Raw genomic sequence first — 57,424 nt, forward strand, 5'->3', positions numbered from 1 at the left:
AGCTTGGCGGGCGGTGGTGGGCCGAACGGGGTGGGCGGGGCGCGGATGGGGCGGGCGGAGCGGGCCGGTCGCGGCCGTCGGAGCGGGTGGGGCGTGGACAGGGGGTGGACGAACAGATGACAGCTGACAGATTTCGAAATCTGTCAGCTGTCATCTGTCATCCGTTTTCGGTTATCCGTTGTCGGTTATCCGTCGGCTGTCACCTGTCAGCCGCGCACGGCCCGCGCCACCGGGATCCACAGCTCCGCCTCGGCGTCGGCCGTCCCCGGGACGGAGCGGGTCCGGAGGATCTCCGGGCCCGGCCGCGCCTCGTACGGGTTGGACGGGAACCACTGGGCGGCCACGTCCCCCCACATCTCCTGCAAGGCCTGCGGGAACGGCCCGGTGTTGGTGAACACCGCCCAGGTGCCCGCCGGTACGTCCAGCACGTCCAGGTCCGCCGGGACGGCGACCCCCTCGCGCGCCACCACCGCGTGCCAGTAGTCGAGTTCGGACCCCTCCTCGCGGTTCGGCGAGAAGCCGTCGCTCACCGAGACGATCCCGGCCGGGTCGTCCCCGGACAGGGCGGCGATCCGTTCGACCGTCTCCTTGCCGAGCCCCTTGACGAACTCGGCGATCCCCGGGTTGATCCCCATGTAGATCAGGGTGACCCGGGCCTTCCGGCCGACGATCCGGAAGTCCGGCCTCTCGACGATCCGGTATTCCATGCTGCTGCTTCCTTCCACGACGAGTCGGAAGGACATCCGGGGCTGGGAGACGAGCACCGCACCGCCGCGCCGGGCCTCGCCCGGCCCGACTCCGTGCATGGCCCGGAACGCCCGGGCGAACGCCTCCCCCGAGGAGTACCCGTACCGGACCGCGACATCGAGCAACGTCCGTTCGCCGTCCAGCACTTCGGCCCCGGCGACGGTGAGCCGTCGACGCCTGACGTACTCCGACAGCGGCATTCCGGCGAGCATCGAGAACAGCCGCCGGAAGTGGTACTCCGACGTCATCGCGATCCGCGCCAGCTCGGCCACGTCGACCTCGCGGTCCAGGTCCCGTTCGATCCGGTCCATCGCCTGGTTCAGGTGCTCCAGCACGCCGACCCCCGTCCTTCCCTTACTGCGTCCACCGTAGGAAGGACCCACCCTGCCGCACCCGACAATCGGTGCCCGCTCGGGTCGGGTACCGATCGCCGGGCGACGGCCGTCGGCGGCTCGGGGCCGGCGGCCGTGACACGACGGGTCAGATCAGGCCCTGGGCCAGCATCGCGTCCGCGACCAGCTCGAAGCCGGCGATGTTCGCGCCGACCACGTAGTTGCCCGGATGGCCGTAGCGCTCGGCGGTGGTGAAGCAGGAGTCGTGGATGTGCTTCATGATCCCGGCCAGCCGCTCCTCGGTGTGCTCGAAGGTCCAGGAGTCCCGCGAGGCGTTCTGCTGCATCTCCAGCGCGCTGGTCGCGACGCCGCCCGCGTTCGCCGCCTTGCCCGGGCCGAAGGCCACCCCGGCCTCCTGGAACACCCGCACCGCTGCCGGGGTGGTGGGCATGTTCGCGCCCTCGGCGACAGCGAGCACCCCGTTGCGCACCAGGGCCAGCGCGTCGGTCTCGGACAACTCGTTCTGGGTGGCGCAGGGCAGCGCGACGTCGCAGGGCACGCTCCACACGCTCGGACCGTCGACGAACCGGACGTGGCCGCCGCGCAGTCGGGCGTAGTCGGACACCCGGCCCCGCCGGACCTCCTTGACCTCCTTGAGCAGGTCGAGGTCGATGCCCTTCTCGTCCACCACGTAGCCGGCGGAGTCGGAGCAGGTGAGCACGGTCGCGCCGAGCTGCTGCGCCTTCTCGATCGCGTAGACCGCGACGTTGCCGGATCCGGAGACGACCACCCGGCGCCCGTCCAGGCTCTCGCCGCGGCTGTGCAGCATCTCGGAGGTGAACATGACGCAGCCGTAGCCGGTGGCCTCGGTGCGGACCTGCGCGCCGCCCCAGCCGAGGCCCTTCCCGGTGAGCACGCCGCTCTCGTACCGGTTGGTGATCCGCTTGTACTGACCGAAGAGGTAGCCGATCTCCCTGCCGCCGACGCCGATGTCCCCGGCCGGCACGTCGGTGTACTCGCCGAGGTGCCGGTACAGCTCGGTCATGAAGGACTGGCAGAACCGCATGATCTCGGCGTTCGAGCGGCCCTTGGGGTCGAAGTCGGATCCGCCCTTGCCGCCGCCGATGGGCAGGCCGGTGAGCGCGTTCTTGAAGATCTGCTCGAAGCCGAGGAACTTGACGATGCCGAGGTTCACCGAGGGGTGGAAGCGCAGTCCGCCCTTGTACGGGCCGAGGGCGCTGCTGAACTCGACCCGGAAGCCGCGGTTGACGTGGATGTCGCCGGAGTCGTCCGTCCACGGCACCCGGAACATGAGCTGCCGCTCGGGCTCGCAGATCCGCTCGATGATCCGGGCGTCGAGGAGTTCGGGGCGGTGGGCGAGCACCGGCGCCAGGGTCTCCAGCACCTCGTGGACGGCCTGGTGGAACTCGTCCTCGCCCCGGTTGCGGCGGACCACGTCCGCGTAGAGCGCCTCGATCGCGCGCTGCTCCGCGTCGAAGGAGGAGGGGGAGGAGTTGGGGGTGGCGGGGGTCGTCGGCATCTGGTCAGGACCCTTCCGTGTCGTCGATGGGCATGGCGCGGTTGTCCCGGCGGGCCTGAGGGACGTGCCCAGGAAACGCGGCCAGTCTCGCAGTGTCCACACCGCGGGTCCCGCACCATCCACATGCTGGAAGCCGTGGTGGGGCGGCACCTGTCGGCGAGCAACGTCCGCTACCTGCGGGCGAAGGCGGAGCGGACGGGCCATTCGATCGAGCTCTCCCGACTGGTCAGCTGAGGAGCCGCGCGCGGGGACGGAACGACGGCCGACGGATGACAGCTGACAGATTTCAAAAACTGTCAGCTGTCATCCGTCACCTGTCGGCGGTCAGTTGTTCGCCGTTCGCCGCGGACCCGAGCCGGCCCCGACCGGGGCCCGAGCGTCAGGCCTGCCTCAGCGCTCCTCGACCGGGCGCCCCAACGGCTCCTCCACGATCCGCCGGGCGATCTCGTCCGGCCGCACCGGGCGGCCGAAGTGCCAGCCCTGCGCCCAGTCGCAGCCCAGGGTCCGCAGCCGCTCGGCGTCCCGGTGGGTCTCCACGCCCTCGGCGGTGACGTTCAGCCCGAGCGCGTGCGCCATCGAGACCAGTCCGCTGACGATCCGCCACCCGGTGGACTCGTCCTTCCCCGGTTCGTGCAGGTCGCCGACGAAGGAGCCGGCGATCTTCAGCCCGGAGACCGGCAGGTCGCGCAGGTAGGCGAGGTTGGACCAGCCGGTGCCGAAGTCGTCCACGGCCAGCGACACCCCGAGGTCGACCAGCCCGTGCAGGGTGCGCAGCGCCTCGTCCTCGGGGCCGACCACGGTCGACTCGGTGATCTCCAGCTGCAGCCGGGCCGGGTCCAGTCCGGTGCTGTCGAGGATCCGGCCGAGATCGGTGACCAGGGCGGCGCTGCGGGCCTGCCGGACCGCCAGGTTGACGTTGAGCTGCGGGGCGGCGTCGCCGTACCGCTTGATCCAGTCCGCGGCCTGGCCGCAGGCCTGCTCCAGCACCCAGCGGCCGAGCGGCATGATCAGCCCGGTCTCCTCGGCGGTGGTGACGAACTCGTCCGGGCCGAGCACGCCGAGCTGTGGGTGGCGCCAGCGCACCAGTGCCTCCACGGCGGCCAGCCGGCCGTCCGCGAGGCGGTAGAGCGGCTGGTAGTCGATGAAGAACTCGCCGCGGTCGAGGGCCGCGGGCATCCGCACCGAGACCGCGTAGCGGCTGACCGCCCGGGCGTTCTCCTTGGGGTCGAACAGCGTCCAGCGGCCGCGGCCGGCCTCCTTGGCGCGGTAGAGCGTGAGGTCGGCGGCCCGGACGGCGGCGCCGGGGGTGGTGGTGGACACCCGCCGCTCCAGCACGCCGACACTGGCGCCGACGGCGAGCTTGTGGTCGCCGATCAGCACCGGCCCGGCCAGCGCCCTGAGCACGGTCTTCGCGGCGGCCACCGCCTCCTGCTCGCCCCGGCACCTCTCCAGCAGGACGACGAACTCGTCGCCGCCGAGCCGGGCCACCAGGTGGCCGAGCGGGCTGAGGGCGGCCTTCAGCCGGGCGGCGACGGCGGCCAGCAGTTGGTCGCCCATGTCGTGGCCGAGGCTGTCGTTGACCACCTTGAAGCCGTCGAGATCGACGTAGCAGAGGCCGAAGCGGGCGCCGGGCTCGGGCTCCTCGAACAGCTTCTCCAGTCGCTCGAAGAAGGCCGCGCGGTTAGGCAGGCCGGTCAGCGGGTCGTGGGTGGCCTGGTGGCGCAGCCGTTCCTGTAGCCGGTAGCGGTCGGTGACGTCCTCCAGCATCGCGACCTGGTACTGCGGCGTGCCGTCGTCGTCGCGGATCAGCGAGACGGTCAGGTGGGTCCAGATGATCTCGCCGTCCTGGCGGTAGTACGGCTTGTCGAACTGGAAGTAGTCCCGCTTGCCGCTGATCAGCTCCTCGTACGCCTCCCACACCCCCGGGGTGTCCTCGGGGTGGACGAGGTCGCCGACCCGGCGGCCGATCATGTCCTCCGGGCCGGCGCCGAACAGCTCCTGGAGGGCCTTGTTGACCGCCAGGATGTTACCGTCCGTGTCGCCGATGCCGATGCCGATCGCGGCGCTCTCGAACAGCGCCCGGAACCGGGCCTCGGAGGCGCGCAGCGCCCGCTCGGCCTCCTTGCGGGCGGAGTCGGCGGCGGTGCGGATCGCCTCCTGCTCGGTCAGCGTGCGCTCGCGCAGGGCCCCCGCCCAGCCGGCCGCGAAGGCGCCGGTCAGGGCCGGGCCGCGGTCGTCGGGGACGGGCTGGGCCTGGAGCAGTTCGACCGCCCTGGCCAGCAGCACCGGGTCGGTGAAGTGCGCGTCGACCAATTCAGCGCCGGCCAGCGCGGCCAGTCGCGGCTCGAACGGGTCGTCCTCCTGGGCGCGGTGCAGCAGCGCGGCGGTGCGCGCGACCAGCCGGCCCAGCAGGCCGGGGTGGACGGCGATGCCGTGGTCGGCGGAGAGCAGTCGGGCCCAGTCCTCGTGGAACCGCTCCGCGTTGCCGCGCACCGGGGTGGTACTCATCTGCTGAACCTGGTTCCTCTGTGGTGCACGCCGGTCCGGGCGGTGCGTGTCCCGCTGCCGCCCGTACCCGGCGCAGCGCTCCCGGCGGCCGCCGCGCAGGGCGTGCGGCCGCCGGTGCGCCGTCCGTCGCGTCCGCTCAAGGGCGGAATCCCACGCCCGCCACCCCGGCTATCCGCTCGGGGTGCTCGCCGACCGTGCCGGGCTGGTCCGGGCGCCACAGCGGCAGGTGGACCACGCCCGGCTCGACCAGCTCGAAGCCGGAGAACATCGCGGTGATCTGCTCGTGGGTGCGCATGGTCAGCGGGGTCGGCGTCCGCTGGTACAGCTTCTGGTGGTCCTCGGCCTGGTCGGGGCGGCCTTCGAGGGAGGCGTGCGAGAGCACCAGCGCGCTGCCGGGCGGGAGGGCGTCGCGGATCACGCCGATCAGCTTCCACGGGTCCTCTTCGTCGGTGACGAAGTGGGCGACGGCGACCAGCAGCACGGCCACCGGCTCGCCGGCCGCGAGCAGTCCGGTGACCTCGGGGCGGGCCAGCAGGTCGGCGACGTCGCGCAGGTCGGCCTGGACGGCGTCGCTGCCGTGGTCGTCCTCGAGCAGCAGGCGGCTGTGTGCGACGGCGACCGGGTCGCGGTCGACGTAGACGACCTCGGCCTCGGGGCGGATCGCCCGGGCGATGTCGTGCACCGCGCCGAAGGTCGGGATGCCGGAGCCGATGTCCAGGAAGCGGCTGATGCCCTGCTCGGCGAGGAAGGTCACGGCGCGGCGCAGGAAGGCGCGGTTGGAGCGCATGATCTGCGGCAGCTCCGGCCACAGGGCGATCGCCTTGCGGGCCATCTCCCGGTCGACCTCGAAGTTGTGCGAGCCCCCCAGGTAGTAGTCGTAGACCCGCGCGGCGTTCGGTTTGTCCAGGTCTATGCCCTCCGGGACCCAGCTCGGTCGCCGCATGCCTGTGACTCCTTCACTCCGGTTCTGGGGATGCAGCGCCCTGGGGATGCTGCCGTGACTGATGAGACTACAAGCACGGAAGATCCTCCCCCGCACCTCGAACGGGTGCAAGCGGAGTGCACCCTTCCCTACGGGCGGGCGCTTGTGGAGCGTTCACCTCCGGTCCGACCCGTACCGCGGACCGGTTCGGCAACGCTCCGACCGCATTCGCCCTCCGGGCCGGCCGGGCCGGATCTAGGGTGGGGCCGTGGACCCCAACCACTACCGATTCCGGGGCGTCTGGCGGCTCGCGGCCCCGGCACCCCTTGTGTACGCGGCACTGGAGGACGTGCGCGGCTACCCGCTGTGGTGGCCGGAGATCCGCGAGGTCCGGCCGACCGGGGAGGACTCCGGGGAGGTGGTGGTGCGGGCGCTGCTGCCGTACCGGCTGGTGATCGGCCTGGCGGCGAGCCGGCGCGACCCGGTCCCCGGGGTACTGGAGGTGGCCATGAGCGGCGACCTGACCGGGTGGTCCCGGTTCACGGTGACGGCCGACGGCTCGGGCAGCCGGGTGCTGTTCGAGGAGGACACCCGGCCCGACAAGGCCCTGCTGCGACGGCTCGCCCTGCCGCTGCACCCGCTGTTCCGGGCCAACCACGCGGTGATGATGAGCCGGGGGCGCCGGGGGCTGGCGGCGCACCTGGCGGGGCGGGTGGCCGATGACGGGCGTCGGACGGCGGTCGCTGCGGGACGCGGTTGCCGGAGGACGGAGGCGGAGGGCGGGTGACGGCGAACAGATGACAGACGACGGCTTTCAGCGGACAGATGACAGATTTCGAAATCTGTCATCTGTCCGCTGCGCCTCCGACCCCGGCCCCGACTTCGACCCCGACTTCGGATTCGACACCCCCTTCGACCGCGCCGGGACCGGCAGCAGCAAGTGGGCCCGCGCCGACGCCCCCGGGGTGATCCCGATGGGCCTCGCGGACATGGACCTGCCCGGCCCACCCCCCGTCGCCGCGGCGCTGGAGCGGCGCGCCCGCCACCGCGCGTACGGCTACACGGTGTGCGACCCGGCCGGCCGCACGCTGGTGGCCGACTGGTACCGCGCCCGGCACGGCACCGAGGTCGACCCGGACTGGGTGCTGCTGCTGCCCTGCGGCCCGCGCACCGCCCTGCGCGTCCTGCTGGAGACCGTACGGCCGCAGGCCCCGGTGCTCTTCCCCACCCCCGAGTGGGGCGGCTTCGCCCAGCTCTGCCGCGCCGCCGGCCTCCCGTACCGCGAGTTGCCGCTCCTCCGGGGCCCGGGCGGCTACCGGCTGCCACCCGGCCCGCTCCCCCGCCCCGCCGCAGCGGTACTGCTGAGCAACCCGCACAACCCCTCCGGCACGGTCTGGTCGGTCGAGGCGGTGCGCGGTCTCGCCGCCTCGGCAGCCGAAGGCGGCGCGCTGCTGGTCTCGGACGAGGTGCACGGCGACCTCACCCACCCCGACGCCGCCCAACCCGGCGCAACCCGCCCCGACGCCACCCGTCCTGGCCCCGCCCACCCCGTCGCCGTCACCGTCGCCGACCCGGCGCACCGGCACCTCGTCGTCACCCTCAACTCCGTGGGCAAGACCTTCAACTGCTCCGGGATCCCCAGCAGTTTCGCCCTCGTTCCCGACGCCGCCCTGCGCGCCCGGTTCGCCGAGGCACTGGCAGGCTACGGCCTCTGGGAGGGCGGCCTGCTGGAGCAGACCGTGCAGCAGGCGGCACTGCGCGAGGGCGGTCCCTGGTTGGACGCGCTGCTCGCCCACCTGGCCGCCGCCCGCACCCTGCTGACCGACCGCCTCGGGCCCGCCGTCCGCTCCACCCCGCGGGCCTCCTACCTGCTCTGGCTGGACTCGGCCGCGCTCGGTCTGCCGCCCGCGAACGCCCGCCGGGCGCTGTTGGAGCGCTGCGGCCTGGAGGCCTCCGACGGCGCCGAGTTCGGCCCCGGCGGCCGGGGTTCGCTGCGTCTGAACTACGCCCTGCCAGGCCCGGTGCTGGCGACCGTCCTGGAGCGGTTGGAGCGCCTGTGACCCCGGCACATGCCTCGCTCGCCCGCCCTCGGAACGCGCCCCCCCGACCCGCCGGAAAACCCCGGCATCACCCGTTCGCCACACTTCTGACCTGCGGAAACGTATGTTCATGCGAATTTTGCGGGGCGCCCCCGCATGCTCCGTAGCAGACTGGGCAGGGTAGACCGGGCCGCAATCGTGATCCCGAGGATGGTGAGTCCGGTGATACCGGTATCCCGCACCACTCCGCCCGACCGGCAGAGCACGCCACCGCCCCCGCCCGGGGTGACCCCGTTGACCGAATCGGGGGCGCGCAGCCACGTGTCGGGCGTCTGCTTCAAGATCGGACCGCCCCGGCTGGTGGGGGTGGAGGTCGAGTGGTTCGTCCATGACGAACGATGTCCCTCCCGGCCCGTACGGCCCGAACTGCTCCACGCCGCGCTGGAGTCGCTGCCCCTCGGCGGCTCGGACGGCACCTCGCTCCCCTCCGGTTCGCGCGTCACGCTCGAACCCGGCGGACAGGTCGAGCTCAGCTCCCCGCCCGCCACCGGCCTCCTGGCCTGCGTCGAGGACACCCGACGCGATCTGACCGCCCTGCGGGCCGCCTTCGCGGCGCAGGGCCTGCGACTCACAGGCACCGGGACGGACCCCCTGGCCCGCTCCCGACGGATGGTGCTGGACCACCCCCGCTACCTCGCGATGGAGCGTTTCTTCGACTCCGCCGGGCCATGGGGCCGGATCATGATGACGGGTACCGCGTCGGTGCAGGTGTGCCTGGACGCCGGCGAGGCGGACGGCCCGCAGGCGGTCGAGCGCCGCTGGAGCCTGGCCCACCGGCTGGGCCCGGTACTGGTCGCCGCCTTCGCCAACTCCCCTGTCCTGGACGGTAGTCCGACGGGCCACCGGTCCACCCGACAGACCGTCTGGTCGCGGATGGACCCGACCCGCACGCTCGCCCCTGAGCCGGACCACGGGGACCCTCGCGAGGCCTGGGCGCAGTACGTGCTGGATGCCCGGGTGCTGTGCGTGCGAAGGCCCGAGGGTCTGCCGTGGACGGCCCCCGCCGGACTGACCTTCCGCGACTGGATCCGCGGTGCGGGCGAACGCCCGCCCACGCTCGACGACTTGGAATACCACCGCACCACCCTCTTCCCGCCGGTACGCCCGCGCGGCCACCTCGAGCTGCGGATGGTCGACGCCCAGCCCGGGGACGGCTGGGTGGTGGTCACCGCGCTGGTCACCGCGCTGCTGGACGACCCGGTGGCCGCCGACGCCGCGCTGGCCGCGGTGGAGCCGCTGGAGCCGGCGACGGGGGCGGACGGTCCGCGCGCACCGCGCAACGAGGTCTGGCGCCGCGCCGCCACCCTGGCCATGGCCGACCCCGAACTCCGCCGGGCCGCCCTCGCCTGCTTCGCCGCCGCCGACGCCGCGCTGGGCCGCCTGCCCGGTGCCGGACGGCTGCGCACCGCCGTCGCCGAGTTCGCCGAGCGCTACCCCGCGCGCGGCCGCTGCCCGGCTGACGACCAGCTGGACGCCCTGCGCTCCGGCGCCCTACGCACTCCCCCGGAGGAGGCCGCACCATGACCGACGTCCGACCCCACGGGGGCACCGGGGCAGGCCGCACGGACCGCACCGACGCCACCGCCCCTGCCGGCGCCCCCGCCACCGACGCCACCACCCCTGCCGGCGCCACCGGCAGCATCGGCGCCATCGACAGCATCGGCACCGAGGCGCTGCGCGAGAGCATCGCCACCGAGCTGCTGGCCGCCCGCGCCCGCACCGCCGCGCTGACCGACTGCGTCGAGGACGGCGATCTCACCGCCCAGCACTCCCCGCTGATGTCGCCGCTGGTCTGGGACCTCGCGCACATCGGCAACCAGGAGGAGCTCTGGCTGCTGCGCAACGTCGGCGGCCGCGACCCGATGCACCCCGAGATCGATCCGCTGTACGACGCCTTCCAGCACCCCCGCGCCGAGCGCCCCGGCCTGCCGCTGCTGCCGCCCGCCGAGGCCCGCGCCTACGCCCACGACGTACGCGGCCGGGTGCTGGACCTGCTGGCCGCCAGCCCGCTGGAGGGCGCGCCGCTGCTGGAAGCCGGGTTCGCGTTCGGGATGATCGCCCAGCACGAGCAGCAGCACGACGAGACGATGCTGATCACCCACCAGCTCCGCCGGGGCGAGCCGGCCCTGGCCGCTCCCCCGCCGCCGCCCGCACCCGCCGACGCGGCCACCCTGCCCGCCGAAGTCCTCATCCCCGCGGGGCCGTTCACCATGGGCACGGACACCGAACCGTGGGCACTGGACAACGAGCGCCCGGCGCACACCGTCGACCTGCCGGCCTTCCTGCTGGACACCACCCCGGTCACCAACGCCGCCTACCAGCGCTTCATCGCGGACGGCGGCTACGACGACCCGCGCTGGTGGACGCCGGAGGGCTGGGAGCACCGTCGGCGCGCCGACCTGACCGCCCCGCTCTTCTGGCGCCACCAGGACGGCCAGTGGCTCTGCCGGCGCTTCGGCACGGTGGCGCCGGTCGAACCGAACGAGCCGGTGCTGCACGTCAGTTGGTACGAGGCCGACGCGTACGCCCGGTGGGCAGGACGGCGGCTGCCGACCGAGGCGGAGTGGGAGAAGGCGGCCCGCCACGACCCGGCCACCGGCCGCTCCCGCCGCTACCCCTGGGGCGACGGCCCGCCCGGCCCCGAGCACGCCAACCTCGGCCAGCGCCACCTGCGCCCGGCCGGGGCGGGCAGCTACCCGCAGGGCCGGTCCCCGTACGGCGTCCGGCAGTTGATCGGTGACGTGTGGGAGTGGACGGCCAGCGACTTCCGCCCCTACCCCGGCTTCCGGGCCTGGCCGTACAGGGAGTACTCGGAGGTCTTCTTCGGCCCCGAGTACAAGGTGCTGCGCGGCGGCTGCTTCGCGGTGGCGCCGGTCGCCTGCCGGGGCACGTTCCGCAACTGGGACTACCCGATCCGTCGGCAGATCTTCGCCGGGTTCCGCACCGCGCGCGACCTGGAGGCTGCCTGATGTGTCGTCACATCGCGTACGTGGGCGAGCCGGTGGCGCCCCGGGAGCTGTTGGTGCACCCGCCGTTCGGGCTGTACCGCCAGTCCTGGGCGCCCCGGGTCCAGCAGTACGGCACGGTCAACGCGGACGGCTTCGGCCTCGGCTGGTACGCGGACGGGGACGAGGTGCCCGCGCGCTACCGCCGGACCGGGCCGATCTGGGCGGACGAGACCTTCGCCGACCTCGCCCGGGTGGTCCGCACTCGGGCACTGCTGGCCGCCGTCCGCTCCGCCACCGAGGGCTGCGCGCCGGGCGAGGGCGCGGCCGCGCCGTTCGCCGCCGAGCGCTGGCTGTTCAGCCACAACGGCGCGGTGGCCGGCTGGCCCGGCAAGCTGGACGCGCTGGCCGCCCTGCTGCCCCCGGCCGAGCTGCTGGACCTCGAGGCGCGCACCGACTCGGCGCTGCTGTGGGCACTGACCCTGCACCGGCTGCGGGCCGGCGCCGGGCCTGGCGAGGCGCTGGCGGGCACCGTCGCCGACGTCGCCGCGCACACCACCGGGCGACTCAACCTGCTGCTCACCGACGGCACCGTGATCGCCGCGACCACCTGGGGCGACTCCCTGTACCACCGCGCGCTGCCGGGCCTCGGCACGGTGGTGGCCTCCGAACCGTACGACGACGCGCCGGGCTGGACGCCCGTCCCGGACGGCTCGCTGCTGCTGGCCGACCCGCGCGGCGTCACCGTGAGCCGCCTCCCCGGCCGCAACTGACTCCCACTCCACACTCTCCCTTCACTTTCTGAACAGAGGAACCACCCTGTCATGGACACCTTCGATCTCACCCGACTGCTGCCCGCCGACCACTTCAGCACCGCGCTGCGCCACGACGTGCAGCACGGGCTGACCTCCCAGCCCAAGTGGCTGCCGCCGAAGTGGTTCTACGACGCCCGGGGCAGCGAGCTGTTCGAGGAGATCACCCGACTGCCCGAGTACTACCCGACCCGCGCGGAGCGGGCCATCCTGGCCGCCCGGGCCGGCGAGATCGCCGCCGCCACCGGGGCCCGCACCCTGGTCGAACTGGGCTCCGGCTCCTCCGAGAAGACCCGGCTGCTGCTGGACGCCCTGCGCACGCTCGACACCCTGGAGACGTACGTCCCGGTGGACGTCAGCGAGAGCGCGCTGACCTCGGCCGGCGCCGCGCTCGCCGCCGAGTACCCCGGGCTCGCGGTGCACGGCGTGCTCGCCGACTTCACCGCCCGGCTCGGCCTGCCCCCGGAGGGCGGCCCGCGCCTGGTCGCCTTCCTCGGCGGCACCCTCGGCAACCTGCTGCCCCTGGAGCGCGCGGCCTTCCTGCACGGCCTGCGCGCGGCCCTGGAGCCGGGCGACTTCCTGCTGCTCGGCACCGACCTGGTCAAGGACCCGGCGGTGCTGGTCGCCGCCTACGACGACTCCGCCGGGGTGACGGCCGAGTTCAACCGGAACGTGCTCAACGTGCTCAACCGCGAGCTGGGCGCCGACTTCGACCCGGACGCCTTCGAGCACGTCGCGCTCTGGGACGCGGAGCAGGAGTGGATCGAGATGCGGCTGCGCTCGCTGCGCGCGCAGACCGTGAAGATCCCGACCCTGGACCTGCCGGTGCACTTCGCCCGGGGCGAGGAGCTGCGCACGGAGGTGTCGGCCAAGTTCCGCCGGGAGCGGGTGGCCGGGGAGCTGGCGGCGGCGGAGCTGCGGCTGACCCACTGGTGGACCGACCCGCAGGGCCGGTTCGGGCTCTCGCTCTCCTCGCCGGTCTGACCGGCGCGCCCCGGGCTCCCGTGGCGCCCCAATTTGCTTGTTCACCTTACGAATTCTCAGAGCAAAACTTGAGGGTCCTGGTGTACAAGACTTAAACGAATAGGGGTTACGATCTCGGCTACCGAGCTCAGCGTTGAGTACCAGGAGTCAGATCGTGAGCGTCACCCAGAAGCCCTCCGGGGCGGTCGAGGCCCCCGTGCCCGGCCGCCTCGGCTTCGTCGTCTTCATCACCGCGGCAGCGGCCCTCGGCGGCTTCCTGTTCGGCTACGACAGCTCCGTGATCAACGGCGCCGTCTCCGGCATCCAGGAGAAGTTCGGCGTCGGCAGCGGCGTGACCGGACTGATCGTCTCCTCGGCACTGCTGGGCTCGGCGATCGGCGCGGCGCTCGCCGGACGGTTTGCCGACCGGTACGGCCGCATCAAGGTCATGAAGGCGGGCGCGCTGCTGTTCGCGGTCAGCGCGGTCGGTTCGATGCTGCCGTTCTCCGCGTGGGACCTCGCCCTGTGGCGCGTCCTCGGCGGCGCGGCCATCGGCATCGCCTCGGTGATCGCCCCGACGTACATCGCCGAGGTCGCTCCGACCAGGTACCGCGGCCGGCTGGCCTCCTTCCAGCAGGCCGCGATCGTGCTCGGAATCGCGATATCCCAGCTGGTCAACTGGGTGCTCGCGCAGGCCGCCGGCGGCGACACGCGCGGCCACCTGCTCGGCCTGGAGGCCTGGCAGTGGATGCTCGGCATCTGCGTCGTCCCGGCCGCGGTCTACTTCGTGCTCGCCTCGGTCATCCCCGAGTCCCCGCGCTACCTGATCCAGGCCGAGCGCCTGGACGAGGCCCGCAAGGTGCTCGCCGACGTCGAGGGCGAGGGCGTCGACCCCGACGCCCGGATCACCGAGATCCGGACGCTGATCGCCTCCGACCACCGCCCGCGCTTCCGCGACCTGCTCGGCGGCCGGTTCGGCCTGCTCCCGATCGTCTGGGTCGGCATCGGCCTGTCGGTCTTCCAGCAGCTGGTCGGCATCAACGTGATCTTCTACTACTCGTCGATCCTGTGGCAGTCGGTCGGCATCGACCAGAGCAACTCGCTGCTGATCAGCTTCGTCGGCTCGGTGATCAACATCCTCGGCACCGTGATCGCGATCGTGCTGGTCGACCGGATCGGCCGCAAGCCGCTCGCCCTGATCGGCTCGGCCGGCATGGCGGTCGCGCTCGGCACGGCCGGCTGGGCCTTCTCCTCGGCCACCGGCAGCGGGGACAACCTCACCCTGCCGGACCTCCAGGGCACCGTGGCGCTGGTCGCCGCCAACGCCTTCGTGCTGTTCTTCGCGATGTCCTGGGGCGTGGTCGTCTGGGTGATGCTCGGCGAGATGTTCCCGAACCGGATCCGCGCCGCCGCGCTCTCCGTCGCCGCCTCCGCGCAGTGGATCGCGAACTGGGCGATCACCGTCTCGTTCCCGTCCATGTCGCGCTGGAACCTGTCGTCGACCTACCTGATCTACGCCGCCTTCGCGGCGCTGTCCATCCTCTTCGTGGCGAAGTTCATGAAGGAGACCAAGGGCGTCCGACTGGAGGACATGGGCTGATCCGCCCGTCGGACTCTCGGCCCCCGCACCCCGGCGCGATCAGCGCGAGGGTGCGGGGGCCGAATCGTTTCCGCCGGTCCGGGATCGCCCTACGGAGGGTCGCGAGGCGGGGGCAGGGCCCCGGGGCACGAAGCGCGGGGCGGGGGGTGCCGGCGGAGGCCGCGGGGCGCGGGCCCTGGGGTCGGGCGAGGCGGGGGTCCGGCGGCTCAGGTCCGCTCGGCGAGCCGGGCGTAGCGCAGGGTGAGGCCGTCGAGCAGCGCCTCCAGCCCGGTCTCGAAGGCGCCCTCGTCCACCGTCCCGCGGTGCCCGGCCAGCCGGTGCGCCTCGCCGAGGTGCGGGTAGTCGGCCGCGTCGTAGACGTCGGCGTCCGCCGGGAAGCCGGCCGCGAAGGAGGCGAGGGCCGAGCCGGTGACGAAGTAGCGCATCAGGGCGCCGATCCTGGTGGCCTGGCCGCGCGGCCATCCGGACTCGACCAGGTGGCCGAAGACCGCGTCGGCCAGCCGCAGCGCGTTCGGCCGCCGCCGGGGGCCCTGGGCGAGCACCGGGACGATGTTGGGGTGGGCGGCCAGCGCGGCGCGGTAGGAGCGGGCCCAGTCGCGCAGCGCCTCGGCCCAGGGGGTGGCGGGGGTGGCGGGGGCGCCGGCGGTTCCGGCCGCCCCTGCGGCTTCGTCGGCTGCGGCGGTCCCGGTGGTTTCCGCGGTCCCGAACATCGACAGGTCGACCTCGCCGATGACGCTGTCCACCACCGCGTCCAGCAGGTCGTCCTTGGTGGCGAAGTGGTTGTAGAGCGACGGCCCGCTGACCGACAGCTCGGTGGCGAGTCGGCGGGTGGAGAGGGCGTCCAGCCCCTCGTCGTCGATCAGCCGCAACGCGGCGGCGACGATGCGCTCTCGGCTGAGCAACGGGGTGCGTGGACGGGCCATCGCGACGGGTTCCTCCGGTTCGTCCGGTCGGGTGCGTGGGGACCGATTCTGGCAGGTGCCTCTTCCCAGCGCGGGCCGGGCGGGGCTACAGTCGCCCCCATAAAACTTGCAGCGCTAGTTTAATGGGCCCGGGCCCCGCGCCGGGCCCTGGACACCGCATTCGGGAGCCTCCGTGAACCTGGAGTTGTCCGAGGAGCAGGCCGCCGTCCGGGACCTCGCCGCCTCCTTCACCGACCGCGAGATAGTTCCGTACGCCGCCGGGTGGGACCGCGCCGAGTCCGTCGACCGCGCGATCGTCGGCAAGCTGGCGAAGGTGGGCTTCCTGGGGCTGACCATCCCGGAGGAGTACGGCGGCAGCGGCGGCGACCACCTCGCGTACTGCCTCGTGCTGGAGGAACTCGGGCGCGGCGACTCCGCCGTGCGCGGGATCGTCTCGGTCTCGCTCGGCCTCGTCGGCAAGTCCGTCAACGCCTTCGGAACCGAGGAGCAGAAGCGGCACTGGCTGCCACGGCTCACCTCGGGCGAGGCGCTCGCCTGCTTCGCGCTCACCGAGCCGGGCACCGGATCGGACGCCGCCAACCTCACCACCCGGGCCGTCCGGGACGGCGAGGACTGGCTGATCAGCGGCGCCAAGACGTTCATCACCAACGGCACCTGGGCCGACGTCGCCCTGGTCTTCGCCCGCACCGGCGGCGACGCGCCCGAACAGCGGGGCCACCGGGGCATCACGGCCTTCCTGGTCCCCACCGACCTGCCCGGCTTCACCCGCACCGAGATCCACGGCAAGCTCGGCCTGCGCGGCCAGGCCACCGCCGGGCTCACCTTCGAGGACGTCCGGGTGCCAGACAGCGCCCGGCTCGGCGAGGTCGGCAAGGGGTTCTCGGTGGCCATGGCGGCGCTGGCCAAGGGCCGGATGTCGGTGGCGGCCGGCTGCGTCGGCATCGCCCGGGCCTGCCTGGAGGCCGCCGTCCGCTACGCGGGCGAGCGCGAGCAGTTCGGCAGGCCGATCGCCTCCCACCAGCTCGTCCAGGAGCTGCTGGCCGGCATCGCCGTGGACGTCGAGGCCGCCCGGCTGCTCACCTGGAAGGTCGCCGACCACATCGAGCGCGGCCTGCCGTTCGCCACCGAGTCCTCCGTCGCCAAGCTGTACGCCAGCGAGGCCGCCGTCCGGGCCGCCAACAACGCGCTCCAGGTCTTCGGCGGGTACGGGTTCATCGACGAGTACCCGGTCGGCAAGTACCTGCGCGACGCGCGGGTGATGACCCTCTACGAGGGCACCAGCCAGGTCCACCAGTTGCTCATCGGACGCGCCCTCACCGGCGTCAACGCCTTCTGACCCGTTCCGCCCCGCCACCCGCCCCCGCCACCCGACAAGGAGCCCGACGACGTGCGTCCCGTCTACTTCGCCGCCGCCCGCCGCACACCCATCGGCCGGCTGCGCGGTGCGCTCGCCACGGTCCGCCCGGACGACCTCTCGGCCACCGTGCTGCGCGCCCTGCTCGCCGACGCGCCCGCGCTCGACCCGGCCCGGATCGACGACGTCTACTGGGGCGCCGCCAACCAGGCCGGCGAGGACAACCGCAACGCCGCCCGGATGGCCGTCCTGCTGGCCGGCCTGCCGGAGACCGTCCCCGGTGCCACCGTCAACCGGCTCTGCGCCTCCGGGCTGGAGGCCGTCACCCTCGCCGCCCGGGCCATCGGCTCCGGCGAGGCGGACGTGGTGCTGGCCGGCGGCTGCGAGTCGATGACCCGCGCCCCCTTCGTCCTCCCCCGCCCGGACGAGGCGCTGCCGCACCGGATGGAGACCTTCGACACCAGGCTCGGCTGGCGGCTCACCAACCCGCGGATGGCCGAACTGCACGGCGTGCTCAGCATGGGCGAGACCGCCGAGGAGGTGGCCACCCGGTACGGCATCGGCCGGGAACGCCAGGACGCCTTCGCGCTGCGCAGCCACCAGCGGGCCGGAGCCGCTCGCAAGGACGGGCACTTCGACGCCGAACTCGTCCCGGTCGAGCGGCCGGACGGGGTGACGGTGAGCCGGGACGAGAGCATCCGCGAGGACACCAGCCTGGCGAAGCTCTCCGGGCTCAAGCCGGTGTTCCGGCCGGGGGGCACCGTCACCGCCGGGAACGCCTCGCCGATGAACGACGGTGCGGCCGGGCTGCTCCTGGTCGGTGAGGAGGCGCTGCGCGACCTCGGGCTCCAGCCGCTCGGCCGGTACGTGGCCGGGGCCTCGGCCGGGGTGCACCCGGACGTCATGGGCATCGGGCCGGTGCCGGCCACGGCGAAGGTGCTCGCGCGGGCCGGCTGGTCGCTCGCCGACCTGGACACCGCCGAGCTGAACGAGGCCTTCGCCGCCCAGGCGCTCGCCTCGGCCGACGGCATCGGGTTCAGCCCGGAGCGGGCCGAGGAGGTGGTCAACCCCAGCGGCGGCGCGATCGCGCTCGGCCACCCCCTGGGCGGCTCCGGCGCCCGCATCCTCACCACCCTGCTGCACCGGATGCGCCGTACCGGCGCCAGGCGCGGCCTGGCCACCATGTGCGTGGGTGTCGGGCAGGGTACGGCCGTGCTGGTCGAGAACGTCTGACGACCGACGGTGGCGGGGAGGCGGCTGACGGGTGGCGGCGAACAGATGACGGATGGCGGATGACAGATGACGAAATCTGTTATCTGTTAGCTGTCATCTGTTCGCCGTCCGATGTCAGCCGTTACCTGCCACCCGTCGCTCGTCGCCTGTTGATCCAACTTCCAAGGAGTTCACATGACGCGGTTCGCGGGGAAGGTCGCCGTGGTGACCGGAGCGGCGCAGGGCATCGGGGCGGCCACCGCCCGCCGGTTGGCGGAGGAGGGCGCGGCGGTCGCCGTGGTCGACCTCACCGCCGAGCGGGCGGCCGGGACGGTCGCCGAGATCACCACCAAGGGCGGCACCGCCCGGGCGTACGGCTGCGACGTGGCCGACTACGACGCCGTGGAGGCGGTGTTCGCGCAGGTCGCGGCGGACCTCGGCGGGGTGCACATCCTCGTCAACAACGCCGGGATCACCCGGGACAACCTGTTCTTCAAGATGCCGAAGTCCGACTGGGACACGGTGCTGACGGTCAACCTGACCAGCGCGTACAACTGCAGCCACGTCGCGCAGAAGTACATGGTGGCGCAGAAGTACGGCAAGATCGTCTCGCTCAGTTCGCGCTCCGCCCTCGGCAACCGGGGCCAGGCCAACTACGCGGCCGCCAAGGCCGGCATCCAGGGCCTCACCGCGACCCTGGCGATCGAGCTCGGGCCGTTCAACATCAACGTCAACGCCGTCGCGCCCGGGTACATCGCCACCGCGATGACCGCCGCCACCGCCGAGCGGGTCGGCAGCAGCGCCGAGGACCACCAGGCCGAGGTCGCCGCCCGGACGCCGCTGCGCCGGGTCGGGCAGCCGGAGGAGGTCGCCTCGGTCGTCGCCTTCCTGGCCAGCGAGGAGGCCTCCTACGTCAGCGGACAGACGCTGTACGTCAACGGCGGTGCGCGCTAGGCGTGTTGTCTCGGGACGCCGGTTCCGTGGCACCCTCGACGGCGAGCCGCCGCGGGAGCGCGGACGTCCTTCGGGGGCCGGCGGCTTGGTCCGCCGCCCCCGCCCGTGGCGGCTCCTGGACGCGGCGGCCGCTCACCGGGCGCCCCACGATCTCAGGGCTCCGGTGAGCGGCCGCGCGTGGCGTCAGCGCGCGAACTTCTCGACGGCCTCCGCGGTGGCGGGGGTGAAGAAGTTGACGAGGTTGCCGTCGGGGTCGCGGAACAACAGCGACCGGTTGCCCCAGGGCATCGTGGTGGGTTCGTTGACGAAGTCGGTGACGAAGCCGGTCAGGTTCCGGTGAACACGGTCCACGTCGTCGACGAGGAACTCGGTGATCACGCTGTGGTTGTCCGCCGGGCGGGCGGAGCCCGGGGCGAACAGCGGGACGGTGCGGGTACTGGCGATCGCGAGGGTCGCGCCCGCGGTCCTGAGTTCGGCGAAGTCCTCGGTGACCCGTACCGCCCGAATCCCCGTCGCTCGCTCGTAGAACTCGACGAGGCGTGCGACGTCGCCGGTGATGATGCGGATCGAGACGAAGTCCATGGGAATCTCCTTGGCCGTGCTGGAGGCGTGCACGTCGCAGGCTAGGAGGATTAGTGGACAGAATCGGTCCTCTATTCGCGTCAGGCTGCGGACATGTCCCGACCCACCGGCCGCGTGCTGACGCTCCTGGAACTGCTGCAGTCGGGCGGCACCCGGACCGTGGCCGAACTCGCCGCCCGTCTCGGCGTCGAAGGGCGCACCGTGCGGCGGTACGTGGACCAGCTGATCGACCTGGACGTGCCCGTGGAGTCGGTGCGCGGCCGCTACGGCGGGTACCGGCTGGCCCCCGGGTACCGCCTGCCTCCGCTCATGCTCAGCGAGCGTCGCGATTCTGGAGGAGTACGAGCCCGCGGCCGGCCAGGACCCGGCGGCCGGGCACTGGCTGCGCGTCGAGCTGCGGGCGCAGGAGCTCGACTGGTTGCCCCGGGTCCTCGCCTCGCTCGACCGGCCGTTCGTCATCGAGCGCCCCGACGCGCTGCGCGGTCTCGTCATCGCGTTCGCCGATCGCCTCACGTCCTGCGCCCGCCAAGTCTGACGGCGAGGCACCGATGCCAGGAGACGGCACGGTCGGGCGGATTTCTGACGCGTCATCACCTGGCGCCCCCAGGTGGGAGGTTACTTTCCCCTGGGATGACCTTTACCTTTTCGCGTGGCCGAGCATGACCATGGCCTCGATCGTGCGACCCCACCAAATGACTATGGCATGATCATGCAGCTCTCGATGGGATGGCCGGACCGACCCGACCGAACCAGGTCGGGCCCTGCGCCCCAAGGAGCCCCATGGGCAGCCCCGCCACCCTCCGCCGCGCCCTGGCCCTGCTCGCCGTGGGGGCCACCGCCCTCACGGCCGGCACCGTCGCCGTTCCGGCCGCCGGCACCGCGATCGCCGCCCCCGCCCGCGACCTCACGGGCGTCCACGTGCGCCCCGCCTCCTTCGGGCAGCACAGCACCCAGGGCCGCCCCGCCCCGCTGAGCACCACCCAGTGCGTCAGCCAGGTCGGCATCCACTGCTACTCACCGCTGCAGTACCGGGCCGCCTACAACCTGAACCCGCTGTACCAGGAGGGCATCACCGGCAAGGGCCGCACGATCGTCATCGTCGACTCCTTCGGCTCGCCGACCATCCAGCACGACCTGGAGGTCTTCGACAAGCAGTGGGGCATCCCGGACACCAACGTCGAGGTGGTCAAGTGGGGCAACGTCCCCACCTGGGACCCGAAGAACCCCGACCACACCGGCTGGGCGGGCGAGACCACCCTGGACGTCGAGTACGCCCACGCGATCGCCCCCGACGCGCACATCATCCTGGTCGAGACCGGCGTCGCCGAGACCGAGGGCACCACCGGCCTGCCCGAGATGATGGACGCCGAGAAGGCCCTCATCAAGGCCGGCCGCGCCGACGTCATCTCGCAGAGCTTCGGCGCCACAGAGAACACCTTCCCGGGGTACGACAAGGGCGACTTCAAGTCGCTCACCGACCTGCGCTACGCCTTCCAGGCCGCCGCCGACCACAACGTGACCGTGCTGGCCGCCTCCGGCGACAACGGTGCCACCGACGCCAAGGAGAACGGCACCGACCTGTACCCGTACAAGGTCAACTCCTGGCCGTCCTCGGACCCGCTGGTCACCTCCATCGGCGGCACCCAGCTCACCCTGGACGACTCCGGCAACCGCACCGCGCCCGACAAGGTGTGGCACGACAAGTCCGGCGCCGGTGGCGGTGGCGTCTCGGGCATCTTCGAGCGCCCGTGGTACCAGGCGGGTGTCGCCGGCGTCACCGGCAACCACCGCGGCACCCCGGACATCAGCATGAGCGCGGCCGTGGACGGCGCCGCCTGGACCTACGAGTCCTACGACCCGACCTCCGTCGGCTGGCACCTCACCGGCGGCACCAGCGAGGCCACCCCGCTGTTCTCGGGCGTCGTCGCACTCGCCGACCAGCTCGCCGGGCACCGCCTCGGGCAGCTCAACTGGCGCCTGTACGGCATGAACCTGCTGCCGAGCAAGTGGAGCGGCATCGTGGACGTGAAGCAGGGCGACAACGGCTGGGACGGCGTCACCGGCTACAACGCCACCGAGGGCTACGACCTCGCCAGCGGCCTGGGCACCATCGACGGAACGCAGTTCGTGCACGCGATCGCCGGTCGGTGAGCGGGCGATTCGCCCGTGGCAGGTGACGCGGGCTATGGGTGACAGGTAACAGATAACAGACGACAGCGAACAGCTGACAGATTTTGAAATCTGTCAGCTGTTCGCTGTTTTCCGTCTGCTGTTGTCCCTCCGCTGTTGCCCGTCGGCGATCGGTCAGCCGGTGGCGGCGAGCTGGGCGAGGTAGCGCTCGGCGGCGCGGAGCTTGCGGCCGTCGGCACCCGGGAGGTAGGCGCGCAGTTCGATGATCTCCGGGGCGATCCGGATGGCCTCCGCACGGTCGGTGATGGCCCGCCAGCAGGCCTCGGCGTTGGTGGCCGCCCGCTGGGTCTCCGGGTGGTCGGGGCCCTGCGAGCGGAGCAGCGTCAGGGCCACCTCGCGGTAGATGTCCGCGGCCTCGGCCGTCCGGCCCGCGAGCCGGCAGACGTGCGCCCGGACCTGCCGGACCTGCAGCACCGGCTCGGAGACGGCGCCGTGCTCGGCGATCGCCTCCAGTTCGAGGGCGAAGGCCAGATCAGTGGCGGCGGCGTGGTCCCCGGCGTCGGCGCTACGGACGATCCGTCCGATCACCTCGCGGTAGTCCGCGCGGGGCGGACCGGCCGCGCCGTCCTCATCGGCCGGGGCTCCGGCAGTGGCGTCGACCGGAGTGTCGCCGGGAGTGGGAGTGTCGCCCGGAGCAGGAGCCGGAGCCTCGTCGGCCGACGGCGCGTCGGCGGTGGCCTCGCCGACCGGCACCTCGTCCTGCGGCACCTCGTCGTGCGGCACGTCGCCGACCGGCACCTCGTCCTGCGGCGCGGCGTCGGTCGACAGCTCGTCAGCAGTCGCGTCCTCGACCGGAACGATGTCGACGGGCTCCCCCTCGACGGGCACCTCGTCCGTCGGCGCGGGCTCCACCGGGACGGCGTCCTCGGGCTCCTCCGCGGCTCCAGGCTCCGCCTCGACCTCGGACTCGGACTCGGACTCGGACGCCGCCTCGACCTCGACCTCGACCTCGAGCTCGGACTCGACCTCGAGCTCGGACTCGACCTCGATCCCGGGCTCCTCGACGGCCTCGCGCGCCCCCTCGACGGCCTCCCCGACCGCGACCTCGGAGGCCACCACGGCCTCCTCCTGCGGGAGTTCGGGCTCGGCGACGGCCTCGACCGTCGGTTCCGGCCGGGACTTGAGGAGCGTGACACCCGCCGGGGGCGTGCTGTCCTCGGGCACGGCGTCGGCCGGGGCGGGCTTGAGCAGGCTCACGCCCGGGGCCGCCGCTGTCTCGCCCGCCTTCAGCAGGCTGACCGGACGGGCCGGCCGCGGCGCAGTGGGCGGAACACCCGGCTTGACCAGGCTGACCGGACCGCCCGCGGCCGCCGGGGCCCCGGTCGGCGGCGCGGGCACCGCGGCCGGAGCCGGCACCGGCCACTCGGGGACCGCGTCCCGCGGCTCCCCCGGACGCGGTAGCGGCGGCGCCGGGGGCGACGACATGTCGGAGGGCACCACACCGGCCGCCTGAACCGCCGACACCGCCGACATCGACACCGCCGACGCGGCCGACGCCGGCATCGGCGGAACCTCGGCCGGCGGGCCCTCGCCGCGGCGGGCCGTATTGCGGAAGAACGGCCGGTCCGGGGCGTGCGTGGCCAGGATGACCACGTCCGGACGCAGCACCGAGTACACCTGCTGCCGCAGCTGCTCCGGCGCGAGCACCTCGCCCGCACCCGGCCGACCGCCGTGCAGCGCCTCGATCAGTGCGCGGGTGAAGGTGCCGATCTGCTCCGGGTCCGGACTGACCACCGCCCACAGCGGGATGCCCTCGCTGAGCGGCGAGACGGTGCCCTGGAGGTACGGCCAGGCGTTCTGGTCGGCACTCAGGTCGGCGATGACGAGGGTCTGCCACTCGGCCGGACGGTGGCTCAGCTCGGCGGCGATGGCCGGCCAGGGGAGGCCGTCCTGCTTGGCGTCGCGCAGGGTCAGTTGGAGCTGTCCGCCGCGCTTGTCGGCGACGACGTGGCCGCCCAGGTGGATCAGCAGCGGTCCGGGGTGGCGGGAGGCGGCGCGCAGGTGGGCGAGGACGGTGTGCGGGTCGCCGGCACCGGGGAGGTGGACGGCGTCCACCGCGTCCGCTGCGAGGAGCACCTGCGGCGAGACGGCGGCGAGCATCGCCGAGAGCACCGGCGCCTGGGCCGGCCCGCCACGGCCCCAGGTGCGGCGGCCGGAGGTGCCGTACCCGCCCTCGATCACCAGGATCCGCCCGCGCGGCGCGGCACCGAGCCCGCCGGTGGCACCGGCGCTGCCGGCACCACCCGCACCGACGGCGGCGACCGGCGCCGCGCTCTGGACCGGGAACGGCGGCGGGGTCGCCGAGGACAGGGCCCCGGCGGCGGGCAGCCCGGTGAGGGTCCATCCGGTGGGCGGAACGGGCGGTGCCGTCGGGGGCGCGGGCGGCGGCGCGGGCGCCTGCCCGACCGGTTGCGCGGCACCCCGCACGGAGGCGGTGACCGGAGCGGGCGCCGGGACGGGAGCGGGGGCGACCGGAGGCGCCGGCGGCGGCTCGTACAGCGCGGCGGGACCGGGTGGGTGGTCCTCGGCAGGGAGGCGCGGGGGCGGCGGTACGGCGTCCCAGGGACCCGGTTCCGGTGCCGGGTCGGGACCTCCGGAAACCGCTGTCGTCTCCGCCATCTCCTGGTCACCGCCCCGCCCCGCCGCTCCCGCGGCGTCTGATGCCCTCGCCTGCGTGGTGCCTGCCACCACACTCCGTGCGCGCCACCCTACGAGATCCCGGCTCGCCCGTTCCAGGCCGGGTGGCCGATCGGCGCGCCCACCGCCCGCCCCGTCCCGCTATGGTGCCGTCATGATCGATCCCGATCGCCCCCTGCTGTTCCTCGACGTGGACGGCCCGCTGATCCCCTTCGGTGCCCCGCCCCCGGGCGGCTACCCCACCTACCGCAGCCCGTACGTCCCGTCCGGCACGGCCGCGGCCGGGAACCCGCTGATCGCCCGCGTGGACCCGGAGTTGGGGCCGCGGCTGCTGCGCCTGCCGGCCGAGCCGGTCTGGGCCACGACCTGGCTGGAGGACGCCAACGAGTGCCTCGCGCCCTGGCTCGGTCTGCCCCGACTGCCCGTCGTGGACTGGCCGGTGGACGACACGGACACCCCGGACTGGCCCGACGGACCGGACGGCCTGCACTGGAAGACCCGTGCGCTGGTCGAATGGGCGGGCGGACGGCCGTTCGCCTGGGTGGACGACGAGATCACCGAGGCCGACGACCGCTGGGTCGCCGCGCACTCCCCCGCCCGCGCCCTGCTCCACCGGGTGGACCCCCGACGAGGGCTCACCGAAGCGGACTTCACAGCCCTGGACACCTGGCTGCGGACGGTCTGACCGGCCGGCGCACCGTCCCAGCCCACGGTGCGCCGGCCACATCCGTGCGAGACGTCCACACGGCCGCCACATCGGCCACCGGCCAGTCAACTCGACTGCCCGGTCACCCCCGTGGGGGTGACCGGGCAGTCGGCGATCCGCTTCAGGACCCCGCGAGCAGGTCCCGCAGCAGGGCGACGGTGTCGGCGTCCAGGTCCCGGCCGGTGCGGCGACTGAGCGCGTCCAACCGGTTGACGGCGCGCAGGAGTTGGTCCCGGGCGCCGGCCGAGGCGTAGGCGTAGAAGAGGTCCCGGTGCAGCAGTTCGACGTCCGGGGCGACGGCGAGGCCGCGGAAGACGGCGGCCTCGGCGCTGCGGTGGTCGCCGTACTGCAGGCGGCGGGCGGCCAGTTCATGGGCCGTGTCGACGATCGCCGCGATCATGTCCTGCCGCTCGGCCTCCGCCCAGCCGTACGAGGCCGGCGGGGCCTCGGCGAACGGTGCGCCGCGGACCAGGGCCAGGGCGTGGGCGAGGGCCGCGTCGGCGGTGGCACTGGTGCTGCGCATGCCGCGCCGGTAGAGGCTGCGGAACTCGTCCCAGTCGCAGGTGACCGCCGGGGCGAAGGCGTAGCCCTCGGTGCCCTCGGTGGGCAGGAAGGCGCGGCCCTCCGGCGAGGTGCCGAACCAGTCGGCCAGGTCGGAGAGTTTGGCCGGCAGCGGGCTCCTGGCGTCGGCCGCGGTGGGGTGCGGGTCGAGGTGCGCCGCCCCGGGGTGCAGGTCGTGGTCGAGTACGTGGAGTTCGGAACCCGGCCGCAGCGCCAGGTAGACGGCGAGCTCGGTGAGCCGGGGCAGCGCGCCGGGTGCGGCGGCGCCGAGGGCTCCCGCGACGTCCACCGGGCCGAGCAACCGGATCCGGGGGGCGTTGCGCGGGGCGTGCGCCTCCGGGGAGCGGAGGATGGCGAGCAGGTCGTCGCTGTCGCTGCGACCGGGCGTCGTCCGGGCGACCTGGGCGACGGCGGCGGGGCCTGGCTCGACGGCGGGCGCCGGTTCCTCCGTACCGACCGTGTCCGCGGTTTCGACGGCCTCCGCGAACCCGGTGGCCCCGGCGGGCCCGGTACCGGCGGCGGACTCGGCGGCGGACTCCGAAGCCGCCTCCGAAGTGGACTCCGGAGCGTGCTCGGCCAGCGGCGCCGACTCCTCGACGGTCGTCGAGCCGGTCCGCTCCGCCGCCACCGGATCTCCCGCCACCGGCCGCGGCGCGACCGGCTGCGGCACGACGGGCTGGACGGCGAGCACGACCGTCGCCGTGGACTCCGAAGCGGAGTCCCCCGGCTCGTCCGCCCCTTCGCCCTCCGTCGGGTCAGGCCGCCGCAGGTCACGGGTGGTCTCGTCGGTGGCTGCCTGCCGTCCCTGCCCGTTGACGACGAAACGCGCCGGGCCGGCCGGCACCGGAGCCGACCCGGGAACCGGGGCCGGAGCCGGAGTCGCAGGCGGCAGGGCGGCAGTCGCCGGAGCCGGCGCCACCGGATCGGTGCCCGCGAACGGGCTGGCCCCGGTGCCGATGACCCGGGCGAGCAGCCGGGGACCGGCAGCCGCGTCCGCGCCCTCGTCCGTCCCGCCCGCCACGACCCCGCCACGAGCGGCACCTCCGCCCGGGGCGCCACCAGCCGACGCCCCGCCGACCGCCGAGACCGCCGGGACCGCCGGGACCGCCGAGGCGACCGAGACCCCGACGGCGGCCAGTACCGGTACGGCGGCGGGCAGTTCGGTGGTGTCGGTGTCGTCCTCCGGTCCGTCCAGGGTCCAGGCCGGGGCCGGGTGCTGGGTGGTGTCGTCGGCGACCCGGAGCAGCTCGGCGACCTGGTCGTACTGCCGTACGTCGAGACGCTGCAGCTCGACCGTGAGGTGCAGGCCGGGGATCGCGGCCTGGCCGGAGGTCGGCAGGGTCCAGCGGGCGACCGGGCCGGTGCCGCGCTCGGGGGCGCGGGTGATGACGGCGACGCAGGTGCGCGGGCGGGCGTCGAGCAGGCGCCCGAGCTCGGCGGGGACGTCCCCGCCGGGCTGGTGGGCGCAGAGCACGATCTCGGGCGTCCAGGACTCGTCGGCCTGGCCGCGGCTGCGGGCCTCGCGCGGGCTGGTGGCCTCGGCGGCGACCAGGGTGGCGCGGGCCTTGGCGGTGCGCGGGCCGAGGGCGGCGAGCGCGGCCTCCAGGGTGGGGTGGCGGTGCACGCGTTCGGCGGCCGGGCCGCTGATCGGCACCTCCTCGGCGAGGTCCACCAGGTGCAGGTGGAGCCGGTCGGCGAGCGGGCTGTGGGCCAGTTCGATGGCGAGGGTGCGCAGCACGTCCCGGGCGTCGTCCGGGTGGCCGGACAGGTGGAGCAGCCGGACGGCCTCCAGGTCGGCGAGGACGACCGAGCCGTCCGGCGAGGTGCCGAGGGTGACGAGCGCGGGGTACGGCGCGGGGGTCTTCCGGGCCTGGCCGGGGCTGAGCAGGTCGCCCGAGTCGGCGCTGCACCACCACACGTTGGCGGCGTGGGCGGCGCGGAACGGCGCGATCGGGGTGGCCGGGCCGGACAGGTGCAGTTCGACGGTCTGGCCCTGGGTGATCCGGGCGGCGACGATGGCGGGCAGCCGCTTGCCGCCGCGCACGGTGTTGCGGGCCAGGGTGCGCAGGGCGCGGTCCAGCAGTTCCAGTCCGGCCTGGTCCTGGCGGGCCATCAGTTCGTTCTCGAAGGCGGCGGCCTCGGCCTCGGGCATCGCGATGCGGTGCCGGGGGCGGCGGGCGCGCTGCTGGGTGCCGCGCTTGTGGGCGACGGTGCCGACCATGATGGCGGCGAGCAGGACGCCGACGGTGGAGGCCGAGAGGGCGACGCCGTAGTCGTCGTCGGCGGCCGGGTCGGCGTGCGCGGCGGGCGCGTGCGCCGGCGTGTGCGTGGGCGCGGGCACCGGGGCCGACTGCGGCGCGCCCTGCGCGGGAGCGCCCGGCGCCGGGGTCTGCGCCGCGGCCTGGTCCCCGGCAGCCGGAGCGGGAGCGGGAGCGGGCGCCGGAGCGGGCGCCTGGTCCACGGGAGCGGGAGCAGGAGCAGGCGCCGGAGTGGCGGCCCCCGTCCCCGGCACGGTGAGCACCATCCCCGGCACCACCACGTCCGGATCCGTCAGCTGCTCGCCGTCCGGGGCCTGCGCCCCCTTGTTCGCCTCGAACAGCTTCGGCCACTGCTCCCCGTCCCCCAGCTCCCGCTGGGCGATGGTCGACAGGCTCTCCCCGGCCTGGACGGTGACGGTGTGCTGCCCACCGGAACCGCCCGCACCACCGGGGCCGCCGGCCTCCGTCCCGGCCTGCGGGGCCCCCTGAGGCGCGCTCTGCGGCGTGCCCTGCGCGGCGTCCCCCGAGGGAGCCGGGGCGGGAGCCGGCGCCGGTGTCCTCGCCTCGTCGGGCTTGGCGTCCGCCGGCATCAGCAGCTCCCAGCCTGGCTGGATCGGCCGCTCGGCGTCGAAGCGGATGCCCGAATCGCCCATCACGCGGCCGTCGTTGAGCTTGGCGATCTCCACCCACCTTTCCCCCGAGCCCAGTTGGCGCTCGGCGATGGACCAGAGACTGTCGGCCGGGCGGGCGTCCCGCACCGTGTACGTGGCCTGCTGCTCGGCGGCCGGCGTCAGGGCCGGCGAGGCCTGCGCGGCGGGCAGTGCGGCACGCTGCGCGCCACCCGGCGCCAACTGGGCCTGGGCGACTGACCCGTGGGCCGGCTCGGGAACGGCCGCGAAGGCCGAACCGGCCACCGGCACCAGCGCGAGCACCGAGCCGACCAGCCCGGCCGCGAGCCGCTGGCTCCAGCCGAAGGCGGGGATGCGGCGGGCGATCCGGCCGCGCAGCTGGGCCGGGATCTCCAGCAGGACGGAGAGCGCGAAGCAGGCCCAGGCGATCCAGCCGACGACCACCAGCGCCCACAGGAACAGACTTCCGTCGTCCGGACTGGTGAGCGCCTCGCCCACCCCGCCCGAGGCGACCTCGCCCATCCCGGCGACCGCCTCCGTGCCGTACAGCAGCAGCGCGGGGACGCCGAACAGCAGGGCGAGCAGGGTGACCAGCGCGCCGAGCGCGGTGATCACCGCACGGCCGCGCCCGCGGGGTGGTCGGGGCGCCGGGGCGGCGGGCCCTCGGGCGCCGCCGGCGCGATGGGACGTCCCGGCCCGGCCGGTACGGGCCTGGGCGGTACGGGCCTGGTCCTTGGCACGTGGCGCGGCCATCAGTCGGTCTCCGCTTTCTCGACTCCGTGGACGAGGGTCGCACTGCCCTTGCCCGTTACCTTCCGTTCCCCGAGGGCGCCCAGCAGGACGGGGCGGTAGTCGGCCCGCACGGTGACGGTGACGACCTTGCCGTCGCCGGAGAACTCGACCTCGCCCGCCCGCAGGCCGTACAGGGCGAGGTAGGCGTCGGCGGCGTCCCGGACGTACTTCTCCTGGACCTTGAAGCCCTTGCCCTGCAGGACGGCCGCCCGGTCGAGCTGCTGGCCGCCGACCCGCGCGGCCTCCAGGGCGTAGGCGTCGGTCCGCTCGGCGACCCGCAGCCGGCCGCCGGCGTCGATCACCAGGGCGATGACGAGCACGACGTACGCCGCGCAGATCGCCACGAAGAGGGCCACCGCGCCCCGGTCGGACCGGCGCGCCGACAGCCGTCGCCGCAGACGGCTCACCACTCCCGTCTCCTCCCCCCGCTTCGCACGATGCTCTCCCCACCGGCCCCCACCGGGCGCCGCTCGGTACCGTTGTGTCATCCCCCGGGCGCTCTCCGCTTGCGTCTCCCCCGCACGGGCCGTCTCCAATCCCCCGTCTTCCGGGTGACGGCGCCGCGCGCCGTCATGTGCCCCGGTAACGGTCCACCACCGAGGTGAACTCGCCGACGAGGTGCTTCGTCACGGGTACCCCGGACGGTCCGCCGAGCAGGTCGGCCAGTTCCACGTCGCAGACCACCGTGACGGTGACGGTCGTGACCGGTCCGCCCGGCAGGTTCAGTTCCCCCCTGCCGACCCGCACGTCACCGTTGCGGCAGGACACGCCCTGCTGGCGCAGCGTCGCGAGGGCGGAGTCCCTGGCCGGCTGGTCCATGCCGTCCACGCTGCGCTGCAGGGAGGCGGTCCTGGCCGCGGCCCGGGCGGCGGCCTCCACGGTGCCGGCCGTGGACTGCACCCGCCCGGCGGCGATGGCCACCAGGACGAGTCCGACCACGCCCGGCACGACGATCGCCGCCTCGATCGCGATCCCGCCCCGGTCCCGCCTGCGCGGACGTGGACGTGACCGGAACCGAAGACGGGACCGCGGCCGGCGACCGCCGCCCGGCGCCCCCTGTGCCGCCTGTGCCGCCGGTACGCCCGTCACGCCCGTCACGCCCGTCACGGCGTCACCACCGGTGCCACGAAACGCTCTCGCGGCGCCTCGGCGAACTGGGTGACGGCGGGCGCCCTGAGCCCCGGTATCAGCAGCGGCGGGTTCAACCGCACGGTGACCCTGATGGTCTGCGCCGTGCTGCCGTCGGTGCGCACCGTGTACCCGTGCACGCCCTGCCGGTCGAGGAAGTCGCGGGCCTGCCGCTGGGCCGCCTCGTTCTTCTCGCCGTCCGTCGCACTGCCCTGCACCCGGCCGGCGTCCACGCCCTCGCGGGCGGCGGTGAGCGCGACCTGCCGGTCGTACCAGATCAGCGCGGCCTGGACGACGAGCAGCAGGAGCAGCAGGACGACCGGGAAGACGATGGCCAGGCTCAGGCTCATCGCCCCCCGGTCGCCCCTGCGGCGGAGAGCAGGACGCGTCACTGGGTGGCGCCGCCCGCGCCCGCGCCCGCGCCGCCGCCCGGCATGTTCGGGTCCTGCTCGACCTTCTTGACGACCTTGTCCTTCAGCAGGTAGAGCGCGGTCGCCACGGCGCCCGCGACGAACACCAACGCGATGATGGCCAGGGCGAGTTCGATGCTGATCGCTCCGCGGTCGCCGCGCGCGCGGGCGGCCCGCAGCCGGCCGAGCCGGAAGGTGAACAGCAGCAGCGCGAACTGGACCGGTAGCAGAACGGGGCGCAGCACCCGATCTGCCAGCTGGACGAGTCGTACGGTCATCGGGATCTCCGGGAGTGTGGCGGTGTGGTGTGGTGTGGTGTGTGGCGGGTGGTGCCGGCTGCTCCGACCGGGCCGATAGGGCCCCGGAAGGGCGTGAACGAGGCTGTGGGCACGGTCAGTTGAGCATCTGGTGCAGGGCGGGGAAGACGATCAGGACGGTCATCAGGAGGGTCAGCGCGGCCCCGGGCGCGACCATCCGTTCGCTGTCGGCGTTCGCGCGGGCGAGGTCCTCGGCGAGCAGTTCCCCGCGCAGGCCCTTGGCGCGGGCCCGCAGGGTGTCGTACACGGCGGCGCCGTCGTTGCCGGACAGCCGCATGATGTCGGCCACGTCCTGGAGCGGGCTCAGCCCCAACTCCTCGGCGAGCGCGTCGAGTCCGGCCCACGGCGGGAGCCGGTCGGTGGCCGCGCGTTCCAGGGCGTCGCGGATCCGCCGGAACACCGCACCCTGCCCGACCGAGGCGGCCCGGCGCAGCGCCTCGGCGGGGCCGCAGTCGGCGGCCCGCTCCATCGCGACGAGTTCCAGGTAGGCGGCGATGCCGTGCAGGTACTCGGTGCGCGCCTCCTTGGCCTCGCCGCGCACGATGGCGTCCGGGACGAACCAGAGCAGTCCGGCCAGCAGCGGGCCGATGACGAGCGGCAGCGCGAACGGCAGGCCGACGTCCATCAGCACGGCCATCGCGCCCAGGTAGGCGGGGAGCATCAGGCCGAGCGCGGCGAACAGCAGCTTGTGCACCATGAACCGGGCCGGGGTGCGGCCGATCAGGGCGAGTTCGCGGCGCGGGACGGAGACCCCGCGCAGGTGGACGGACCGTTCGCCGATCCGGTCGTACCAGCGGGGCCGCTCGTCCGGGTGCTGCTCGCGGTCGGCGGGGGTGGCGTGCAGCCGGTCCAGTGCCTGGCGCAGGTCCGGGGGCGCCGGGCGCAGTTCGGCGACCAGGAGGGCGAGGCCGCCGGCCGCGGCGGCGCCGGCCAGCACGGACCAGGGGGAGATCACCGGACCTCCCCGAGCAGTTCGGCCGGCTGCGGCTCGGTCGCCGGTGCGGCGGACCGCCGCCCGCTCCTGCTGCGCCGGTCCGGTGTCAGCAGCCGGGGCACCGGCGGGTGGGAGGCCAGCGCCCGCATCCAGGCGATGATCGCCACGAACAGGGCTGCGACGACGGCGAGCACCACCTGGCCGAGGAAGGTCCCGTACGGCCGGGTGTACTCGGTGTTGAAGGAGCCGACCGTGACGACCAGCACGATGATGCCGACCAGCCAGCGGATGGTGGTCCGGTGCTTGGCCCGGTCGGCCTCGATGGCGCGGCGCTGGCGGACCTCCTCGCGCACCGAGTCGGCCATGTCGGAGAGGGTACGGGCGAGTCCGGGGCCGCTGTCCCCGGCCCGCAGCACGAGCGCGGCGAGGACCTTGTCGGCGGTGGCGTCGGCAAGGCTGTCGGCGAAGGCGCGCAGCGCCTCCTCGGGCCGCCAGCGGGCCTGCAGCCGGGCGGCCAGTTCGCCGATCTCGTCCTCCAGGGCGGCCGGGGCGGTGCGGCGGCTGGTGACGATGGCCTGGTTGAGTCCGACGCCGAGCAGCAGCACGTCGGCGATCCGCTGGGTCCACTCGGAGAGCGCCTCCAGCCGCTCGATCCGGTGGGTGTCCGGGCGGGTGGTGTCGAACAGCCAGGGCAGGCCGAAGACGGCCAGCGGCACCAGCAGCGCGGTCAGCGGGATGCCGGTGAACAGCCAGGCCAGCGGCGCCCCGGCGAGCGCGAGCGGCAGTTGGACGCGGCGCAGCCGCACCATCCGGTTCGCGGCCGTCCCGGGGGCGCCGTACCAGAACACGTGGAGGCGGCCGGCCAGCGGGTTGACCGCCGGTTCGGCCCCGTCCTCGTCGCCGGGCTCGCTGCCGCGGGCCCAGACCACCAGGGCGACCAGGCCGCCCGCGAGCGCCAGCCCGCACAGGGCGAAGAGCAGCATCACCGCGCGCCACCGCCGATCCGCAGCTGCAGCGGGGTGGCCCAACTCCCGTACCGGGAGCCGAGCAGCGAGGCGTCGAAGCCGGCCCGGCGCAGGTCGTCCAGGCACTGCGGCGGGGTGTGCGGGACGGCCCGCGGCTCACCGAGGTCCGGCCGGGGGCCGAAAACGGTGTTCAGCGCGGGCCGGCCGCTCTCCCCGAGGCCGGTGACCTCCAGGACGTGGGACACGAAGCGGTGCCGGCGGCCGCCGACGGCGGTCTCGTCGACCATGGTGACGTGCACGATGAGGTCCAGGGCGTTGGCGGTGAGCCGGTAGGCGAGTGAGTCGGTCATGTGCGAGCCGTATTCCAGGCAGAGTTCGGCGATGCGGTCGACGACCATGTGCGGGCCGCGGGCGTGCAGGGTGCACATCGAGCCGCCCTCGCCGTTGGTCATCACCCGCAGCATCGGGACGACCTCGCCGGAGCGGACCTCCCCGACGATGATCCGGGAGAGCGTCATGCGCAGTGCGGCCGGGATGAGGTCGCCGATGCTCAACTCCCCGGCCAGGCGCCCTTCGACGCGTTCGCCGTTGCCCTCCCTGGCCTCCATCGGGACGACCTGGCGCAGGTGGCCGAGGGTGTGCAGCCAGAGTTCGAACTCCGACTCCAGGGTGCCGATCCGCTCGTCCGGCGGGATCTCGGCGGCCATCGCGCGCAGCAGACTGGTCTTGCCGACGCCCTGGGTGCCGGTGATCATGACGTTCTTCCTGGCCCGGATCGCGGCGGCCAGGAAGGCCGCCAAGGTGGCGTCCAGGGTGCCGAGTTCGACCATCTCGGGCAGGGTTGCGGAGGCCACCCGGTGGCGTCGGATCGCCACGTACGGGCGGGGCGTCACCTCGGTGAGCGCCTGGAGGCGCATGCCGCCCTCCAGGCGCAGGGCGAGGGTCGGGCTGGCGGTGGACAGGCTGCGCTCGCCGCCGCCGTGCTGGCGGGCCAGGTCCTGGAGCAGCTCGACGAGTTCGGCGTCGCTGTCGGCCACCGGCGGTACCTGGCGCAGGGGTTGGTGCACCTTGGAGACCCAGACATCGTCACAGCCGTTGATCAGGATGTTCTCGATCTCCGGGTCGTCCAGGTAGGGCTGGAGCCGGCCGGCGCGGAACAGCAGGTCGAAGACGGCCTCGGCGAGGGCGCGGTCCTGCTCCCGGGTGGGCGGGATGCCGTGGGTCTGGGCGTACGCGTCGGACCACCGGGCGACGGCCTCCTCGATCAGCGCCCGGCCGCGCTGGCGGCGGGTGGCGCGGTCCGGGTCGGAGCCGGAGGCGGCGGTCAACCGGGTGATCTGCTGGTGCAGTTCGGCCGCGACCTGGCGCTTGAGCTCGCGGGCGACCTGCGGGTCGACGGCGGGCCGGGTGGCGGCGCCGCGCAGGTCCAGCGAGGGCAGCTGGGAGGGCACGGCGGTGGGCCCGGCCGTGCCGGGCGGGACGGGCTGCGGCGCTACGGGCTGGGCGGAGGCCGGCTGGGGCGCGACCGGGCCGGGCTGGTACCCGTGCGGCGGGGCGACCGGGCCGGGCGCCGGCGCCGGTGTGGGCACCGGCGTGCTCCAGGGCAGCGCGGCCGGATCGGAGGCGGGACGCTGGTGCAGGGGGCTACCGCGCACGGAGCACCTCCCCGGGGTTCGGCGGGTACGGACCGTCGGGATCGTCCCCACGGTCCGTCACACTCGGCTGCTGGAGCGGGTACCGGTCGTCCGGCTCGCCGTACGGGGCGGACTGGACGTGGGCCGGGAACGGCGCCGGCGCGGCCGGCTGCGGGGCGAGCCCGGCCAGCGGCGCCACCGGTCCTGTGGTGATCACCGGCGGGACGGGCTGCGGCGGGCTGTACGAGGGCTGCTCGCCCTCGGCCGTCCCGTAGCCGGACCGGCCGTGCGTGAACTGGCCCTGTGTGAACTGTCCTTGTGCGTACTGGCCCTGCATGGACTGCCCCTGCGCGGCGCGGCTGTGGGCCGCCGCGCCGTACCCGCCCGAGGCGTACGGGGCCTGGCCGTGGCCACCCTGCCCGTACCCACCACCCGAGACGTACCCGGCTTGGTCGTACCCCGGCTGCGCGTACCCCGGCCGGCCGCCCTGCCCGTACGCCGACTGCCCGTACGCCGACTGCTCGTACGGGCCCGGCGCGGGCGAGGGCGTGGGCCCGGCCGAGGGCACGGGCATCGACGGCTGCGACGGCGGCGAGGGCTGCGACGGCATCGACTGCTGCGGCGCCATCGGCACGGACGGGGTCGGTATCGGCGGGGCCGGCACCGGAGCCGTCGGGGCGGGGGTGGTCGGGGCGGGGCTGGTCGGGGCGGGGGTGGTCGGGGCGGGGGTGGTCGGGGCGGGGGGCGTCGGCACCGCCGCCGCGACCGGGGCCGCCGGACCACCCGCCGCACCGCCCGCCGTCAGCTGGGCCGGCGCCGCGTCCTGCGCGACGCCCGGCGCGAGCCGCTGGCGCCGACGGCGGATCAGCAGCTGCACCTCGTCCGCCGCCGACCGCGCCGTCCGCATCAGCTCCGAGCGGATGAACCGCCGGTCGGTGGTGTCCCCGCCGTCGGAGAGCACCTTCGCCGTCCGGAGGGCGTGCGGCAGCACCCCGAGCACCGGCAGCCCGAGCTCTCGGGACACCTCCGCCCGCGTGTACGGCCCCTCGGCGACCAGCAGCAGCCCGAGCGCGTCCGCCCCGGTGCCGGCCGAGGCCAGGTCCTCGGCCAGGGCGGCGAGCCGGGGCCGGACCGAGCTCAGCCCGCGCAGCGTGGTGCGCACGGTCGCCACCACCACGTCGGCGCGGCGGGCCAGCACCGCGCTGTGGCCGGTGGCGCCGGAGCGGCCGAGGTCCACGATGACGTCGTAGCCCTGCTGTTCCACGCCGCGCAGCAGTTCGGCGAGCGGCTCCCAGGTGTAGGCGAGGCCGGGCGCCTGGGTGGGGTCGGTCAGCCCGGGCAGCAGCAGCCGCTCGGCGCCGCCCTCGGGCGAGAGGTCGATCAGCTGCTCCCAGATGGTCTGCGCGAGCAGCCCGCGGCGGTCGGCGACGGCCAGGTTGCGCAGCCCGTACACCGCCTCGACCCGGCCCTCCAGGGCGCCGGCGAGCACCGCGCCGCCGTCCGGGTCGGCCTCGACCAGCAGGATCCGCCGGCCGGGCTGCAGCGGCCAGGACAGCAGCAGCGCCAGGGCGGTGGTGGTCGCTCCCGGTGCGCCCGGGCCGCCGACCACCGCGATCACGGCCATCAGGCACCGCCCGTCGCGGCCGGCGCTCCGGGCGAGGCACCGCCGGAGGTGGCGGCGCCCGGGGTGGCGGCACCGGGCGCGGGGGTGCCGGGTGCGGGGGCGCCCGGGGTGCCGGCGGCGGCCGAGGGCGCGCCGCTCGCCGCCGGGGCCGGCGCGGCACCGGCCGCAGGGGCACCGGCCGCCGCGCCGCGGGGCGCGAGCAGTACCTGGATCCGCCCGCTCGCCACCCACTGCGCCAGCCGGGGCCCGTCCGCGGTGCCGACCGCCACGTCGATCACCTGGCTGCCGTCGGTGTCCACCCGGCCGACGGTGATCACCGTGGCGGGCAGCGAGTCGGCCCGGCCGTTGTCGGGGGTGAAGACGATGACCAGCTGGACGCCGGGCTGCAGCCGGCTGGCGGGCAGCTGGCTGCGCTTGGCCGACACGCCGACGACGATCTGCCCGGGCTGCAGCGACAGGCCCTGGGCGAGGTCGGAGCCGGTGAGCATCGCGCCGCGCTTGAGGTCGGTGGCGGCCCGCATGCCGACCGCCTTCGCCCGGTCCTGGGCCGAGACCGGGTGCAGCGCCGGGTCCCCCGCGATCCGGGCGACCACCAGGTCGTCCTCGGTGATCACCTGTCCCCACGGCACGTCCCGGGCCAGTGCCAGCACCGCGACCCGCTGGCCGGTGCTGTTGTAGAGGACGGCCCCGCCCAGTCCGCCGGCCGCGATCAGCGCGACCGCCATCGCCAGCACCGCCGGGCGCCGCCGCCGCGCCCGCATGGTCCGCCCGGGCGCGTGCGGCACGGCCCGCCCCCGGCCCTTGCCCCGGCCGCCCTGCTCCGGCTGCTCCGGGAGCGGCACGGACGCCGCCGCGCCCGCGGAGGTGCCGGATCCCGGCGTCGCGAACGTACGGTTCTCCACCGGGTTCCGCCCTTCCCTCGTTCGTCTCCGGCTCGTCTGGCCGGTCAGGCTGGTCTGGCTGGTCTGGCTGGTCTGGCTGGTCTGGCTGGTCAGTGTGTGAATCGCCGTACCGGCGCCACCACCCGGGAGCGGTCGGCCGGCCGCTCCCGTTCGGGCGCGCTCAGTTGAGCACCTGCATCTCGGCGACCTTGAGCTGGAAGGGAGTGCTGCTCCGCCTGATGCCCCGGAGCTTGAACGTCCGCGGGTTCGGCCCTCCGGTGACCACCACGGTGGCCTCCCACTGCATGGTCACCGTGGCGTTGAAGACGCCGTTCTTCTCGCCGGCCGAGCTGGTCCTGAACTCGTAGCCGCAGTCCGGGGACTTCGCGTCGCCGTACTTGGGGTCGTACGGCGTGCCGGTCGTGGCGCAGGAGGTCTGGAGGTTGCCGCCGAAGCTCCAGTCCGCCTTCACCAGCCGGGGCGTGACGGTGACCGCGATGCCCGCGAGCTCCGCGTGGCCGACGCCCGGCAGCGCGGCGCCGTCCGCCCAGAGCCAGACCGGGGCGTTGACCACCGCGGTGTTCTGGGGTGCGGCCCGGCCCACCGGCGGCGTGAAGTGGACCTGGTCGGTGGCCCGCTCGATGACCCTGGCCTCCGTGGTGACGTCCTGCCCCGGCGTGGTGGCCTCGAAGACGATCTCGGCGCCGCCCATGCCCCCGTCGGTCTGCGGGCAGACCTTCGTGTAGAGCGCGCCGTCCTTCGGGTCGTGGCCGCCCCACGCCGGGTCGCCCGCGGCCGGCGGGTTGTCCAGCGGGCGGAAGTAGCAGCCCTTGCTGCTGCTGAACCAGCCCAGCTCGGGGTCGTGGCAGGCCCAGGTGACCTGGTGGTAGTCGCACAGCTGCGGCCCGGTATCCGAACCGCCGCCGGGCTGGGATCCGCCGGGCCCGGGGGTCGTTCCACCGGAGTGGACGTCCACGCAGATCACGGTCGGGTAGCACTGTTCGGCCCCGCCGCCCGGTGGTTCGTCCGCGGACGCGTTCACCGCCGAGGACAGCAGCAGGCCGGCCGACATCGACACGGCGATCGCGATCCGCCGGGCCGGTTTCCGCGCGTTCAGCATGTCCGGTCCACCTCCCGCTTGAAGTCGTTGATCAACCAATGTGCTTGGAACCAGCGCAGGGACGCGGTGGCGACGTACCGGTTCAGGCGGGATCCGGGGTCCTTGGCGGCCCCGGTCACGGCATCGACGCGGTGCCAGTCCGACAGGTCGACACAGTCCTCGATCACGGCGGTCTGCGGATCGGCTTTCAGGTCGATGGCCTTGACCACCGCGGAATTGCGCGGTGCTCCGGTCATGACCGCTTTGGCGTCGCGTAGTTGACGGAGACTTACCAGGCTGTCGGACAGCGCCCGGCCGGAGGAGTACTGCTCCAGTCCGTAGCCGTCCGAATCCGCACGCCCGAAGACGTCCGCCTGGGCCTGCCACCAATCCTGATACGCCTTCAGGGCCAGCCGCCCCATGGCCCCTTCCGGGCCGCTGGTCGGCGCGATCGAGCCGTTTACCGAACCACTCGAAGGAGTTAGCGGATCCGCTCCCGCGACGGTGGGCGCAGTCGACCCGAGGCGATCGACGGAACCACCCGCACCACCGCTCGCACAGGCGCCGAGCAGCAACACCAGTACCGCCCCACCGACCCCAACCGCCCCAGGGCGCAACACATTTCCGCGCTGCCGCATGGCCCCACCTCATTGCGACCGACCTGATCCGTGATCCACGGCCGCCAGGAGAATTCCGCCGTCCCACCGGTGTTTCCGCTGGGGATCGATTCTTCGCCAACCCACCCCATCACGGCAACACCTCAGGCCCCCTGACCTTACGCGGAAGGCGGTTCCGTCGGGGCACTTTCCCGCCACAGAACGGCCAACAGTTCCTCGGAAAGCGACAATCCGGCCAATGCGCCCCGAACCGCGGCCCGATTGCGCATCAGAAGCCGCCCGGCGTGCGGCGGAACGAGCAGGCGCGCGCCAGGCGCACCCGAACTACCGACCGGTTCTCCACCGCCCGTCAGGGCGGCCACGGCCGGCTGGAGATCGAGCGGGGCGACGGCCGCGGGGGCACCCGGGACGCCCTGGCGCAGGACGGTGGTCAGAGCCCGGCTGAACGAGCCCTCCCCACCCGGCAGTACGGCGTCCCGGCCGCGTCTGCCCGGGGCGTAACGGTTCCCCGGGGCGTAGCGGCCGATCCGGCCCCACAGCGGGACCCTGGAGTAGCTCAACAGTTCGCCGGCGCCGTCCTCGCCGTTCTCCACCGCCGCCCAGGTGTCCCGGTCGGCCACCGCGTCGACCAGCAGCAGGGCCTCCTCCTGGTCGCCGTGCACCATCGCGCTGACCACCCAGTCCCAGGCCAGGCCCCGGCGGTAGGCGTTGTCGGCGGTGCTGCCGGCGGTGACCAGGGCGAGTCGGCGCCCGCGCGGGTCGGCCACCAACTGGCCGACCAGGCAGACCAGCAGCCAGCGGCCGGGGTGCTGGGCGGCGTCCCGGACGGCGGTAAGCATGGCGTTGGCGTCCGCGTCCGGCGGCACCGTGGTGACCCTGCAGCCGGCCGCTCCGGTGTCGAAGCACATCCCGGGCAGCACCTCGGCGAGCAGCCGGGCGCCGTCCGGTGCGAGCGCCGCACCCCCGAAGGCCCGGTCGGGGCCGCCGTCCGCCCCGATCACCACCAGATCGACCCCGCCCGCCATCCGGCCGTCCCCCTCCTCCACCGTTTCTCCACCCGCCGGGCAGGCTACCGCCCCCGACGGCCTCCGACGGGGCTCCCGGCCCGTCCGCTCAGGGACCATGGGCCCTATCGGTACGCGCGCCGACCGAGGACGATCGGACGCATGGAGCGTGAGGACCGTGTGGAGACCCTGAGCGAGGCCGAGTGCCTGCGGCTGCTCAGCACCGTGCCCGTCGGGCGCGTGGTGTACACCGAGCACGCGCTGCCGGCCGTCCTGCCGGTCTCCTTCGAGGTCCTGGACGGGCGGCTGGTGCTCGCCGTGCGCCGTGGAAGTGCCACCGCGCGCGGGCTTGACGGCACGGTGGTGGCCTTCCAGGCGGATCTGCTGGACCCGGCCACCCGCACCGGGTGGAGCGTCCTGGTGCACGGGCGGGCCGACGTGATGACGGACCCCGAGCAGGTCCGGCGGGTGCTGCGCTCAGGACTGCGGCCCTGGGTGGGCGATCCGGAGCCGCTGTTCGTCGCGCTGGTGCCGGAGCTGGTGAGCGGCCGTCGGCTGTTCCCGACCGGGCCGGGCGCCCTGGCCCGCCAGACGCGGCGGCCTTCGGGCGCCGGGCGGATGGACGCCGGGCAGGTGGGTGCCGGGCGGATGGACGCCGGGCGGATGGGTGCCGGGCAGGTAGGCCTGGGGAGCGCGGACGCCGCCGGGCCCATGAACACCGGTTTTCCGTTCGGCTCCTGACAGATACCGGTGGGTAGGCATACGCTTCCGGCGTCCTGACCCCTCCCCGGGCCCGTCCCCACCAGGAGCTCACCGTGACGACCTTCGCCTCCCTCGCCGAGCTGTCCGCCGCCGTCGGCACCGAGCTGGGCACCAGCCAGTGGCACACCATCGAGCAGCGGCAGATCGACCTGTTCGCCGAGGCGACCGGCGACCACCAGTGGATCCACGTGGACCCGGAGCGGGCCAAGGACAGCCAGTTCGGCTCGACCATCGCACACGGCTACCTGACCCAGTCGATGATCCCGGTGCTGGCGAAGGAGTGCTACGCCGTCGAGGGCGTGCGGATGGCGCTGAACTACGGCTCCGACAAGGTGCGCTTCCCCGCCCCGGTGCCGGTGGGCACCGCGATCAGGGCCACCGCCGAGCTGCTCTCGGCCACCGAGGTGCCGGGCGGCGTCCAGGCGGTGGTGCGGTTCACCGTGGTCAGCGAGGGGAGCACCAAGCCGCACTGCGTCGCGGAGACGATCACCCGCTTCTACGCCTGACGGGAGCGCGCCCACCCGGGCCGTGGGCGCGCGGGCCGGCAGGCGTGCCCGGACCGGCAGGCGTGCGGGGCCGGGCCGGGGGCGCGCGGGCCTGGGTGGAGCGGGCGGGCCCGGGCGACGGCGTGCGACCCGTTCCTCCCGGGTCCCCCGATTGGACCGCGCCGGGCCCTCCACCAGGTCCGGACGGCCCACGACGAGTAACCTCCGACGAGATGGTTGTCGTATCGCAGCAGCCCCGTCGGGCGCTGCGCTGAGCGCCCCGGCCCGCCCGGTAGCCGTGACCGTCCCTGGAGGAGCCGTGCCCCGCCCAGCCCCGTGGTTCTCCCGCCTCGCCGGTCTGTCCTCGCAGTTCGCCCCGCCGACCACCGGCCCCGCCGCCGAGCGCGCCGTCCCCGGTCTGGCCGGACTGCCCCGGGCCGCCTGGCACCGGGTCCGGACCGACCCCTTCGGCGCCGAACCCAGGGGTGAGCGGCTGGCCCGCATCCGCCGCTCCCCGCAGTTCGCCGACGGCGCCTTCCACAACCCGGTGCCCACCCGCCGCCTGGTGTACGAGCGCAGCCCGCTGGAGATCACCCACGCCCAGCTGACCGGGGACAAGGCCCGCCGGAGGCCGACCGCCGCCATTCCGCTGCACCGGCTGCTCCCGGTCGATCTGGCCGCGCCGCCGGAGTCCGGACTGCGGCTGACCTGGCTGGGGCACGCCTCCGTGCTGGCCGAGATCGGCGGGCGGCGGGTGCTGCTCGACCCGGTCTGGGGCGAGCGCTGCTCCCCCTTCTCCTGGACCGGGCCCAAGCGGCTGCACCCGGTGCCGCTGCCGCTGTCCGAACTCGGGCCGGTGGACGTGGTCGTGATCTCCCACGACCACTACGACCACCTCGACATGGACACCGTCCGGGCTCTGATCGGGACGGACGCGGTGTTCGCCGTGCCGCTCGGGGTCGGGGCGCACCTGGAGCACTGGGGCGTACCGGCCGAGCGGATCGTCGAACTGGACTGGTGGGAGTCGGCCGAGGTCGCCGGGCTGACCCTGACCGCCACACCGGCCCGGCACTACTGCAGCCGCGGGCCGCGCACCAGCTCGCTGTTCCTGTGGGCGTCCTGGGTGGTGGCCGGCGGCGGACGGCGGATCTTCCACAGCGGGGACACCGGCTACTTCCCCGGCTTCGCCGAGATCGGCCGCCGGCTCGGCCCGTTCGACGCGACGATGATGCAGGTCGGCGCGTACAGCGACTTCTGGCCCGAGGTGCACATGACCCCCGAGGAGGGCGTGCGGGCGCACCTGGACCTGGGCGGCGCGCTGCTGCTGCCGATCCACTGGTGCACCTTCAACCTCGCGCTGCACCCCTGGGAGGAGCCCGCGGAGCGGGTGGTCACCGCGGCCCAGGCGCTCGGTGCCCGGCTCGCGGTGCCCCGCCCCGGCAAGCCCTTCGAACCCGCGCGCCCGCCCGCCCTGCGCCTGTGGTGGCGCGCTGTCGCCGCCGCCCCGCGCGAGGTCCCGCCGCTGGTCGACGGGCGGCGGCCGGGTGAAGGAGTGGCGGCGGGCGGGAGCGGGGCGCGCGAACAGGCGACGACTTTCAGCGAACAGATTTCAAAATCTGTTCGCTGAAAGTCGTCAGCTGAAACCCGTCAGCCCTTCGCCGTCACCCGTCGACGCCGGATCACCGCCCAAGCCGCCTGCTGGACCAACAGGGTCAGCACCCCGGCCAGCACGATCCCCAGCAGGTTCAGCAGCAACTGCACGCTGGAGCCCCAGAACTGCTTGACGTCGCCGTAGCCGAGGGCGACGGCCGCATTGGCCGCGGCGGGGACGGTCGTGACCGAGATCGCCACGCCGACCAGGGCCCCGGCCTTCGAGGAGGTGAGCGAGAGCAGCCCCGCGACGCCCGCCAGGAAGGCGACCACGAAGGACGTCGCGTCCGGCTGCCAGATGAACGAGGTGTTCGGCCGCACGGCGTCGAACCTCGCCTCGCTGAACAGCCCGAGGCCTTCCATCAGCATCCCGAAGCAGACCGTCAGCCCCATCGCCACCACGAAACCCGTCACCAGCGCGTTCAACGATCGCAGTGCCGGGCGCAGCCGTCGCTGGACGACCGCCACGCAGAGCCCGGCCAGCGGCCCGAACTCCGGTCCGACGGCCATCGCGCCGACGATCAGGATCGCGCTGTCCAGCACCGCGCCACAGGCCGCGAGCATGGTGGCTGTGGTGAGGAAGGCCAGGAACACCCACGTGAGGGTGGACTCCTCGTGGGTGATCTCGGAGACCGACTCCCACACCAGCGCGTCCGCCCCCTCCCCGGGGGCCAGCCGCTCGGCCTCCTCTGCCGCCGCCGAGAGGGTCAGCTCGACCGCCGAGACGTCGATCGCGCCGCGCTCGGCCAGCCCCGTGGCGCGCAGCGCGCCCAGGGCCTCGTCCGCCGCCTCGCGGGCCACGTCGCAGAGCACCACGTCACCGGCGGGCCGGACGGCCGCGTCCGGGAGCAGGACGACGTGTGTCACCCCGACGACCTCGTCCAGGCAGTCCAGCACGCGGTTCCGGAGGTCGGGCGGGACGATCAGGCGAAGGTGCAGCACGGGCGCTCCGGTGGGCAGGGCAGGCGGAAGGTCCCGCCCACCCTAGGCCCGCCCCGCACCGGACCCCGCACCACCCCGCGCCCGCACCACCCCGGTCCCGCGCCACCCCGGTCCCGCACCGCGGCCCGTCACCACCCGGCCCGTCAACGGCCCAGCCCTTCAGCCCGCGAGGACGTCCCGTAGCGCCCGGGCCTCCTTGACCACCCGGCCCGCGCCGCCGCGCCCGGCCGCCGCCGTCACCTCGGCGACCGGCCCGCGGGCGCCGGTGCGCCGGGCGCAGTCGGTGGCCAGCGCGATCAGGTCACCCAGCCCGCGCGTCGACGGGTCGGCCTCCCCCAGGAGGGCCGGCAGGGCCGCCCCGAGCACCGACCAGACCGTCGCCCGGGCGCCGCTCTCCGCAGCCAGGGTGAGTGCCGCTCCCAGCCGGCCGGCCGTCACCGTGCCGCAGGCCACCAGGGCCCCGAGTTCGCGGCCGAGCAGCGCGCCGTCCAGGTCGCCGCGCGCGGCGAGCACCAGCAGCGCGTCCACCGCCGCCGTCCGGTCCTCGACGTGCCGGGCGCCCAGGCCGTACGCCAGCGCCAGGTGCAGCGCGAGCCCGGCCGGGCCGCCGGCCTCGGCGAGCAGCGGGAGGTGGCCGGCGGCCCCGCGCTCGTCCCGGTCGGCGCCCTCGGCGAAGGGGTCGAGCCAGCGCGCGGCCAGCTCCTCCCGGTGCCAGGGGAGCATCGCGAACCAGTGCGCGACGGGCCGCCGGCTCCAGTCGTACACCTTGCGGGCGCGGGCCACGCTGGGCTCGGTGCCGTCCAGCAGAGCCAGGAACTCGCTGGGGAGCCGCTCGCCACCCGGCCCCACCGGCCCGGCGCCGATGCCCGGCTGGGCGACGGCGATCCGCTCGATCTCCTCCCACCAGCGGTCCCCGTACACGTTGGTGCGCCGCAGCCCCTTGCCGGGCGCGAACAGCACCCGCTCGGACGGCTGACCGTGCAGTCCGCCGGTGCGCAGCCAGTGCGCCAGCCGGCGCCCGGCCGGGGAGGTGAGCGCCTCGGCGGCCTTCAGCGCCGCCTCCTCTGCCACCGACCCGACCGCCACCGGCCCGACCGCCACCGGCCCGACCGCCACCGGCCCGACCCGCAGCAGGGCCTGGGACAGGTCGGCCTTCCCCGGTGTGACACCCGCCGCCTCGTACCCGGCGATCCGCTCGACCAGCACGGCCGGGTCCAGCGCGCCGGTGGCATCGGTCGGGGTCGCGAGCAGGTACGGCGGCCGGGTGGCCGTCACCTGCCAGGCCGCCTCCTCCAGTCGGGCAGCGAGAACGGCCCCGGGCACGGTGGTGCCCGGCCCGCGCAGCGCCGAGCCGTCCCTTCCGCGGAGGGAGTCCCAGAACCGGCGCGGCGGGAGCTCACCGGCCACCGCGGCCACCACGAACAGGATCTCCCGGGGCGTGCAGTCCCCCCAGCTGCCGGTGCCGCGCCACGGGTGCACCCGGCGGACCGGCTCCAGCGCCTCGACCAGCGCCGCCCGGTCCCGGTAGGTCAGCCGGACCAGCCCGTCCAGCACCCGTTCGAAGGCCGCCATGCCGGGCTCGCGCGCCGCGAGCAGGGCGGACAGTTCCTCCGCGAGTTCGGCCGCCGAGCCGATCGGCGCGCCGAGCGGGCGCGGCTCGGGGGCAGGCGGCAGGAGTTCGTTCCACCCGGTGTCCGGGTCGTCCCCGTCGCCGCCGACCGGCGCGCCGAACAGCTCGCCCGCGCGCCGGTGGTGGGCCGGGTTGAGCGTCTCGGCGGCGGAGCGCAGCTCCGCCAGCACCGCCTCCCCCGCCGCCTTCAGGTGACGGTCCACCACGTTCAGCGCCCGCTCCTGGAGGGCCGTGTCCGGATGTCCGAAGGCCTCGGCCGCGGCCAGCACCACCGGTCCCGAACGCGCGGGCGCACGCCGGGCGGCCTTCTCCAGCCAGGCCAGCTGGGCGCGGACCAGCTTCTTCTCGTTCCGGAACAGCACCACCGCCGAGGCCTCGGTGAGCACCTCGGGCTCGATCAGGCCGGCCTCGTCCAGCCCGGCGAGGACGTCCTGGGCGTGCCCGGCGATCACTGACAGGCCGTCCAGCAGGGCCACCAGGTCGCGCACCCTGGCCGCGTACTCCTCGGCCGTCGGGGCGAGCGCCCGCAGCACCTCCAGGAAGGCCCGTTGGTCGGTCGCCTTGCCGCCGCGCAGCAGTCGGGCGAGGCAGCGGTCGAGCAGCTGGACGCGGTCCACCACTCCGGCCGCGGCCAGTTCGCCGATCGCCTCCGTCCAGATGTCGCCGGGGCGCGGGCTGAGCCGGAAGGTCAACGTGTAGCCGACATCGGCGAGTTCGAACAGCTCGGGCAGCAGCACCGGGGTGAAGGCGTCCTCGCGCAGCGTGGCGGCCAGCGTCGGGCGCGGGCCGCCCGTTTCGTCGATGTGGTCCATCCAGCTCCGGACGAAGGACTCGCCGCGCGGCACCTCGCAGCCGGTGCGCCGGACCACCGCCTCGATCACCGGGTACATCGACCAGCCCCAGCTCCGCACCGGCCGGGCGGCGAGCCGGGTGACCACCTCGACCTGCCACTCCACCGGCTGCGCCTCGATGACCTGGTGCAGCACGGAGTTCCGGGCCCAGTCCCGGACGCCGAAGTCGCTGCCGGCCAGCCAGGTGGCGGCGCCGGCCGGGCCGGCGTGGCAGCCGGCCCCGGCCACCAGCAGCCTGCCCTTGGCCTCGGCCGACTCCCGTGACCAGTCCTGGCGCAGTTCCTTGCGCAGCTCCTTGAGGGCGGGCAGGCAGGCCCGCCGCTGGGCCGGGTCCAGGGCGGCCAGCAGCTCCGGTATCCGCGCCAGCCGACCGGACCGGACGGCGGCGAGCAGCTCGTCGACCGGCCCCTGCCGGTCGGTGTCCGAGGTCGTGCTCACGCTCCGGCCCCCTTCGTCCCCGCAGCCCCGGTGGCCTCCACCGTCCCGACCGTCTCCACGGCCCCGGCAGTCGCGTCCCGCACCATCCCGACCGCCAGCGCGTGTTTGCACGGCCCGCGCCCGCCCCGGTAATTGCCCCACCACAGGCAGGTGCAACTCGACCGTCCCGACGCGTCCGTGCGCACCCGCTGGATGTGGTCGTCCACGGTGACGACGGCCGTCTCCCCGCCCTCCTCGAGTCGCACCGCGCCCGCCGCGACCAGTGCCCGGGCGGCCCGAAGCCGGGGGTTGGCCGTCTCGGCCCGCCCGGCGTCGTACGGGAGCTGGCGGTGGAAGTACGCGGCCTCGGCGGCGTCGTAGCCGATCTGCCCGGCGGTGCCCAGCCGGGTGAGCGCGGCACGGACCCGCTCGGGGCTCAGCCCGGACTGGGCGGCGAGGTCCCCGACCTCGATCCGGGGCTCCCAGGCGAGCAGCACCGCGATCAGCTCGGCGTCCCGCTCGGCCGACGCGGTGGCGAGCGAGTCGAGCACGCCGCCCTCGCCGGAGAAGCCCCGGGACGCGTCCGGCGACAGCGTCAGGGTCAGCCGCATGCCGGGCAGCACCGCCTCCCAGGCGGAGGCGGTGGGCTCCCCGGCCGGCACCGGCCCGTACACCCGCAGGGCGAGCGCGTGCCGCAGCACCCGCTGGAGCGCGACCAGCCGCTCGGGCCCGGGCAGGCAGACCGCGCCGGGGACCGGACGGGTGGTCGGCCGCAGTGACGTCCCGGCCGGGACGACCCAGCCGACGCCGGCCCGCCCGCCGCGCCCGGCCCGCGGCAGCGAGCGCAGGAAGCGGACCGCCTCGGCGGCGGGCAGCTCGGCGCGCAGCTCGAAGCCGGCGGCCACCACCTGGGTCTCGGCGAAGCCGCGCAGCCAGCGCTCCGGCAGCGGGACCTTCTTCTCGACCAGCGGGCCGTCGAAGGTGGTGACCTCCAGCGCGTCCGGCCCGACCGCGAGGTGCAGCGGATCGGCGGGGCCGATCCTGGTCAGCGCCTCGCGCAGCGGGTTGTTGACGTCCACGTTGGTGGTGCCGTGACCGATCTCGTCCCCGTCGAGCCCGGCCTGGAGCACGTCGAGCCGGGCGTAGACGCCGCAGCAGCCCGAGAAGGACTCGAAGCGCAGCCGGTCCCCGTGGGCGGTGACCACCGGGTCGAGCGAGGCGCGCAGCTGCGGCTGGTAGTAGCGCGCGGCGGCGACGTCCGCGACCGCGAGCAGGGCCGCGGCGGCCGGCGCCGGATCGGCCAGGAAGCCCGCGAAGAAGCGCGGGTTGGCGGCGGCGCCGAGCGGGGTGGCGCCGCCGGAGGTGGCCAGGTCGAGGCGCCGGCCGTCGGCGCCGTCCAGGACGGCCGACGGGCGCAGATAGGCGTACGCCTGTGCGGATTGCGTCATGCCGAGCACGTTAGGTGAGGACACTGACAATTCGCCGGGACGGCACCGACCTCGACACCGGCCCCGCCTCGGCACCGGCCCCGGACGGGCCTCCCGCCCCCTCGACCCGAGAATCGAACTGGAACGTGTTCTATGTCATCCGACGACCACCGCGACGACGTTACCCAGGTCACACCGCGGCACGGTTGGCTTCTGCCACTATGGCCTCGTGACCGACCTGACCGAACCCCACGTCCGGGCCGAACGGCACGCCCGGCCGGCCGCCCCGTTCGCCGAGCTGCTGGAGATCGAGCAGCTGGACGAGAACACGTTCCGGGGCCACTGCCACGCCGGCGCCCCGATGCGGGCCTTCGGCGGCCATGTGGCCGCGCAGGCGCTCGTCGCCGCCGGGCGCACCTCCCGCAAGCAGCGCCCGGTGCACTCGCTGCACGGCTACTTCCTGCTGCCGGGCTCCCCGGAGCACCCGATCGACTACCTGGTCGAGCGGGTCCGCGACGGCGTGTCGTACACCACCCGCCGGGTGACGGCGCTCCAGGGGCGCAACGAGATCTTCACCCTCTCGGCGTCCTTCAAGCACCCCGAGCCGGCCCCCGACCGCCAGCGCGAGGTCCCTCCGCTGCCCCACCCCGAGTCGCTGCCGAACGCCGTCGCCCGGCTGCCCGAGGAGGTGCGCCGGGCGCTCGCCGCGGGCGGCGGCTTCCGCGACCTCGACGTGCGGTTCGTCCCGGCGGACGCCCCGGGACTGCCGCCGGCCGTTCCCGGTCTGCTCCAGCACTTCGTCTGGATGCGCACCGCCTCCCCGCTGCCGGACGGCGACCCGCTGCTGCACGCCGGCGCCCTCACCTACCTGTCCGACCTCACCCTGGCCTCCACCGCCGGGCTGAACGTGCAGCCAAACTTCTTCCAGCGCACCGAACCGCCCCGCCTGGTGATGGCCTCGCTGGACCACGCCATGTGGTTCCACCGCCCGTTCCGGGCCGACGAGTGGCTGCTGTTCGCCCAGCGCAGCCCGTCCTCCTCGGACGGCCGGGGCCTGGCGCTCGGCGAGTTCTACGACCTGGACGGCCGACTGGTCGCCTCCGCCGTCCAGGAGGCGCTGATCCGCGACCCCTCGTGACGCCCTCGCGGCCCGGTGACCACCGCACGAACGGACGGGGGCCGGACGGCGTCATACTCCTGAGCGGCCCCGGCCCGTATCATGGTGCGGGTGACCAAGGTTGACCTGTCACCACGGCCGGTGGAGGCGATGTCTCCGCGTCAGCTCGAACGCCGCGAAAGCCTGATCGCGGCCGCGCTCGCCCTGGTGAACGAGATCGGCGTCGAGCGGATGCAGATGAAGCAGGTCTGCGAGCGGTCCGGAGTCGCCCTGGGGACGGCGTACCGCTACTTCTCCTCCAAGGACCACCTCCTGGCAGCGGCGATCGCCGAGTGGCATCGCCTGCTGCTGGCCGACCTGGTGGCGGAGTTGCGCGGGCCGAGGGCCGGACTGGGGGCCACCGACCGGGCGGTGCGGTTCGTCCGGGGCGGGATGCGGGCCTACCAGCGGCAGCCCGAACTCGCCCGGCTACGGGTGGCCGTGGCCGCCTCCACTGACCCGTTCGCCAGCGAGGCGCTGCAGGGCATGGCCCGGGCCGACAGCACCGCCCTGCAGGCCGTGACGGCCGAGGTGCCGGCCGCCGCGAGCGACCTGGTGCGGCACATCGTCGCCCACGCCTGGCAGGGCGAGCTGACCGCCTGGGTGACCGGCCGCACCACCCTCGGGGACGCTCGGCGGCGCCTGGAGGACGTGGTGCGGCTGGTGCTGAACCCGTACGAGACGCGCTACCCGGCCCCGTACGAGGTCCAGTCCACCGGCTGAGCGCCCGCCGGCCCAGGGCGCCGGGCACGGCCCAGGGCGCCGGCGCGACCCAGGGCCACACGGCTCAGGGCACCGGCAGCGCTCAGACCACCGTCACGGGGTGGGCCACCACCGCTCCGAACAGGTAGCCCTCCCGGTTGAACACCGCCCGCTCGGGCTGGGTGTTGCCCCGCTGGTCCGTCGCGCGGGCGCGCAGCTCGTACCGGCCGGGCCGCTCGGGGTGCCAGTCGATGCTCCAGCGCGTCCAGCCGTCGGCCTGCGGCTCGTCGCGCAGGTCGGCGCTCCGCCACGTCCGGCCGCCGTCGGCGCTCACCTCGACCCGGCGCACCGCCGCCGCTCCGGACCAGGAGCGCCCGTGCAGCCGGTGCCGGCGGCCCGCCGCCAGCCGCGCGCCCGCCGCCAGCTCGAAGGCGCTCTTGACCACCTGGATGGTGAGCGGCTCGCCACCGCCGGGCGGGTAGTCCGGGCCGAACATGCGGTAGAAGTCGGTGTTCCACGGCGAGTACAGCGGACGGTCGGCGACCTCCAGGCTGCCCACCCACTTGATCGAGGCGATGCCCACCCAGCCGGGCACCACCAGCCGGGCCGGCGCGCCGTGGTCCGGGGTCAGCGGCTCGCCGTTCATCTCGTACGCGAGCAGCACGTCGTCCAGCGCCTTGGCGATCGGCAGCGGGCGGCGCACCGGGCCGTAGTTGGTGCCGCCGACGACGTAGTCCGGGTCCAGGCCGACGGGAAGCACGTCCACCGCCGCACCGGTCAGCCCGGCGGCCCGCAGCACCTCGGCCAGCCGGACGCCCCGCCAGCTCGCCGAGCCGACGCCGCCCAGCGTCCACGGCGTGCCCGGGACGGGCTGGCCCTGCTGGCCGGCGTAGTAGCTGCGGCCGTTGCCGGCGCACTCGATCAGCGCGCTGATCCGGGTGGAGGGCAGCTCCCGCAGCTCCTCGAGGCCGAACTCGACCGGGTGCTCGGCCGTCGGGGCGCCGCGCAGGCCGCTGCCGAAGACCCGCAGGCGCCAGGTGTCGGGGTCGATCAGCGGGGTGCTGGTGTGGTTGCGGACGAAGAACCGTTCCACCGGGACGTGGCGGCCGACAACGGCGTCGCCGTCGGCGTCACGGAAGGCGTCCCAGCGCGTCTCGGCGTTGGTGCCGTGCGGCACGAACCACTCGGCGGGCAGTGGTTTGACGATCCCGGGCACGGGCGAGGACGCGGCGGCGGGAGCAGTCGCGGGGCCGGGGGCGGGCGTGGGCCCCTCCTCGGCGGCGGCCGCCCGGCCCTGGGCGAGCGCCGGGACGGCCGGGACCGGCGCGGCGAGCGCCCCGGCGGCGGTGGCCATCCGCAGCAGCGTCCGGCGCTCCATGCCGTCGGCGGGCGGCGTACCGTCCCCGGCCGCACGCCCCTGTGCCCTGGTGTCCTGTGCCCTGGCGCCCCGTGCCGGGGTGTCCTGTGTCGGGGTTGCTTCGTTCGGAATGCGGACCTCGTTGTCCATGAACGGTGTTCCTTCCGTGTCAGCGTTGGAGGTTCGGCTGCGCGCGACCACGCCCGGGGCGTGAAGGCCATCCTGGACGGGCCCCGTTCCCCAGCCCGACCTTCTCACCGTCTGGACTCCTACCGTTCCGGTCCCCGGGGAAACCCCGGCCCGCGTCCGAACTCACCTGCGAACACCCGTCGATGGCCGATTCCTCTCCCGAACCGCCGGGCCTGGCAGCGGAGTTCACAGCGAGTCGAGGCCGCCCGGGAACACCCCGACGGGCGGCGGCGTTCGCCCGGTCATGCGCATCGGAGAACTCGCCCGCCTGACCGGGGTGTCCACCCGCCTGCTCCGCTACTACGAGGAGCAGGGCCTGCTCCGGCCGGGCCGGACGACGGCCGGCCACCGCGAGTACGGCGAGGAGGACACCGTCCGGGTGTGGCAGATCCGCAGCCTGCTCGCGGCCGGCCTGAGCACCCGGGTCATCGCCGAGCTGCTGCCCTGCGCCACCGGCCCCGTCCCCGTCCTGGAGGCCTGCCCGCAGCTGCTCGCCATCCTGCGCGACGAACTCGCCGACCTGGACTCCCGGATCGAGGACCTCGCCCGCAACCGGCGCGCGCTCTCCCACTACATCGCCACCGCACACGACTCCGGCCACGGCTCCAGGCACGAGTCCGGGCACGGCTACGGCGAGGAGCGGGCGGCCTGACGGGACGTGAATCCCGACCCGGCGCGTCCCGGCGCGCCGTCCCGCCGCCGGCGGAGCGAACTGGACATAGTACGACATACAGCTTGATTTCGAGCGCGCCGAGCCCGCCGAGTATGTCGAGAGGTCCATCCGATGAACAGCCAGCCGCCCCCGCCCGACCAGCCCGCGAAGGAGCCCGACGAACCCGCCGCGACCCTTCCGGCCGACCGGGCGGTGTTCGGCATCGGCGCGGTCCTGGTCCTGGCGGTGGTCGCCTGGGGCGTCTTCGCCGAGGACTCGCTCGGCCGTACCTCCGACACGGCGCTCGGCTGGGTGCTGCACAACTTCGGCTGGCTGTTCGTGGTGGCCGCCGACGTCTTCCTGGTGCTCAGCGTGCTGCTCGCGTTCAGCCGGTTCGGCCGGATCAGGCTCGGCCGCGACGACGACCGGCCCGAGTTCTCCACCCTCGCCTGGATCGCCATGATGTTCAGCGCCGGCATGGGCATCGGCCTGATGTTCTACGGCGTCGGCGAGCCGCTCCAGCTCTTCGCCACCCCGCAGCCCGGCTCCGGTCTGGAACCGCAGAGCGCGGCCGCCGCCCAGCAGGCCCTGGAGTTCTCGCTCTTCCACTGGACCCTGCACCCGTGGGCGATCTACGCGGTCGGCGGCCTGGCCCTCGCCTACACCACCTTCCGCAAGGGCCGGGGCAACCGGATCTCCGCCGCCTTCGTCCCGCTGATCGGACAGCGCGGCGCGGACGGCTGGGCCGGGCGGACGATCGACCTGCTGGCCGTGTTCGCGACCGTCTTCGGCTCCGCGACCAGCCTCGGCCTCGGCGCGCTCCAGGTCGCCGACGGGCTCGGCTACATCTCCTCCGTCCGCAACACCCAGAACGCCCAGTTGGTCATCATCGGCTCGCTGACCGCCGCGTTCGTGGTCTCCGCGTTCTCCGGGGTACACAAGGGTGTGAAGTGGCTCTCCACCGCGAACGTCGTCCTGGCCTCGCTGATCATGCTCTTCGTCTTCGTGTTCGGCCCGACGGTGTTCGCCCTCGACGCGATCCCCTCCTCGGTCGGCGGCTACCTCTCCGACCTGCTCGTGATGTCCACCCAGACCGGCGCCTTCACCGACGAGGGCTGGCTCGGTTCCTGGACGATCTTCTACTGGGCCTGGTGGCTCTCCTGGGCGCCCTTCGTCGGCACCTTCATCGCGCGGATCTCGCGCGGCCGCACCGTGCGACAGTTCCTGCTCGGCGTGCTGCTGGTGCCCAGCGGGGCGACGGTCCTCTGGTTCTGCGTGATGGGCGGCACCGCGATCCGGCTGGTCACCACCGGTGCGGCCGACCTCGTCGCGACCATCCCGCAGGGCCCGGAGGCCTCGCTGTTCGAGATGCTGCGCTCGCTGCCGCTCGGCTCGGTGACCAGCGTGGTCGCGGTGCTGCTGGTGATGACCTTCTTCATCACCAGCGCCGACTCCGCCTCGCTGGTGCTCGGCTCGCTCTCCAGTCGGGGCTCGCTGCACCCGCGCACCTGGCTGGTGGTGGTCTGGGGCGTGCTGATGGGCGGCGTCGCGGCGGCCCTGCTGCTGGCCGGCGGACTCACCGCACTCCAGAACGCGACGATCCTGGTCGCGCTGCCGTTCGTGGTGGTGATGATGCTGCTGTGCGTCTCGCTGGTGAAGGAGCTCCGCGAGGACCCGGCCGCCGCCCCCTCCCGCGTCCACCCGCCGCACGGTCTGCGGGACGCCGTCCGCGAGGTCGTCGGCGAGTCGAGCACACGCCGCTGACCAGGACATATGCCCCGCCCGGCGACGGGTGGGGCATATGCGGCCAACCGACGCCCAACCCCCGTCCGGACTTCACCCGCGCGTACCGACCGTTCACACCGCCCTGGAAACCTCCCTGTCATGAACGCCAGCCCTCAGGCGCCCTTCCAGGAACCGCGCTTCCCCCTGCCCCGATGGCACCGCCGGCTGCTCGCCGTCACCGCCGTCCTCGCCTCGATCGCCCTCGGCACCCTGGGCGTCGGCGCCACCGTGGAAACCGTCGAACACGGCCCCGTCACCAGCGCCTCCGCCAGCAAGTAGCCATCCGACCCACCCGGCACCGCGGTCCCACACCGGACGCGGTGCTTCTTGCTTTCCGCCATCACCGAGCAGGTACCCCCGGCCGGTCACTGGCGGGCACGACGAGCGGGCCGGGGCGGGAGTGGCGGCCGGTGCCGGGAGTGGGGTGGAGGTCGGGCGCCAGGGCGTGACGGGCGGCCGATACCGGGGACGGGGTGAAGATCAGGGGCCGGGGCGAAGCGGGCCGCCGGGGGCGCAGGCCCCGCTACGCCCGCTGTTCGGTGCGGGGGCCGGGCGGGGGTGGGACGAACGGGCCGGGGCGGGAGTGGCGGCCGGTGCCGGGAGTGGGGTGGAGGTCGGGGGCCGGGGCGTAGCGGGCGGCCGGGGGGCGCAGGCGCCAGGCCGGGGGCCGGGTGGGGTGGGGGGTGGGGGCGATCAGGGCGAGGCGGTGGAGCAGGTCGAGGGCGTCGCGCCGCAGGGCGGTGCGGTCGGCGAGGTAGCGGGCGGGGAGGCCGTACTCGTCCGCGATGTCGCCGAGGACCCCGTCTATCAGCGCGTCCGGGATCGGGACGTCGCCGGCCACCGTCTCGCCGGGCAGCGGGCGGACCTCCTCCACCAGGCGCTCGACCAGCAGCAGGGCGGCCTGGGCGAGGGTGCCGGCGCCGGGGAGCGCGAGGTCGGTGAGTTCGGCGGCCGGGTCGAGCAGGGCGACGCCCTCGGCCCGGAGTTCGGCCTCGAGGCCGAGGAACTCGGCGAGCGCCGCCGGGCCGCTGAGCCGGTGCTCGGCCAGCCAGGCGCGGTGGTCCTCGGGGAGGTCGGCGGCCAGGACGGCGGGCGTCTCGGCGAGCAGGCGGCGGACGGCGGTGGCGGGTTCGGCCTCGGCGGCGCGGCGGATCAGGTCGTCGGCGTCGTCGGCGAGGGCGGGCGGGCCGGCCGGGACGGCACGGGCGAGTTCGCGGTCCACGGTCAGCACGAAGGAGCCGTCGGCCGGGTCGGCGGGCAGCTCGCCGAGCACCTGCCAGCCGGCCAGCGCGGCCAGCGCCATGTCGAGGTCGGCCTGTTCGGCGGCGAGTTCGGGTGCGGCGGCGCCCATCGCGTCGAGCAGCCGCCGGTACGCCAGCTCCTCCGGGGCGTCGACCAACAGGGCCAGTACGAGGGCGAGTTGGGCGTACGCGGCCGGGGTGAACGGCGCGCCGGTGACGGGGTGTTCGAGGCGGCGGGCGGCGTCGGCGCCGAGGCCGGCCTTGCAGAGCCGGGCGTGCCAGGGGCCGACCACGAGACGGTAGCCGAGCAGGGTGTCGAAGCGCTCGGCGAGCCAGTCGCGGTGACGGCGGATCAGCGGAAAGCCGTCGGCGTGCGGGCCGGAGGCGGTGACCAGCGGATGGGCGAGCAACAGCCGGGCGGCGATCCGGCGTTCGGCCGCGGGGAGCTCCTCGCCGGAACGATCCTGCGCCGTCACGGTGGGCGGCGCCACCGGCGTGCCCTCGGGCCTGCGGTGCCGACCCGGCCTGCCCGGCTTGGCACCTGACCGGACGACGGGCAGTGCGGCGTCGTCGCGCCGGGCGCGGCGCAGGCCGCCGTCGGTGCGGTCCTCGCGGGGGCGAACGGGTGTGGCACCGTGCGCGGTGGGGCCGTGCCACCAGCTGACGCCGGGCTCGGCGGCGGGTTCGGCGGCGCCGCCGAGGTGGCGCGCCGGGTAGAGGCCGAAGGAGGCGGCACAGAGGTCGTCGGCGGTGCCGGGGGTGGCGGCGGCGAACCAGTGGGCCAGGCGCAGCAGTCCGGGGTCGGGCGAGAGCGTGACGTCGGCGGCGGGCCCGGCTTCGCGTACGGCGAGGACGGCGGCGGCGGTTCCCCGTCCTGCCCCGCCCGTGCGTCCGTCCGGCCTGCCGGCGGCCACCCGGGTGGCGCCGACCGCGTACTCCTGCTGATCCATGTCGGGGTCCAGACTAGACGGTGCCCGGGTCACCCGACGGCAGCAACCGCCCTCCTGAGGATCTCTCCGCAAGAGCCCTCGAAGCGGGCGCCCGCGCTCCGCTAACCGACCGCCCCGTCATCCGTCGTGCCCGACGGGGGTTACGCACCGGTAACCCGCTCTTCCGCCGCCGCTCCGGCTCCTCTAGGGTCGGTCCGAAGCAGCAGATCACCGAGAGGCGCACGCATGACTGTCCGGACCACCAACCGCGTCGGCCTCGGAGCACGCCTGCGCTCGGCCACCGGCCTGCTGGGCGGCTTCGCGGCCACCTCGGCGGCGCACCTGGGCGCGATCGCCTCCGGCGTCTCGGTGCTCCAGAACGCCACCAAGCCGGCCCTGATGCCACTGCTGGCCGCGCACAGCGTGACGGCGGCCGCGAAGGCCGGCCGGGAGGCGCCGAAGCTGCTGGCGCCGGCGCTGCTGCTGAGCGCGGGCGGGGACGTGCTGCTCCAGCTGAAGAACGACCCCGCGTTCCTCGCGGGCATGGGCTCGTTCGCGGCGGCGCACGTCTGCTACGTGACGATGTTCGTCCAGCGCGGCGCGCTCAGTGACCGCCGCCGGGCCCTAGTGGTCGCGGCCGCGTACGCGACGGCCTGGGTGGCCATGGTCGGACAGCTCTGGCCGGACCTCGGCGACCTGCGCGTACCGGTGGCCGGCTACAGCCTGCTGCTGGCCTCGACGGCCGTCACCTCGGCCGGGCTGGGCTGGCGGACCGGACTGGGCGGGGCGCTGTTCCTGCTCTCCGACACGCTGATCGCCACCCAGCTGGCGAAGTGGCGGGAGCTGCCGGGCCATCAGTTCTGGATCATGGCGACCTATGTGCTGGCCCAGTACCTGCTGGCGGACGGCACCCTCCGGCACCAGGAGCGGCTCCACCGCGAGGCCGACAACGGCGCCGGGCCGCAGACCGCCTGACCGCCGGAATCTCCTGACCCTGGTCGTCGGATCATCGGACAGCCGCATCACCCGACCGTCCGACCGTCCGACATACTGCCGCGCCGCCGGCCCTCAAGGGCTCCGGCGGCGCGACACGGGGACGCGCCCTCGGGCGCGGGGCGAGGCCTCAGGCACCGCGCCTCCGCAGCAGCCAGAAGCCGCCGACGCCGCCCCCGACCAGCGCGAGGCCGCCGGCCAGTTCCGCCGGGTTCGCCGCGACCGAGCCGCCGAGGCCGGTCTGCACGGAGCCGTGCGGGGCGACCTGCCGGCTGTCGGCGCCGGACTGCCCGAGCGAGCCGGCCCACTCCCCCGCGGCCTCGCCCCACTCGCCGAGGCTCCTGTCGGGGGTGGTGGAGGTCTCGGCGGCGACCTTG

At 74.6% G+C, this 57,424-nt stretch carries 47 protein-coding genes and 1 pseudogene (1 of these 48 running past the window's edge); 22 read left to right on the forward strand and 26 right to left on the reverse strand.

Going from position 1 to position 57,424, the window contains the following annotated elements; translation table 11 throughout:
• Positions 1-206 precede the first annotated feature (206 nt).
• The 4 genes from ACWDBB_RS08195 to ACWDBB_RS08210 all read right to left on the reverse strand — a co-directional run bounded on the left by ACWDBB_RS08195 (position 207) and on the right by ACWDBB_RS08210 (position 6,070).
• The gene (locus ACWDBB_RS08195) at positions 207-1,082 is read right to left on the reverse strand and encodes an AraC family transcriptional regulator (protein ID WP_449788783.1); all 876 of its coding nucleotides are present in this window, start codon (positions 1,080-1,082) and stop codon (positions 207-209) included.
• Positions 1,083-1,227: 145 nt separating this feature from the next.
• The gene (gene gdhA / locus ACWDBB_RS08200) at positions 1,228-2,619 is read right to left on the reverse strand and encodes an NADP-specific glutamate dehydrogenase (RefSeq protein WP_449788784.1); all 1,392 of its coding nucleotides are present in this window, start codon (positions 2,617-2,619) and stop codon (positions 1,228-1,230) included.
• Positions 2,620-3,009: 390 nt separating this feature from the next.
• Positions 3,010-5,127: a putative bifunctional diguanylate cyclase/phosphodiesterase gene (locus ACWDBB_RS08205; protein ID WP_449788785.1), complete on the reverse strand. Its 2,118-nt coding sequence runs from the start codon at positions 5,125-5,127 to the stop codon at positions 3,010-3,012.
• Positions 5,128-5,263: 136 nt separating this feature from the next.
• Positions 5,264-6,070, reverse strand: a complete 807-nt coding sequence (locus tag ACWDBB_RS08210) for an SAM-dependent methyltransferase (protein WP_449788786.1) — start codon at positions 6,068-6,070, stop codon at positions 5,264-5,266.
• A gap of 247 nt (positions 6,071-6,317) precedes the next feature.
• Here ACWDBB_RS08210 and ACWDBB_RS08215 point away from each other — a divergent pair, with 247 nt between their 5' ends.
• From ACWDBB_RS08215 to ACWDBB_RS08245, 7 genes are all read left to right on the forward strand, one after another.
• Entirely contained in the window at positions 6,318-6,836 is a 519-nt protein-coding gene (locus ACWDBB_RS08215; RefSeq protein WP_449788787.1) for an SRPBCC family protein, read from the forward strand.
• Positions 6,837-6,846: 10 nt separating this feature from the next.
• Positions 6,847-8,109: an aminotransferase class I/II-fold pyridoxal phosphate-dependent enzyme gene (locus ACWDBB_RS08220; protein WP_449788788.1), complete on the forward strand. Its 1,263-nt coding sequence runs from the start codon at positions 6,847-6,849 to the stop codon at positions 8,107-8,109.
• A 264-nt stretch (positions 8,110-8,373) separates the two neighbouring features.
• Positions 8,374-9,672: an ergothioneine biosynthesis glutamate--cysteine ligase EgtA gene (gene egtA / locus ACWDBB_RS08225; RefSeq protein WP_449788882.1), complete on the forward strand. Its 1,299-nt coding sequence runs from the start codon at positions 8,374-8,376 to the stop codon at positions 9,670-9,672.
• Positions 9,669-11,117 carry an ergothioneine biosynthesis protein EgtB gene (egtB, locus tag ACWDBB_RS08230; protein WP_449788789.1) on the forward strand — a complete coding sequence of 483 codons (1,449 nt, stop codon included), beginning with the start codon at positions 9,669-9,671 and terminating at the stop codon, positions 11,115-11,117. The genes egtA and egtB overlap by 4 nt, the downstream gene beginning before the upstream one ends.
• Positions 11,117-11,866, forward strand: a complete 750-nt coding sequence (gene egtC / locus ACWDBB_RS08235; protein ID WP_449788790.1) for an ergothioneine biosynthesis protein EgtC — start codon at positions 11,117-11,119, stop codon at positions 11,864-11,866. Before egtB ends, egtC begins: the two co-directional genes overlap by 1 nt.
• A 51-nt stretch (positions 11,867-11,917) precedes the next feature.
• On the forward strand, positions 11,918-12,889 hold the full coding sequence (egtD, locus tag ACWDBB_RS08240; protein WP_449788791.1) for an L-histidine N(alpha)-methyltransferase: 972 nt from the start codon (positions 11,918-11,920) through the stop codon (positions 12,887-12,889).
• A 151-nt stretch (positions 12,890-13,040) separates the two neighbouring features.
• Positions 13,041-14,468 carry a sugar porter family MFS transporter gene (locus tag ACWDBB_RS08245; protein ID WP_449788883.1) on the forward strand — a complete coding sequence of 476 codons (1,428 nt, stop codon included), beginning with the start codon at positions 13,041-13,043 and terminating at the stop codon, positions 14,466-14,468.
• A 206-nt stretch (positions 14,469-14,674) separates the two neighbouring features.
• Here the strand turns inward: ACWDBB_RS08245 and ACWDBB_RS08250 are convergent, their stop codons facing one another.
• Positions 14,675-15,391 carry a TetR/AcrR family transcriptional regulator gene (locus ACWDBB_RS08250; protein WP_449788792.1) on the reverse strand — a complete coding sequence of 239 codons (717 nt, stop codon included), beginning with the start codon at positions 15,389-15,391 and terminating at the stop codon, positions 14,675-14,677.
• A 172-nt stretch (positions 15,392-15,563) separates the two neighbouring features.
• Here ACWDBB_RS08250 and ACWDBB_RS08255 point away from each other — a divergent pair, with 172 nt between their 5' ends.
• The 3 genes from ACWDBB_RS08255 to fabG all read left to right on the forward strand — a co-directional run bounded on the left by ACWDBB_RS08255 (position 15,564) and on the right by fabG (position 18,911).
• Entirely contained in the window at positions 15,564-16,727 is a 1,164-nt protein-coding gene (locus ACWDBB_RS08255) for an acyl-CoA dehydrogenase family protein (RefSeq protein WP_449788793.1), read from the forward strand.
• A gap of 51 nt (positions 16,728-16,778) precedes the next feature.
• Entirely contained in the window at positions 16,779-17,978 is a 1,200-nt protein-coding gene (locus tag ACWDBB_RS08260) for a thiolase family protein (RefSeq protein ID WP_392915049.1), read from the forward strand.
• Between the two features lie 174 nt (positions 17,979-18,152).
• The gene (gene fabG / locus ACWDBB_RS08265; RefSeq protein ID WP_449788794.1) at positions 18,153-18,911 is read left to right on the forward strand and encodes a 3-oxoacyl-ACP reductase FabG; all 759 of its coding nucleotides are present in this window, start codon (positions 18,153-18,155) and stop codon (positions 18,909-18,911) included.
• A gap of 183 nt (positions 18,912-19,094) precedes the next feature.
• Here the strand turns inward: fabG and ACWDBB_RS08270 are convergent, their stop codons facing one another.
• Entirely contained in the window at positions 19,095-19,493 is a 399-nt protein-coding gene (locus tag ACWDBB_RS08270; protein ID WP_449788795.1) for a VOC family protein, read from the reverse strand.
• A 93-nt stretch (positions 19,494-19,586) separates the two neighbouring features.
• Here ACWDBB_RS08270 and ACWDBB_RS08275 point away from each other — a divergent pair.
• Positions 19,587-20,028 (forward strand): annotated as a pseudogene (locus tag ACWDBB_RS08275) (helix-turn-helix transcriptional regulator).
• Between the two features lie 245 nt (positions 20,029-20,273).
• Positions 20,274-21,644, forward strand: a complete 1,371-nt coding sequence (locus ACWDBB_RS08280) for a S53 family peptidase (RefSeq protein WP_449788796.1) — start codon at positions 20,274-20,276, stop codon at positions 21,642-21,644.
• A gap of 153 nt (positions 21,645-21,797) precedes the next feature.
• Here ACWDBB_RS08280 and ACWDBB_RS08285 read toward each other — a convergent pair whose 3' ends face one another.
• Positions 21,798-24,110, reverse strand: coding sequence for a hypothetical protein (locus ACWDBB_RS08285; RefSeq protein ID WP_449788797.1), 2,313 nt, complete (start codon positions 24,108-24,110; stop codon positions 21,798-21,800).
• A gap of 364 nt (positions 24,111-24,474) precedes the next feature.
• Between ACWDBB_RS08285 and ACWDBB_RS08290 the strand changes: the two genes are divergently transcribed.
• A complete protein-coding gene (locus tag ACWDBB_RS08290) occupies positions 24,475-25,005 on the forward strand; it encodes an HAD domain-containing protein (protein ID WP_449788798.1) in 531 nt (176 codons plus the stop codon).
• A gap of 142 nt (positions 25,006-25,147) precedes the next feature.
• Here the strand turns inward: ACWDBB_RS08290 and ACWDBB_RS08295 are convergent, their stop codons facing one another.
• The 13 genes from ACWDBB_RS08295 to ACWDBB_RS08355 form a co-directional block, all read right to left on the reverse strand.
• Complete coding sequence (locus ACWDBB_RS08295; protein WP_449788799.1) at positions 25,148-29,227, reverse strand: LysM peptidoglycan-binding domain-containing protein; 4,080 nt, start codon at positions 29,225-29,227, stop codon at positions 25,148-25,150.
• Positions 29,227-29,676 carry a hypothetical protein gene (locus tag ACWDBB_RS08300; protein WP_449788800.1) on the reverse strand — a complete coding sequence of 150 codons (450 nt, stop codon included), beginning with the start codon at positions 29,674-29,676 and terminating at the stop codon, positions 29,227-29,229. Before ACWDBB_RS08300 ends, ACWDBB_RS08295 begins: the two co-directional genes overlap by 1 nt.
• A 160-nt stretch (positions 29,677-29,836) precedes the next feature.
• A complete protein-coding gene (locus ACWDBB_RS08305; RefSeq protein WP_392875439.1) occupies positions 29,837-30,205 on the reverse strand; it encodes a pilus assembly protein in 369 nt (122 codons plus the stop codon).
• Positions 30,206-30,369: 164 nt separating this feature from the next.
• Positions 30,370-30,744, reverse strand: coding sequence for a TadE/TadG family type IV pilus assembly protein (locus ACWDBB_RS08310; RefSeq protein WP_449788801.1), 375 nt, complete (start codon positions 30,742-30,744; stop codon positions 30,370-30,372).
• A 38-nt stretch (positions 30,745-30,782) separates the two neighbouring features.
• A complete protein-coding gene (locus tag ACWDBB_RS08315; RefSeq protein WP_402408384.1) occupies positions 30,783-31,082 on the reverse strand; it encodes a hypothetical protein in 300 nt (99 codons plus the stop codon).
• Positions 31,083-31,197: 115 nt separating this feature from the next.
• Entirely contained in the window at positions 31,198-32,076 is an 879-nt protein-coding gene (locus tag ACWDBB_RS08320) for a hypothetical protein (protein WP_449788802.1), read from the reverse strand.
• Positions 32,073-33,038, reverse strand: coding sequence for a type II secretion system F family protein (locus tag ACWDBB_RS08325; RefSeq protein ID WP_449788803.1), 966 nt, complete (start codon positions 33,036-33,038; stop codon positions 32,073-32,075). Before ACWDBB_RS08325 ends, ACWDBB_RS08320 begins: the two co-directional genes overlap by 4 nt.
• Positions 33,038-34,675, reverse strand: coding sequence for a CpaF family protein (locus ACWDBB_RS08330; RefSeq protein ID WP_449788804.1), 1,638 nt, complete (start codon positions 34,673-34,675; stop codon positions 33,038-33,040). Before ACWDBB_RS08330 ends, ACWDBB_RS08325 begins: the two co-directional genes overlap by 1 nt.
• On the reverse strand, positions 34,665-36,278 hold the full coding sequence (locus ACWDBB_RS08335) for a hypothetical protein (RefSeq protein ID WP_449788805.1): 1,614 nt from the start codon (positions 36,276-36,278) through the stop codon (positions 34,665-34,667). Before ACWDBB_RS08335 ends, ACWDBB_RS08330 begins: the two co-directional genes overlap by 11 nt.
• On the reverse strand, positions 36,278-37,180 hold the full coding sequence (locus ACWDBB_RS08340) for an SAF domain-containing protein (RefSeq protein ID WP_449788806.1): 903 nt from the start codon (positions 37,178-37,180) through the stop codon (positions 36,278-36,280). The genes ACWDBB_RS08335 and ACWDBB_RS08340 overlap by 1 nt, the downstream gene beginning before the upstream one ends.
• A gap of 160 nt (positions 37,181-37,340) precedes the next feature.
• The gene (locus tag ACWDBB_RS08345; RefSeq protein WP_449788807.1) at positions 37,341-38,279 is read right to left on the reverse strand and encodes a hypothetical protein; all 939 of its coding nucleotides are present in this window, start codon (positions 38,277-38,279) and stop codon (positions 37,341-37,343) included.
• Entirely contained in the window at positions 38,273-38,896 is a 624-nt protein-coding gene (locus ACWDBB_RS08350; protein ID WP_449788808.1) for a hypothetical protein, read from the reverse strand. Before ACWDBB_RS08350 ends, ACWDBB_RS08345 begins: the two co-directional genes overlap by 7 nt.
• 137 nt (positions 38,897-39,033) lie before the next feature.
• Positions 39,034-39,921, reverse strand: coding sequence for a hypothetical protein (locus ACWDBB_RS08355; RefSeq protein ID WP_449788809.1), 888 nt, complete (start codon positions 39,919-39,921; stop codon positions 39,034-39,036).
• 120 nt (positions 39,922-40,041) lie between these two features.
• Between ACWDBB_RS08355 and ACWDBB_RS08360 the strand changes: the two genes are divergently transcribed.
• From ACWDBB_RS08360 to ACWDBB_RS08370, 3 genes are all read left to right on the forward strand, one after another.
• On the forward strand, positions 40,042-40,620 hold the full coding sequence (locus ACWDBB_RS08360) for a pyridoxamine 5'-phosphate oxidase family protein (RefSeq protein ID WP_449788810.1): 579 nt from the start codon (positions 40,042-40,044) through the stop codon (positions 40,618-40,620).
• Between the two features lie 74 nt (positions 40,621-40,694).
• Positions 40,695-41,147 carry a MaoC family dehydratase gene (locus tag ACWDBB_RS08365; protein WP_449788811.1) on the forward strand — a complete coding sequence of 151 codons (453 nt, stop codon included), beginning with the start codon at positions 40,695-40,697 and terminating at the stop codon, positions 41,145-41,147.
• 397 nt (positions 41,148-41,544) lie between these two features.
• The gene (locus ACWDBB_RS08370) at positions 41,545-42,753 is read left to right on the forward strand and encodes an MBL fold metallo-hydrolase (RefSeq protein WP_449788884.1); all 1,209 of its coding nucleotides are present in this window, start codon (positions 41,545-41,547) and stop codon (positions 42,751-42,753) included.
• Between the two features lie 20 nt (positions 42,754-42,773).
• On the opposite strand, the gene ACWDBB_RS08375 is transcribed toward ACWDBB_RS08370, so the two are convergent.
• The 3 genes from ACWDBB_RS08375 to ACWDBB_RS08385 all read right to left on the reverse strand — a co-directional run bounded on the left by ACWDBB_RS08375 (position 42,774) and on the right by ACWDBB_RS08385 (position 48,064).
• A complete protein-coding gene (locus tag ACWDBB_RS08375; protein ID WP_449788812.1) occupies positions 42,774-43,718 on the reverse strand; it encodes a DUF389 domain-containing protein in 945 nt (314 codons plus the stop codon).
• Between the two features lie 159 nt (positions 43,719-43,877).
• Positions 43,878-46,637 (reverse strand): DUF6493 family protein, encoded by a 2,760-nt coding sequence (locus tag ACWDBB_RS08380; protein WP_449788813.1) that lies wholly within the window; start codon positions 46,635-46,637, stop codon positions 43,878-43,880.
• The gene (locus tag ACWDBB_RS08385; protein ID WP_449788814.1) at positions 46,634-48,064 is read right to left on the reverse strand and encodes an SWIM zinc finger family protein; all 1,431 of its coding nucleotides are present in this window, start codon (positions 48,062-48,064) and stop codon (positions 46,634-46,636) included. Before ACWDBB_RS08385 ends, ACWDBB_RS08380 begins: the two co-directional genes overlap by 4 nt.
• A 208-nt stretch (positions 48,065-48,272) precedes the next feature.
• Here ACWDBB_RS08385 and ACWDBB_RS08390 point away from each other — a divergent pair, with 208 nt between their 5' ends.
• Together ACWDBB_RS08390 and ACWDBB_RS08395 are read left to right on the forward strand one after the other, a co-directional pair.
• On the forward strand, positions 48,273-49,181 hold the full coding sequence (locus tag ACWDBB_RS08390) for an acyl-CoA thioesterase (protein WP_392875396.1): 909 nt from the start codon (positions 48,273-48,275) through the stop codon (positions 49,179-49,181).
• Between the two features lie 90 nt (positions 49,182-49,271).
• Positions 49,272-49,922, forward strand: a complete 651-nt coding sequence (locus tag ACWDBB_RS08395) for a TetR/AcrR family transcriptional regulator (protein WP_449788815.1) — start codon at positions 49,272-49,274, stop codon at positions 49,920-49,922.
• Positions 49,923-50,004: 82 nt separating this feature from the next.
• Here the strand turns inward: ACWDBB_RS08395 and ACWDBB_RS08400 are convergent, their stop codons facing one another.
• Positions 50,005-51,408 (reverse strand): sulfite oxidase, encoded by a 1,404-nt coding sequence (locus tag ACWDBB_RS08400; protein ID WP_449788816.1) that lies wholly within the window; start codon positions 51,406-51,408, stop codon positions 50,005-50,007.
• Between the two features lie 283 nt (positions 51,409-51,691).
• Between ACWDBB_RS08400 and ACWDBB_RS08405 the strand changes: the two genes are divergently transcribed.
• From ACWDBB_RS08405 to ACWDBB_RS08415, 3 genes are all read left to right on the forward strand, one after another.
• Positions 51,692-52,099 (forward strand): MerR family transcriptional regulator, encoded by a 408-nt coding sequence (locus ACWDBB_RS08405; RefSeq protein ID WP_449788817.1) that lies wholly within the window; start codon positions 51,692-51,694, stop codon positions 52,097-52,099.
• 132 nt (positions 52,100-52,231) lie between these two features.
• Positions 52,232-53,863 carry a BCCT family transporter gene (locus tag ACWDBB_RS08410; RefSeq protein WP_449788818.1) on the forward strand — a complete coding sequence of 544 codons (1,632 nt, stop codon included), beginning with the start codon at positions 52,232-52,234 and terminating at the stop codon, positions 53,861-53,863.
• A gap of 120 nt (positions 53,864-53,983) precedes the next feature.
• A complete protein-coding gene (locus tag ACWDBB_RS08415; protein ID WP_449788819.1) occupies positions 53,984-54,163 on the forward strand; it encodes a hypothetical protein in 180 nt (59 codons plus the stop codon).
• A 244-nt stretch (positions 54,164-54,407) separates the two neighbouring features.
• Here ACWDBB_RS08415 and ACWDBB_RS08420 read toward each other — a convergent pair whose 3' ends face one another.
• Positions 54,408-56,075 (reverse strand): DUF2398 family protein, encoded by a 1,668-nt coding sequence (locus ACWDBB_RS08420; RefSeq protein WP_449788820.1) that lies wholly within the window; start codon positions 56,073-56,075, stop codon positions 54,408-54,410.
• 225 nt (positions 56,076-56,300) lie between these two features.
• Between ACWDBB_RS08420 and ACWDBB_RS08425 the strand changes: the two genes are divergently transcribed.
• A complete protein-coding gene (locus ACWDBB_RS08425; RefSeq protein WP_449788821.1) occupies positions 56,301-57,029 on the forward strand; it encodes a lysoplasmalogenase in 729 nt (242 codons plus the stop codon).
• A gap of 148 nt (positions 57,030-57,177) precedes the next feature.
• On the opposite strand, the gene ACWDBB_RS08430 is transcribed toward ACWDBB_RS08425, so the two are convergent.
• Positions 57,178-57,424 carry the end of a hypothetical protein gene (locus ACWDBB_RS08430; RefSeq protein ID WP_449788822.1) on the reverse strand. 341 nt of this gene lie beyond the right edge of the window, so only the last 247 of its 588 coding nucleotides appear in the window; its start codon lies beyond the right edge, outside the window; the stop codon is at positions 57,178-57,180.

The sequence above is a fragment of the Kitasatospora sp. NPDC001095 genome, from assembly GCF_053598615.1.

Excerpts from the sequence above, each read along its gene's own strand:
- gdhA (WP_449788784.1), bottom strand. The coding sequence starts at position 2,619 with ATGCCGACGACCCCCGCCACCCCCAACTCCTCCCCCTCCTCCTTCGAC.
- ACWDBB_RS08205 (WP_449788785.1), bottom strand. The coding sequence starts at position 5,127 with ATGAGTACCACCCCGGTGCGCGGCAACGCGGAGCGGTTCCACGAGGAC.
- ACWDBB_RS08210 (WP_449788786.1), bottom strand. The coding sequence starts at position 6,070 with ATGCGGCGACCGAGCTGGGTCCCGGAGGGCATAGACCTGGACAAACCG.
- ACWDBB_RS08220 (WP_449788788.1), top strand. The coding sequence starts at position 6,847 with ATGACAGACGACGGCTTTCAGCGGACAGATGACAGATTTCGAAATCTG.
- egtB (WP_449788789.1), top strand. The coding sequence starts at position 9,669 with ATGACCGACGTCCGACCCCACGGGGGCACCGGGGCAGGCCGCACGGAC.
- egtC (WP_449788790.1), top strand. The coding sequence starts at position 11,117 with ATGTGTCGTCACATCGCGTACGTGGGCGAGCCGGTGGCGCCCCGGGAG.
- egtD (WP_449788791.1), top strand. The coding sequence starts at position 11,918 with ATGGACACCTTCGATCTCACCCGACTGCTGCCCGCCGACCACTTCAGC.
- ACWDBB_RS08250 (WP_449788792.1), bottom strand. The coding sequence starts at position 15,391 with ATGGCCCGTCCACGCACCCCGTTGCTCAGCCGAGAGCGCATCGTCGCC.
- fabG (WP_449788794.1), top strand. The coding sequence starts at position 18,153 with ATGACGCGGTTCGCGGGGAAGGTCGCCGTGGTGACCGGAGCGGCGCAG.
- ACWDBB_RS08270 (WP_449788795.1), bottom strand. The coding sequence starts at position 19,493 with ATGGACTTCGTCTCGATCCGCATCATCACCGGCGACGTCGCACGCCTC.
- ACWDBB_RS08280 (WP_449788796.1), top strand. The coding sequence starts at position 20,274 with ATGGGCAGCCCCGCCACCCTCCGCCGCGCCCTGGCCCTGCTCGCCGTG.
- ACWDBB_RS08290 (WP_449788798.1), top strand. The coding sequence starts at position 24,475 with ATGATCGATCCCGATCGCCCCCTGCTGTTCCTCGACGTGGACGGCCCG.
- ACWDBB_RS08295 (WP_449788799.1), bottom strand. The coding sequence starts at position 29,227 with ATGGCCGCGCCACGTGCCAAGGACCAGGCCCGTACCGCCCAGGCCCGT.
- ACWDBB_RS08310 (WP_449788801.1), bottom strand. The coding sequence starts at position 30,744 with ATGAGCCTGAGCCTGGCCATCGTCTTCCCGGTCGTCCTGCTGCTCCTG.
- ACWDBB_RS08315 (WP_402408384.1), bottom strand. The coding sequence starts at position 31,082 with ATGACCGTACGACTCGTCCAGCTGGCAGATCGGGTGCTGCGCCCCGTT.
- ACWDBB_RS08325 (WP_449788803.1), bottom strand. The coding sequence starts at position 33,038 with ATGCTGCTCTTCGCCCTGTGCGGGCTGGCGCTCGCGGGCGGCCTGGTC.
- ACWDBB_RS08335 (WP_449788805.1), bottom strand. The coding sequence starts at position 36,278 with ATGGCCGTGATCGCGGTGGTCGGCGGCCCGGGCGCACCGGGAGCGACC.
- ACWDBB_RS08345 (WP_449788807.1), bottom strand. The coding sequence starts at position 38,279 with ATGCTGAACGCGCGGAAACCGGCCCGGCGGATCGCGATCGCCGTGTCG.
- ACWDBB_RS08350 (WP_449788808.1), bottom strand. The coding sequence starts at position 38,896 with ATGCGGCAGCGCGGAAATGTGTTGCGCCCTGGGGCGGTTGGGGTCGGT.
- ACWDBB_RS08360 (WP_449788810.1), top strand. The coding sequence starts at position 40,042 with ATGGAGCGTGAGGACCGTGTGGAGACCCTGAGCGAGGCCGAGTGCCTG.
- ACWDBB_RS08385 (WP_449788814.1), bottom strand. The coding sequence starts at position 48,064 with ATGACGCAATCCGCACAGGCGTACGCCTATCTGCGCCCGTCGGCCGTC.
- ACWDBB_RS08400 (WP_449788816.1), bottom strand. The coding sequence starts at position 51,408 with ATGGACAACGAGGTCCGCATTCCGAACGAAGCAACCCCGACACAGGAC.
- ACWDBB_RS08405 (WP_449788817.1), top strand. The coding sequence starts at position 51,692 with ATGCGCATCGGAGAACTCGCCCGCCTGACCGGGGTGTCCACCCGCCTG.
- ACWDBB_RS08410 (WP_449788818.1), top strand. The coding sequence starts at position 52,232 with ATGAACAGCCAGCCGCCCCCGCCCGACCAGCCCGCGAAGGAGCCCGAC.
- ACWDBB_RS08415 (WP_449788819.1), top strand. The coding sequence starts at position 53,984 with ATGAACGCCAGCCCTCAGGCGCCCTTCCAGGAACCGCGCTTCCCCCTG.
- ACWDBB_RS08420 (WP_449788820.1), bottom strand. The coding sequence starts at position 56,075 with ATGGATCAGCAGGAGTACGCGGTCGGCGCCACCCGGGTGGCCGCCGGC.
- ACWDBB_RS08425 (WP_449788821.1), top strand. The coding sequence starts at position 56,301 with ATGACTGTCCGGACCACCAACCGCGTCGGCCTCGGAGCACGCCTGCGC.